Here is a 57,671-nt window from a genome sequence, read left to right as displayed (position 1 = left end):
CTTGCCTGTACAGTTTGTCCTTCTTCCACTTCTCTGCTCAAAATAATGCCGTCAATCGGAGCGTAAATATTGGCATAACTCAAATTGGTTCTCGCCTGCGCCAAAGCTGTTTTTCTCTGACTTACGGTTTCTTGAGAATTTTTAACCTGATAAGAAGCCTGCTCGTAATCTGCTTTGCTGATGACGCCGGATTTGAACATATTACTTTGACGATTAAAGTTTTGCTGGTAATAATTCAGTTCGTTGAGCGATGCATTGTATTGCGCTAAAGCATTGTTCACAGATTCCTGAAGATTGGTTTTGTCCAATTCTGCCAAAAGCTGACCTTTTTTAACCTGAGAATTATAATCAACATAAATGTTATTGATGATTCCTGAAACCTGTGTTCCCACATCTACCTGGTCAACAGGTTCTACAGTTCCGGTCGCAGTAACCGAAGTTGTAACATTCTGCTTCGTTAATTTTACAGTTTGAACCTCAATATTGCTCGTTTTTTCTGTTGTAAAATATTTATAAACGAAGAAAATAACAATCGCCGAAACAAGAACGATAATGGAATTTTTGAAGTATTTTTTATATTTTGGATTCATAATCTTGATGTTTTTCCTGTTATTTTTAATTGACAGTTAATGCTTTTCCTTGATAGAAATTCAGTAGTTGAGTGTACAAAACCGACATATATTTTGACTGAAGATAAGTTTGTTCATTCGTCAAATAAGTGTTTCTGCTTACAGCCAATTCCGTTGTTGTCAAACCTCCGAACTCATATTTTTTACTGGCCAAATCATAAGCGAGTTTCGCATTGTCTCTTGCCACTTTCGAAGATTTTTGCTGAGCTTGATTCGCAATTACATTTTGCCAAGCTGTCTCGATGGATGAATACAAACTCTTACTTGCGCTTATTTTATCCAGTTTATTCTGTTCGATATCGATTTGAGCTAGTTTGACATTTGTATCATTTTGCTTTTTCGAGAAAATTGGGACATTCAGAGATAAGCCAACCGACTTGTTGAAATTGTTTTTAAACTGATTGAAATAGCTGTAATCCTGTGTACTTGTGTAACCAGTATTCAAACCAGCAGTTGCCGAAAGTGTCGGTTTGTAACCAGCTTTTGTAATTTCAAGTGCTTTTGCAAGAATCTCGTTTTGAGAATCATAAATCTTCAAATCCGGAAGGTTTTCTATCGCTTGAGCAAAAACCTGTTGCTTATCCGGAATGGATTCCATTAAATCTGTCAGTTTTATTTTTTCGATTTGAAAATCAACGCTTGGGTCAAGCTCCAATAATTGTTTTAATTTTAAAACCTGTTGATTGTAGAGATTTTCGCTGTTCACAACCGTGTATTGATTCTGCGCATCCTGAGTTTCGACATCCGCCAAATCCAATTTTGAAATCGCTCCGTTTTTAAATTTAGTCTGAGTCAATTTCAATTCCTGCGCGGAAGAACTGGCTGTGTATTTTGCACTTTCGATTCCTTCATAATAATATAAAGCCTGCAAATACGCATTCAGAACGTTCAAAACGATACTGTTTTCAGCTTGTTTCTGATATAATGAAGACTGGTCGAGAATCATTTTGTTCTGTTCGATTTGAAGATTCAATTTGTTCCCTTGATAAATCGTCATATTTCCACTCAAACCAAAACTATTTGACAAAATATTCTGATTCGTAAATGAACTCGTAATCGGGTCGATGCTGGAACCATTCGTCAAACCTAAAGAAGTTGTCCCGTAGATTGTCGGAAGCTTGTTATTTTTCTGCTGTTGATAATTCAAGGAAGCGGTCGTCTTGTCCAAAACCGTTTTTTTAACGGTAATGTTATTTTGTACAGCGTAATCAAGACAATCTTCAAGCGTCCAGACTTTTTGAGCCGGCGCAAGGATTCCGATGAAAAGCAATATGATGATATATTTTCGCATTGTTCGTCTGTTTTACGGGAACAAAGTTGTTTCATATAGAAAATAATATCAAATCTAATAGACGAACCGAGGGATTTCATAGAAGAAAGTTAGAATTGTTTCGATGAGAAATTTAACCATTGATTCAGTATGAAACATTTAAGAAATAATTAACTGTAAGACCCGTTTGCTTTGCATCATTTTTGCTTTAAATAGAGCATCAATAAACAAATTAAAATTTCATTTATTATGAAAATTCTAGACAATAAAGTAGCTTTGGTTACAGGTGCAGGTTCAGGAATTGGACTTGCCATCGCAAAATTATACGCTAATGAAGGCGCAAAAGTTGTGGTTTCCGACATCAATGAAGAACACGGAAAATCAGCTGTTGAAGAAATCAAATCCAAAGGCGGAGAAGCGACTTTTGTAAAAGCTGACACTTCAAATCCTGAACAGGTTGAAGCTCTTGTTAACGCGACTGTAGAAGCTTACGGAAGATTGGATATTGCCTGCAACAATGCGGGAATTGGTGGCGAACAAAAATTAACAGGAGATTACAGCATCGACAGCTGGAAAAAAGTTCTTGATGTGAATCTTGATGGTGTTTTCTATGGCTGTAAATATGAATTAACTCAAATGGAGAAAAATGGAGGCGGCGTTATCGTCAACATCGCATCAATCCACGGAACTGTTGCAGCGCCACTTTCTTCGGCTTACACGACTTCAAAACACGCAGTTGTCGGATTAACCAAAAATATCGGTGCAGAATACGGAGAGAAAAATATCCGTTGTAACGCAGTTGGTCCAGCTTATATCGAAACGCCACTTTTGGAAAGTGCAAGTGGCGATATGAAAGAAGCATTAATAGCCAAACATCCAATGGGAAGATTAGGAAGACCTGAGGAAGTTGCGGAATTGGTTCTTTTCCTAAGTTCTGATAAATCTTCTTTTATGACTGGCGGTTATTATCTTGTTGATGGTGGTTATACGGCGGTTTAATATTTAGAAAATAAAATTATTTGAAGCATTCAGTTTTTGTGAATGCTTTTTTTATGATAGAAAATCGAAATCGTATTGATATGGATAACTTTAAGTTTGAAATGAAGATTTTGAACTTAGTTTTTTTTAAATTTGAAGCTGATAATTTTTCGCAATGCAAAACTACCTAGATTTACTTCAGCATATTTTAGACAACGGAACCGATAAAACCGACAGAACGGGAACGGGAACACGAAGCGTTTTCGGTTACCAACTGCGTTATGATTTGTCGAAAGGATTTCCTTTGGTTACGACCAAAAAGGTTCATTTAAAGTCAATTATTTATGAGTTGCTTTGGTTCATCAAAGGTGATACAAATACCAAATATCTGACTGACAACGGCGTTTCCATTTGGAATGAATGGGCTGATGAAAATGGAGATTTAGGTCCTGTCTACGGCGCACAATGGAGAAGCTGGAACGGCGCAGATGGAAAAGTAGTTGACCAGTTTTCTGAAGTTATCGAGCAAATCAAAAAAAATCCAGATTCCCGTAGATTAATTGTTTCCGCTTGGAACGCTGCCGAAATTCCGAATATGGCTTTGGCACCTTGTCACGCATTGTTTCAGTTTTATGTAGCTGATGGAAAATTATCACTTCAGTTGTACCAAAGAAGTGCGGATGTTTTCTTGGGAGTTCCTTTCAATATTGCAAGTTATGCGCTTTTATTGATGATGGTCGCGCAGGTTACTGGATTGAAAGTTGGCGACTACGTTCATACTTTTGGTGATGTTCATATTTATAACAATCACTTTGAGCAAGTCAACAGACAGCTTTCCCGAGAAACCAGACCTTTACCAACAATGAAACTGAATCCTGAAATCAAAGATATTTTTAATTTTGATTTTGAAGATTTTACTTTGGAAAATTATGACCCGCATCCAGGGATTAAAGCGCCGGTGGCAATATAACCTAAAAATGTAAAGTGAAGTACAAAGCTTCACTTTTTTTGTAACTTTCAGCACAAAAATTCAACTTATTCACTATGAAATCACTTAAAATCAATATTGAAGAAAATACGGATGTCGAAAAATTAAAGGAACTTTTGCTGCAGGTAAAAGGAATAAATGAAATTGAAATTATCGACGATGAAAATCCTGAAAGTGAATTGAAGAAAGCTTTTGCAAAAACAAAAGAACAGTTGAAAAAAGGTGATTACGAAACATTAGTCAGCGATATTTTTGACATTCTGATCAAGAAATAATCTAAAAAAATAACAAAGTAAGCTTCAGAACATTCATATTCTGAATGCTTTTTAAATAAATAATAATGAAAAAGGCCATTTTATCGATTGCAATACTTGGAGTTTTATTTTCCGCAAATGTATCTGCACAAACGGAAACTTCAGGAAGAGAAAAAGTCTACAGAGCAACTCATACCAAAGTTACAGAACTTAAACACACCAAACTAAAAGTCAATTTTGATTATCAGAAGGAGCAGATGAATGGTGAAGAATGGTTAACGGCTTCTCCCTATTTTTATGCTTCGAACGAGTTGATTCTTGATGCGAAAGGAATGTTAATTCATGAAGTGGCATTGGATAATAACGGCAAAAAATCTCCTTTGAAATATGATTACAAAAATGATGTTTTAAAGATTAATTTAGATAAAACGTACACGAAAAATCAGGACTACACGGTTTATATTAAATACACTTCTCGTCCGAATGAGGTGAAACAACAAGGAAGTGCTGCAATTAATGATGCAAAAGGTCTGTATTTCATCAATGCTCAAGGTAAAGACGCGGATAAACCAACTCAAATCTGGACTCAAGGTGAAACTGAATCATCTTCCGCTTGGTTCCCGACAATCGATAAACCTAATCAGAAGACAACTCAGGAAATTTTCATGACGGTTCCTGATAAATACGTTACACTTTCTAACGGGATTTTAAAAGAATCAAAAAAAGAATCCAACGGTGAAAGAACCGATCATTGGGTAATGGATAAAAGACATTCAACATATCTTTTCTTTATGGGAGTTGGTGAATATGCTGTTGTAAAAGATAAATGGAAAAATATTCCCGTAGATTATTATATAGAAAAAGAATACGAGCCGTACGCAAAACAGATTTACGGAAACACTCCGGAAATGATCGATTTTTTCTCTAAAAAACTGGGTTACGATTATCCTTGGGCTAAATATGCACAAATTTCTGGTAGAGATTATGTAAGTGGCGCAATGGAAAATACCACTGCAACACTTCACGGAAGTGATATTCTTCAAAAACCGGGACAACTAATCGATGAAAATAAATGGGAAGATACGATTGCTCACGAATTGTTTCACCATTGGTTTGGAGATTTGGTAACTGCTGAAAGCTGGAGTAACTTAACGGTTAACGAATCTTTCGCCAACTATTCAGAATATCTTTGGAACGAGTTTAAATACGGAAAAGATCAGGCAGATTATCATCAAATGGAAGATGTGAATCATTACATTCACAATCCTTCTGATTTTAAGAAAAATTTAGTGAGATTTGATTATGGTTCTCGTGAAGATGTTTTCGATCTGGTTACTTATCAAAAAGGTGGCGGAATTCTTCACATGTTGAGAAATTATCTTGGCGATGATGCCTTTTTTGCAGGAATTACAGATTATCTTAAAACCAACGAATTTAAAAATGCGGAAGCGCATCAATTAAGATTATCATTCGAAAAAGTTTCCGGTAAAGATTTAAACTGGTTCTTTAATCAGTGGTATTTTGGAAGCGGAAATCCGAAATTGAGCTATACAACTTCTTATGAACCCGTAAAAAAACAGGTTACGGTTACTTTGAGTCAATCACAAGATTTACCGTTCGAATTTCCTTTGGCAATCGATGTTTACGATAACGGAAAACCTAAAAGATATAATGTTTGGGCAAACGCAACGGCAAAAAATACTTTCACTTTTGATTCATCTAAAAATCCTGATTTAGTTAATATCAATTCAGATGGAGTCTTACTTGCTGATGTTACAGATTCTAAAACTCCGGAGCAGAATTTATTGCAATTTACAGGTTCGAAAGAATTTAAAAGTAAATATATTGCCTTAAACGGTATTAAAGATCAGGTTGGAAAAAATCCTGCGGCTACAAAATTATTGGCTGCAGCTTTAAAAGATCCTTTCTTCAGAATCAGAATTAAAGCTTTGGAATTAATAGATTTAAGTATTCCTGAGCAAATGAAAACTTTGGGAAGTGAAGTCGAAAAATTAGCTTCAAATGATCCCAAAACTTTAGTTCAGGGTGCTGCAATTGCTGCATTAGCAAAAACTAAAGATAAAAAATACGTTCCGATTTTTGAAAAAGGAATCAATGCAGTATCCAATTCGGTAAAAACAAATTCATTAGCGTCAATTATTACCGTTGATCCAACAAAAGCAAATGCTCTAGCTGATAAAATTGATTTGGAAGGAGCTTCTGAAGAAATGTTGAATCAGTTGTTACCCATTGTGGTTAAAAATAAAGTGACTTCACAAATGGCAAATATTACTCCGGTTGCTGCTTTTTACCCTTTCATCAAATTTCAAAATCCTGAATTAGGGAAAGTTGCAGAAGAAGGATACAATTGGATTATGTCTTCGGATAATTTGAAAGCTACTGAAAATATTACTAAGATTTTAGATCAGGCTAAAGGACAAATGGGAGATAATCCGCAAGTAAAAATGATGATCAGCCAAATGTTGAAAGACGGTTTAAACAAGAAAATGGAACTTCTTAAACAAAATCCGCAAAAAGCTTCAAGCATTAATCCTCAGATTGATGCTATTAATAAGGCAATTGAAAATTTTAAGTAAATTTCTTTAGAAAAATTTTAAACCACTATAATTGATAGTGGTTTTTTTGTTATATGAGTGATTGTTTTATTAGTTTTTTGAATATTATTTTGTTTATTTGTTAATTTTTTTAAATTTAAATTGTATATTTGGTATTAAACTAACGTAAAATATAGATATTATGAAAACAAAATTACTTTCTGGATTTTTAACAAAACGATTGAGTTTTGCGATTGCAGTTCTCTCATTAATCGGAGTAAATGCTCAAATTACCACATTTCCGTGGACCGAAACTTTTGAAGACAGTTCCCCTACAAGAGCAAGCTGGACTCAAATTTATGAAGTAAATAATATGTCTTGGACTTTTGCTTCTACAGCAAGTACAGGAAGTTCGGGAGTTACAGCATATGATGGAACTAAATTTGCAAATTATCCTGGGACTTCACATAACTTTGATAAAACAAAATTGGTGAGTCCTGTTTTAAATTTATCTGCGGTTACTAATCCAACGGTGAGTTTTTATTATATAAATCCTTATTGGAATCCCGATCAAAACTGGCTAAGAGTTTTCTTTAGAACTTCAGCAACTTCCGCTTGGGTTCAGCTTGCTGAATTTCATTCTAACATTACAGCATGGACTTCTTCGGGAGCCATTGGTATTCCATCAAATACTTATCAAATTGCTATTGAATGTGAAACAGATTACGGATATTCTACATTAGTGGATGCGGTTGTGGTTTCAGGAGCAAATTTAAGTGTAAATGATGTTAAAAAAACTGTAAAATCATCAATCAGTTACTATCCAAATCCTGCGGAAAATGTATTAAATTATAAGAGCAGCGAAAAAGTGAATCAGATTACAGTGTATAACAGTGTAGGTCAAAAAATTCAACATCACAAAACAGATTCAAATCAAGGTAGATTAGATGTTTCTGCATTACCAAGCGGAACATATATTGTAACCGGTGAAACAAAATTAGGAATAGAAACATTTAAAATGATTAAAAAATAAATTATAAGTTTAATTTATTTGTATATAATTTCAAAGCATCTCCATAGAGATGCTTTTTTGTTTATTCGTTAAAAATTTAGACGATTATCCAGTCTTTTTTGCAACATCTTTCATAAATTAGTTTAAAATTTAACGATTATGGGTTTTGGAATTGAGGCAGCGAGTTATTATGTGCCTTCTTTGTACTTGGAAATTAAAGATTTAGCAGAAAAAAGAGGAATCGAACCTGCAAAACTAGAGAAAGGTTTAGGTTTACACAAAATGGGGCTTCCTGATGTTCATGAAGATGCTGCAACATTTGCTGCAGAAGCTTTGCTAAAATTAATCAAAGATTATCAAATCAATCCAAAAGAAATTTCCCGTATTTATTTAGGTACTGAAAGTGCAATCGATGCCGCAAAACCGACTGCTTCCTATGTAATGCAAATGGTAGAAAAAGTTTTGGAAGCCGAGTTTGGCGAAAGGTGCTTCAAAAACTGTGATGTGGTTGATATGACTTTTGCGTGTATCGGCGCCGTAGATGCGCTTCACAATTCATTAGATTTTGTAAGAGTAAATCCTGATAAAAAAGCAGTGGTCATTGCAAGTGATTATGCAAAATACGAATTGGCTTCTTCCGGCGAATATACTCAAGGTGGAGGAGCAGTTTCACTTTTGATCTCTGCAAACCCAGATTTAATTGAAATTGAAAATAATTGGGGAGTCGCTACAGAATCTGTTTTTGACTTTTTTAAACCAAGAAGACATTTCAAAAAAGAAGATTTAACGAATGCTCCCGAAAACTTTCCCGATAAGATTGAAGTCTTCACCGACGAACCAGTTTTTGACGGACAATATTCCAACCAATGTTATCAGGATAGAATCAGGGAAGCTTATCAGCATTATGAAGAAGTTTCTGGTAAAACAAAACCTTCTGAAAACTGGAAATATCTTATTTTCCATCTTCCGTATGCATTTCATGGGAAAAGAGTTTTTACAGAAATTTACAGCTTAGAAAACAATCTTCCTTATTCAAATGCTGAAGAACAAAAAGCAGTTGCTAAATCTGAAAACTATATTCAGTTTATTAATAATAAAATTGAGAAAACGCAACGAGCATCTTCGGAGATTGGAAATATGTACACCGCTTCAATTTTTATGGCATTACTTTCAGGATTGCAAACTTCTTTTGATGAAAATGAAGAATTAAATGGAAAAGAAATAGGATTCGTTGGTTATGGAAGTGGTTCAAAATCAAAAGTTTTTGCCGGAAAAATTTCGGAAAACTGGAAAAACATAGTCGCAAAATGGAATTTATTCGAAAACTTGAATAACCGTTTAGCTATTGATTTTGATACTTACGAAAAACTACACAGAAAACAGCTTGAACATTCTGTAAATCCTGATTATAACGGATTTGGTTTGGAATCTGTAGAAATGGAAAATCCTGTGCTGAAAGGAGCGAGATATTACGGTTTTAAATAATAAATAAAATGAAAGCATCTCAATTGAGGTGCTTTTATCATTTAGATAATCACCTTATTCTGAAAACTCTTCGGCGTCACACCAACCAACTGCTTAAAAACTCTCGTAAAGTAATTCGTGTCAGAAAAACCGGTCTGAAAAGCAGTTTCTTTGATGCTGTTATTTAAAGCTAACAATTCTTTAGCTCTGCCAATTCTTTCCTGCAGAATAAAATCATTAGGTGAAGTCCCTAATTCGTCTTTGAACATTTTAAAGAAATTAGATTTACTCACATAAGCCAGTTTCGCAATACTGTCAATAGAAAGTTTTTGATGAAGATTGTTTTTAATATAATCTACTGCAAAACCGATTCTTGATTTATTTTTAGCTACATTTTTCTCTACCATTGTTCTTGCCTGAGTTTGCATTAATCTGATTAATAATTCCTTTAAAGCGAAATCTGCCATAATATCTTTTTGCGAATTATCATCCATTGCAATTCTCATAATATTATTGGTGGCCGAAGCTAAAGATTTATTGTTAAACAGAAAATATTCATCTAATTGTATATTCCAAGTTGAAGTTTCGTCAACTTTCGGGAGGTGATAATTGAGATGATTCAGAGAGTTTTCGATAAATTCAGGGTTTAAGCTTAATGAAATACATTGTGATGGAGTTTCATCTGCATCAGGGAAATCAATCACCATTGTTTCTCCGGGAGCAACCAAAACGCTTTCCCCGGGATGATAATCAAAATAATTGGTTTTGTTTTCGAGCTTCATGTGCTTTTTTCCTCGAAGCATTGCGGTAAAAGCAATATTATCAAAATGCAGTTTTACATCGTAAGCAGCCTTATGTGTTTCATAAATACTGAATTCACAATTGTTCAGGTTGAATAATGTCTGATTTTCAACTAAGTTTAAAAGCTGATTTTCCTTCTTTAATTCAGGAGTATTTAATAAAAACTTGTTATCATTCATTTCTAAACATTTTTCAAGACCTCTTATTCCAAATATAGAAATTAATTGGCGATTCACTTGTTAATAAAAATATAAAATTAGACGGTTGTACTATTTTAGTATTCTTTTGTAGGATTATGCTATTCAAATGTTTTATGGCTATGTAACTTGGCTTAACAGAAAAATTAAAACAAACTAAAATGAGCACAGCAACACAACAAGAATCAGGCACTTTACTACAAAGACCTGAGTTTAAAAATCAGTATAATAATTATATTAACGGACAGTTTACTGCACCGGTTAACGGGCAATATTTCGATGTTGTTTCTCCTGTTGACGGAAAAGTCTTCACACAGGCAGCACATTCGTCGAAAGAAGATTTAGAATTGGCTGTAAATGCAGCAACTGAAGCATTCAAAACATGGAAAAACACTTCCTCAACGGAAAGAAGTGTTATTTTAAATAAAATTGCCGACAGAATCGAGCAGAATTTAGAGTATATCGCAACGGTAGAAACTATTGATAACGGTAAAGCAGTGAGAGAAACTTTAGCTGCGGATATTCCTTTGGCGATTGATCATTTCAGATATTTTGCTTCGGTTATCAGAGCTGAAGAAGGTTCTCATAATGAATTAGATAAAGATACGGTTTCACTTATCGTTCACGAACCTCTTGGAGTTATTGCTCAAATTATTCCTTGGAACTTTCCGATTCTAATGGCTGTTTGGAAATTAGCTCCGGCTTTGGCTGCAGGAAACTGTGTTGTCTTGAAACCGGCAGAAAGCACTCCAGTTTCTATTTTAGTTTTGATGGAATTAATTGGCGATTTGCTTCCAGCGGGAGTTGTAAATATTGTGAATGGTTTCGGAGCGGAATTAGGAAGAGCTTTGGTTACCAATCCAAAAGTGAACAAGGCAGCTTTCACAGGTTCTACGGCAACTGGTCGCTTGGTAATGCAGTACGCAACAGAAAATATCATTCCGGTAACGCTGGAGCTAGGTGGGAAATCACCCAACGTATTCTTCAATTCGGTAATGGATGCAGATGATGAATTTTTAGATAAAGCTATTGAAGGAGCGGTTTTATTTGCCTTAAATCAGGGTGAAATCTGTACTTGTCCATCAAGATTATTGGTTCAGGAAGATATTGCAGATGCATTCATCGCTAAAGTAATCGAAAGAGTGAAAGCAATCAAAGTCGGAAATCCTTTAGATAAAACCGTAATGATGGGAGCCCAAGCTTCTAAGATTCAGAAAGACAAGATTCTTTCTTACATCAAATTAGGAAAAGAAGAAGGCGCAGAAGTTCTTGTAGGAGGTGATGTGAACAATGTAGGTGAAGGTTTGGAAGAAGGATATTACATTCAGCCAACTATTTTCAAAGGAAATAACAGAATGAGAATCTTCCAGGAAGAGATTTTTGGACCAGTTTTAGCGTTCACTACTTTCAAGGATGAAGCAGAAGCGTTAAAAATTGCAAACGATACAATTTACGGTCTTGGAGCGGGAGTTTGGACGAGAGATGCGCATCAGTTATACAATGTTCCACGCCACATTGAAGCAGGTAGAGTTTGGGTGAACCAATATCACTCATATCCGGCAGGAGCACCTTTCGGAGGTTACAAGCAGTCAGGAATCGGTAGAGAAAACCACAAAATGATGCTCGACCATTACCGTCAAACGAAAAACATGTTGATTTCTTACAACAAAAACAAATTAGGTTTCTTTTAATTTTTAAATATTAGGGGCGTGTCCGTTTGCCTCGTTATGCAACGAGGCAAGACGGTCAGGCTATCCAGGGCTGCACTTCGTTTCGGTACTCCGCTTCGCTCCGCACTCTCGCCTTTGGCGATACCCTTACTATCCTTCACGCAAAAAAAGTTATAAAAACACGCTAGATTATATTATTCTTGTTAAGACCTGACGTAATTTTTTTATTGTCAGGTTTTTTTAACTTTATCAATAATTAAAGTATTCTCAGAGAAAATTTGGCTTTAAATAATAAAAAGAAAATAAAATGGAAACAAAAAAAATATCAAGACTCTCGGTTACAGAAAAAGCATTGGAAGTAGTATGGGAACTTAAAAAAAAACATGGTGACCTGATGTTTTATCAGGCGGGTGGATGTTGTGAAGGAACACAACCCCAATGTTTCGAGAAAGGCGGATATTTTCCAAGAATGAATGATGCCATGATCGGAACCATCAACGGACATGAATTTTGGATTGACCGTGATTTATTCGAATATTGGCAATATTCCCATTTCACATTAGATATTCTCGAAGGCTTCGGACCAGGCGGATTTTCACTGGAAACACCTTTAGGAAAAACTTTTAAAGTACATTACCGATTATTTACACCAGAAGAATTGAAAAATTTGGAGCCTGTAAAACGAAGTGAATGATTTTACTGATAACTTTTAAACTGATTATATTTCGAAGCAATAAAATTTAATTCTCTTTCAAAATCATATTTATCTCTCTTAATATTTCTTTTTAAAATAAAATACTGAATGATTGTTATCAATATTGGAATGACAATTAAGAAATAATTTTCGTTGTTTTGAATTTCTTGTGATGCGATAAAAAGGAAAAGAAAAATTCCTATTATAGAAGCTATAAGAGGATAAATGAAGGGAGTAAATTCTATTTTAATGACTGTTTTATTCTTTTCTTCTACAATATTTCCTTTGATAATAGAACGATAAATATTAATATCAAATAAATGTTTTCTTCTTTTTATAATAAAGTTGTCTGCACTGATTAATCCTCTGTATTCATATCTTGTAGGGATTCCATGATCCGGAATGAATGATATAAAACTAGTGTTTGTTTTGTACGTGATTTTTTTCAAGTGCTCAACAAATTCAGATTTATTCATTTCAATTTCGAAATTTAAATGATCATAAAGTCCAATGTTTTTGAAAAAAGAAGTCATATAATCTTAGTATTAGAATCAATCTGCTTCATCAACAAAATCTGCGAGAATAAACATCGTGCAAATTTGCTTGATCTGGGGAATAATTTACCTACAGATTTTAATATTTTAGTATTGAATTTTAAGTGAAATTAGTGAAAAATATTAATGTCATTAGTATTTTGAAATTAAACTTTCACAAACCGATTCACAAACATCGCCGCCACAATATCACCAACCGCATTTAAAACTGTCGCTAAAGGATCAACCAATGTTCCAATAATAATCACGGCAGGAATTGCTTCCTGAGGTAAGCTGTAAACAGAAATCATCAACATCTCACCGATATATCCTCCGTTAGGAATTCCGCCTGCTACGATGCTTACAAAAACGGTAATTCCTAAAGCTAAAAGAAGATTGGAAGGTTCAAAAAAATCTCTTCCTATAATTTGAAATGCCACATAAATCTTTATAATCGACGACATCGACGAGCCATTTTTATGCAAAGTCGTACCAATAGGAATTACAAGATTAGCAACAGAATTGGAAATTCCAATCTTTGAAGCTGCTACTAAATTGGCTGGCATCGTTGCAAAACTGCTGCATGTACTTAAAGCTGTTAAAGTAGAGTAAACTGCATTTTTCCAGAAACTTTTAATTCCGTTTTGTCCGTTTGCCATGAATGCGTAGAGGGTGAAAAATACGAAGAAATAAATAATTCCTGCAATGTAATACAAACCGAGAGGTTTAGCATAAAATCCAAAAAGCTGAGGTCCCAAAGTTGCAACTTGATAAGCAAAATAGGCTCCCAAACCAATCGGAGCGATTTTCATAATCATTAAAAGCAATTCTTTCATTACTTCATATCCTGAAGCGATAAAAACTCGGAAAGGTTTACCATTTTCACCAGCTTTTCTCGTTGCAAAACCGGTGAGAAAAGCAAAGATGAGTAGAGCCAGCATATTTCTTCGGGAAAACAACTCGGTAAATTCTCCAACAGTGAAAAAACTTACAATTCGATCACCCCAGTTTTCTTCCTTAGTTGCTTCAGCAATGATTTCCTTACTTCCCGAAATAGATGAAACAGGAAAGAGATAAACAGCACCAATCGTGAAAACCGCAGCAATTAATATAAATAATAGAAAGGTAAAAGACATGATAAGAAGAATCTTACCAAACTTAGAATCTTGCTCAAGTGAGGCAATTGAATTGGCAACTGCAAAAAACACCAATGGAACTACACTTACAAATAGTAGATTCAGAAAAATATCACCTAAAGGTTTGATGTAAGAAACAATATCAGGTGCAACAATGCCGATAATGCTGCCCAAAGTAATTCCTACGAGGAGAAACAGAATTCCTGAATAGTTTTTTAAGACCTCTTTCATTGCGGATTTTTATCAAAGATAGATTTATTTTTAACAATTTCTTAGATGTTTGTTCGCCTTAATTTTTCTAAATTTGAGTAAACATTCGTTTCTATGGCTTATATAGATTATTACAAAATTTTAGGCGTAGACAAAAGCGCAACGCAGGACGACATCAAAAAAGCGTACCGCAAGCAGGCAAGAAAACTGCACCCAGACCTTAACCCAAACGACAAAGAAGCTGAAAGAAAATTCAAAGAGCTGAATGAAGCCAATGAAGTTCTCAGCAATCCCGAAAACCGTGCAAAATACGATAAGTATGGTGAAAATTGGAAGCATGGCGAACAGTACGAACAAGCTCAACAGCAACAAAGGCAATATCAAAGCCGAGGCGGAAATTACGAAGGTGGTTTTTCGGGTGCTGATTTTGGAGGCGGTGAAGATTTTTCAGACTTTTTCCAAAGCATGTTCGGCAGTGAAGGTGGCGGATTCGGCAGAAGTTCACGCGGAAGCGCTTCAGGAAAATTCAAAGGTCAGGATGTACAGGCCGAACTGAATTTAAACTTAAAAGATGCTGCAAAAACACATCAGCAGACTTTCGACATCAATGGTAAGAAAGTTAGAATTACAATTCCTGCGGGAGTTTCTGATGGACAAAAAATCAAACTGAAAGGCCACGGAAATCCTGGCTTCAATGGTGGACCTGCTGGAGATTTATACATTACATTTAATATTACTCCAGATCCGAATTTTGAAAGGGTAGGTGATGATCTAAAATCTAAAATCAGCATTGATTTGTACACCGCAGTTTTGGGTGGAGATGTAAAAGTGGAAACTTTAGAAGGAAGCGTTAATCTCAAAGTAAAACCAGAAACTCAAAACGGAACAACGGTAAGATTAAAAGGAAAAGGTTTTCCGGTCTATAAAAAAGATGGTGAGTTTGGAGATCTGTTTGTGACGTATGATGTGAAATTACCCACCAATCTTACAGAAAAACAGAAAGAACTTTTTGAACAACTTAAAAATTCTTAATCATGAGCGAAAGAATATCACGGGAAGAACTCGTAAAAATATACAATATTGAAATTACTTTTTTTGATGAACTGGTTGATTATGGCTTATTAAGAGTAGAAACTGAAGATAACATTCGGTATCTGATTTATGAAGATCTTCAGGTTTTTGAAAAGTTTGCAAACTGGCATTATGATCTTGAAATAAATCTCCCCGGTTTAGAAGTCATTCATCACATGCTTCGTAAAATGGATGATTTACATCAAAAAAATCGCGATCTGATGAATAAACTTTCGGCAATTAGTGGGAAATATGAGGATATTTAATTTAGTTTTGTAAACTATAAAACTCAATATATGGCAAGACTAAACGACGACAAGATCATCAACTTACAGATTAGCAAAAAAGATTTTGAAGAGATTTATCTCAACGGAAATCAGGGAAGTCTGTTTTTGTCGCCTACGGTAAAAGGAAAACTTATTACCACAATTGTAGTTGCTGTGATTTTGTTGGTTTTGTTTTATTTTAAAGATGATCTAAGCAAAGAAAAATTCGGGATTTTATATTTTGTGAGTTTTCTTTTTCTGCTTTGTGCAGTGTACCTATCTTTAGCCATTAACAAGGTTTCAAAATGGAAAAAAGAAGTTGTGAAATATCTGAAAACTCTTGAAAATACGGATATTTATCAGATTCAGTTTAATGCTAAAGTTTTTAAAGTAAACCTTAATGATAATAAAGAAACAAGTCTTTGGACAGAATTTACAGCTGCTGAAATCAGCGATAAATTTATAGGCTTGGAAGGAAAATTCAATTATATGTTTCCGAAAAAATCGATGCCAGAAGCAGATTTTGAATTGCTGAAAGAAGCGGTACAGAAAAATGTTTTAAAATAAAAAAAATCAGAGCCAACGCTCTGATTTTTGCTTTTATAAGGAGTGTTGATTAATCTAACCAACCCATTTCTTTCATCCACTCGTCGTTGTAGATTTTCCCAACGTATCTTGAACCGTGATCATGAAGTAACACAACAATCACATCGTCTTTCGTAAACTGATCTTTCATCTGAACCAAAGCAGCCATCGCACTTCCCGCAGAATATCCACAGAAAATACCTTCTTCTTTTGCCAGTTTTCTTGCGTAGATTGCTCCGTCTTTATCAGTCACTTTTTCGAAATGATCGATCACAGACATATCGTAGTTTTCAGGAAGAATATCTTCGCCAATTCCTTCTGTGATGTAGGTGTAAGCATTTCCTAAATTGATTTCTCCAGTCTCGTGAATCTCTTTCAGAATAGATCCGTAAGTATCAACTCCAATTACTTTGATGTCTTTATTTTTCTCTTTAAAAAACATTCCGCAGCCTGTAATGGTACCTCCAGTTCCGGCTCCAACTAAAAAGTGAGTCAGTTTTCCTTCAGTTTGTTCCCAGATTTCAGGTGCAGTAGACTCGTAATGAGCCGCTCTGTTTGATAAATTATCGTATTGATTTACGTACCATCCGTTTTCTGTTTCTTTAGCCAATCTCTTTGAAACTGAATAGTAAGAACGTGGATCTGTAGGTTTTACGTCTGTTGGACAAACGATAACTTCAGCTCCAACAGCACGAAGAATGTCGCATTTTTCTTTAGATTGCTTAGCGTTGGTTACAAAAATACACTTGTATCCTTTGATGATTGCTGCCAAAGCTAATCCCATTCCTGTATTTCCCGAAGTTCCTTCGATGATGGTTCCACCTGGCTTTAATCTTCCGTCTTTTTCGGCATCTTCAATCATTTTCAGAGCCATTCTGTCTTTTACCGAATTTCCAGGGTTGAAAGTTTCTACTTTTGCCAAAACCAAAGCCGGAAAATCTTCACCTAAAACATTATTAATCTTTACAAGTGGCGTATTTCCTATGGTTTCGAGAATATTTTCTGCGTATTTCATATGTCGCTTTTATTATTTTTTTCTGCGCCCCAAATATACATTTTTCAGAATAATTCAGAATCTATGTAAATGATTAGATGTAATTTACTTTATGTGCGAATTTTGTAATACGCCAAAAACGTCAGTAAACAATCGGCAAATGTTTATTCAGTTTATTAGGAAAATGATTTTTTTGGGAGCTTTTTCCCGCTTTCCACTATATCTTTTTCGCCAACGCTTTTTTTCCAAAGCCATTTCAGAAAAAGGATGTCGTTTCAATCGGGGCTAAGAAATTTAGTAATAAATCAAAAATTTGGAACAACCGGAAAATTCATAAGCGAAACAAATTGACGATTCACCATTCACTAATTATACTTAATCGCTTTAACGGGAGAAATCTTACTGATCAGATAACTCGGAATCACCAAAGCCATTCCCGAAATAATCAAAATTCCTACAGAAATTGAAATAATTAATAATGGGTTCAAATCAACCGGAACAACGCTCACATAATAATTAGCAGGATTCAATTTAATAATTCCTGTATACTTTTGAATGAATAAAAGTCCAAGACCAATCAGGTTTCCATATAAAAGTCCGGGAACCATGATAATTAAGGTGTAATTGATAAACGTTGCACGAATCTGTCCGTTGGTTGCACCTAAAGTTTTAAGCAAACCTATTGAGTTGGTTCTTTCAATAATCAAAATCAACAAAACCATGATGATATTAATGATAACTACCAAAAGCATAATTGAAATAATAATTCCGATATTGGTGTCGAAAAGCCCGATCCAATCGTTGATTTGCGGATATTTGTCGTTTGCTTTTTCAGCATAATTTTTATATCCGATAAACTTTTCAACTTGCGGGAAATCTTCATCAACATCATTGATATTTTTAAAGAATATATCTAATCCACCGATTTGATCAGGACTCATATCCATAATTCTTCTTACATGATTGATGTCTCCAATCACAAACTGATCGTCAATCATCTTAATGTCGGTTTTGTAAATTCCGACTACTTCAAAATTTCTGTAAATCGGTTTCTGATCTGCTTTTGAAAATACGGTTACAATGCTGTCATTTACTTTCAAATGAAGATCATTGGCAATTTTTTCAGAAATAGCAACACCGTTATTATAACCTTCTCCATTGAAAAAAGGAGTTTTTCCGGCAATTAGAAATTTTTTAAATCGTAAACTGTCAAAATCTTTATCTACCCCCTTAAAGATAACGCCTGCAAAGTTATGTTCGTTACGCATAATTCCCGTTACCATCGCATATTGCTGAACTGCTGCAACATCAGGAAGCGTTTTTATACTTTTAACATCCAAACCGTCTTTATCAAGAACCGAAGTGTTATTAGACGAATTTGACTTGGTTGATCTTACTGTAATATGTCCGCTAAAATCTCCTAATCTTTCTTTAATCGCCTTTTTTGAACCCAATCCTGTAGAAACGGTAATGAGTGAAACGATGATTCCCAAAGCCACAGAAAGTCTTCCGATGATGACGATCACCCGGGAAAGGTTATTTTTGTTATCTTTGGAAAACGCTATTTTTCGGGAGAAATATAATGGAAATTTCAAGCTTATGAATTTAAATTTCAAAATTAGAACTTTAGTTCTTATTTGCCTAATTTTTTTAGGAGTATTCAGTCAATATTATTCTCAGATTTCAGATAAAGATGGTTTTAAAACCGGTGCAGACCGAGCGGAATTATATCTTCCGCTTCTTAAAAACAAAACGATCGGAATTGTCACCAACCAAACAGGATTATTGAAAGATAAAACTCATCTTGTCGATTTTTTAGTAAAAAATAATATTAAAATTAAAACAATTTTCGCTCCGGAACATGGTTTCAGAGGTGATGCCGATGCAGGCGAAAAGGTGAAAAACGGAGTAGATGTAAAAACCGGAATTCCTATTGTCTCTCTTTACGGATCAAATAAAAAACCAAAACCGGAACAATTAAAAGGACTTGATATTGTTGTTTTTGATATTCAGGATGTTGGAGTAAGATTTTACACATATATCTCAACTTTAACTTATCTAATGGAAGCTGGAGCTGAAAATAATGTAGAAATTATGGTTTTAGACCGACCAAATCCACACGACGGATATATTGACGGACCTGTTTTAAAGAAAAAATGGGAAAGTTTTGTCGGAATGCACGAAGTTCCTGTTGTTTACGGTCTAACCATCGGTGAATACGGAAAAATGGTAAACGGAGAAAAATGGCTGAAAAATGGAGTTCAGGCAAAATATACTTTGATTGAAATGCAAAATTATCACAAGAAAAAGCGATATTCAATTTTAGATAAGCCATCTCCGAATTTGCCGAATGATAAATCGATCAACTTATATCCAAGCTTATGTTTTTTTGAGGGAACTCAGGTTTCTGTAGGAAGAGGAACAGATATTCCGTTTCAGGTTTATGGCTCACCTTGGACGAAAAATTTGACTTATCAGTTTACTCCAGAACCCACTCCCGGAGCTAAAGATCCGTTCCTAAATGGTAAATTATGTTATGGTGAAAATCTTTTAAACTATTCTAAAGATTTAAGAGAATTAAATTTAGAATGGCTGATTAAAGCTTATAAAAACTATAAAAATACTGAGCAAGATTTCTTTCTGAAAAATCTTTTTTTTGATAAATTAGCGGGAAGCGATGAGCTCAGAAAACAAATTGTTGCAGGAAAATCCGAAAAAGAAATTAAGTCTTCCTGGAAATCTGATTTAGATAAATTTGAGAAAATCCGAAAAAAATATATTATTTATAAAGATTAATAAAGTTAATGGTGAATTGTCAATCAACTACGTCGTGAATTTTCGACTTTAAATTGACTGGCGAAGCTAAATTGACTATTCACTATTCACTATTCGCAATTCGCAATTATTTTTTAATCAAAATTCTGCGGTGGTGTTTTATCATTTTTACCTTTATTCAAAATAAAAAGCCCGATTGATAAACCAATTACTCCTGCAACAGCGGTCATTAATGCACGTTCCAATTTATCTGCTTCTTCATTTCCCAAATAATTCATCAGGAAAAGTATTGCAAACGTAATGATTGATATAATGATGTGGTTTCTTCCTAGTAATTTCATATTATTTTAGTCTGTAAGAGATCATTACACCGCCTCTGTAAGGGATTATTTCACCACTTCTGTTGTGGCCATCTGCGCCATCATATCTTTCCCCTGTTCCACGCACATATCCTTTATAGAAATCTTGTGAATTTCCTACACCAGCAAAAATATCCATATTCCAATTTTCAGCTAATCTAAATTGATAACCACCTTCTATACCGAATAAAATAGAGTATCCCTTTTGATATAGTTGTGATTGTATATATTTTGTAGGTTGTAGTGTTTGATGATCATAATAAATTTCGTCATTCCAATAGGTAGGTTTTTGTAAAATATATGCACCAACAGAAACATTAGCTCCTACATGCCATCCTTTGAAAGCTTCTTTAAAATAATATCTCCCCTCCATTGTTCCCATATAAATCTGAGCTTCGTGACCTGCAAAAGACTTCCACGGAGAGATCAAAACATCACCTTGTAAAGTGAATTTTTTGCTTACCTGATGTTCTATTCCTACATTAATTACTCCAATTGGGATCAAAAGCGCATTACCTTTAATGTAAACTTTTTTCTCTGTTTCAGATTTTGTCTCTTCAGTCTTAACTTCCTGAGCATTAATATTTACTATTGAAAATAAACTTAATGCTGCAATAAAAATTTTATATTTCAAAATATGAGTTTTTATTTGATTTGACTTAATAATTTCTCTGCTAAACTTGCATCTTTACCCGATTGAGTGGCAATGTTTTTTGATTGTTCAGCAAAATTCTTAGCTAAATCTTTACTTCCTAAATTAAAATATATTTTAGCTAAAATGTATGTATTTTCTGATGTTTCACCACGCATTACAGATTTCTCTGCCCATTCTGCTGCTCTTTTCAAAGAAGTTTTGGTTTTGATATTGTCGGAAAAAATCCAAGCTACTTTTAAAAGTTCATTTGGTTCAAAAGCTTCTGAATTTTTATAATATTCCAACGCTGCTTTTTCATACTCAGGAAAATCGGCGTTTTGTTCGTAATAGGCTAATTTGGTTTGATTAAGTTTTGTAATAGCTGCTTCTTTTCCAACTAACGGTTCTGCTATTTTCAAAAAATATGCATCGTTGATTTTCTTATTCTTTTCGTCAATAGCTTCCTGAACAACTTTACCTAAAACCATTTGATTGTTGAATTCATTATAGCTTTCTTCAGGTAGAAATTTAATTATTTCAGCTTTTTGAGCAACAAAAGTTTTGTAATTAGGATCCTCAGATGACTTCAAAAAATACAATAAAAGTCCAACATCATCTTTTGTGAACTCTTCATTTTTAGGTTTGTTTTCAAAATATCTTTCAGAAACTTTCTTAGCAAATTCATAATCTGAATTTGAATTAAGTTTCATGATATTTATTAAGAATTCAGGATTTTTTTCACCTTTTGCAAATCTTTCTTTAGACGAACCTTCCTTAGAATTTACAGCGTTTACATCTTGTACCATAGAAAGAAAAAGACTTGGCTCCATGTAACCGTAGTTTTGAGAAATCAATTCGCCATCACCATTTAGAAAAAGAAAAGTAGGATAGGAGCGCACAGAAAATTTTTGAGCAATCTCTCTTCCTTCGCCTTTTTCCATGTCTATTCGTGAACTCACAAAGTTTTTATTGAAATAATCTCCTACTGATTTTTGGGTGAAAACATTTTTGTCCATCATTTTGCACGGGCCACACCAAACTGCATAAGCATCAATAAAAACAAGTTTTTTTTCTTTTTTTGCTCTTGCAAGAAGATCTTTAAAGTTGCTTTGATCAAACTTAATTCCTTCTTCCTGAGCGAAAATAAATAGGCTGATAAAAATAAATAATCCGGAGATAATCTTTTTCATTCTAAAATAAATTTTGGAAAGCTAAGATACTTATTTTTGATTGTATATGGATAATGAAACCGCTTTAAAAGATTTAAAACAAAAAACCACCCTTGAAAAAGAGTGGTTTAAGTGGTTTCTCCAGGAATCGAACCAGGGACACATGGATTTTCAATCCATTGCTCTACCAACTGAGCTAAGAAACCATTTAGGTTACTTTAAATTTTCAACTTTTGAAAAGAAAACCGCCTAATGAAAGGCGGTTTTGTGGTTTCTCCAGGAATCGAACCAGGGACACATGGATTTTCAATCCATTGCTCTACCAACTGAGCTAAGAAACCATTTAGGTTACTTTAAATTTTCAACTTTTGAAAAGAAAACCGCCTAATGAAAGGCGGTTTTGTGGTTTCTCCAGGAATCGAACCAGGGACACATGGATTTTCAATCCATTGCTCTACCAACTGAGCTAAGAAACCATTTAGGTTACTTTAAATTTTCAACTTTTGAAAAGAAAACCGCCTAATGAAAGGCGGTGGGGTGGTTTCTCCAGGATTCGAACCAGGGACACATGGATTTTCAATCCATTGCTCTACCAACTGAGCTAAGAAACCGTTCTTTTTACTTCGTTGTTTTAAAGTGATGCAAAAGTAGGAAGTTTTTGATATATGAAGCAAATATTAATCAAAGTTTTTTCAATTTAAGCAAAAACCTACTGATTTTCAGACGGATTATTTTCCTGCTCTTTTCTTATTTGTTCGCTCATTTCCTCTAAAACAGGCTTAATTGTGCTTTCAGGAAGATCACTAATTCTGATATACATCAAGCCATCAATAGCATCATTAAAGTTGGGATCAACATTAAATGCAATTACTTTTGCGTTTTGTTTTATATATTTTTTAATTAAAACAGGCATTCTCAATTCCGGTTCAAGATCATCGATGATTTTATCTAGTTTATTTAAATCAGATTCCATTTCGTTCAAGAATAAGTTTTTGTCACGCTCTCTTAATTTAACCTTATAGTCATTTCGTGGTGTAATGTATTGAGCAACAGCTGAGTCGTAATAATTAGAACGCATAAACTCAATCATCAAAGATTTCGAAAATTCCGAAAACTTATTAGAAATACTCACACCGCCCATTAAAAATTTATGGTCAGGATTTCTTAAACAAACATGCACAATTCCGCGCCATAAAAGGAATAAAGGAAGTGGTTTCTGCTGATATTCTTCACAAATATAAGCTCTTCCCATTTCAATTACTTTCTTGAAAAACGGATGAATATCTTGTTCGAATTCAAATAAAGAACTTGTGTAAAAGCCTTTAATTCCAGACTTTTTCATAATATCTTTACCTAAAGCCATTCTGTAAGCTCCGGCTAATTTTTCTGCAGCATTATCCCAAAGAAATAAATGATGATAATGCTTATCATATTCGTCAAGGTCAAACGGAAGATTGCTTCCTTCTCCAACCGCACGGAAAGTGAGTTCTCTTTGTCTTCCGATTTCCCTCATAATAGAAGGAATTTCTTCGTAAGGTGTAAAATAGATCTCGTAATTTCCGTTGCTAAACAACATTCTATCGGTTCCTTTTATTTTACTGATGTCCTTCAAAAGGTCTTCTTTTGGGGTTTCATCAATAATATTCTGAACGATATTTTCTTCTTTTAATAGTGGAAATTTTACCGAAAGATTTTTCAGATTAATAGCTTGAGCAAGAGATTTTCTTTTTTCATAGTAAGATTTCATCATGTAAACCTTACGTTTCAGAAATTCCCCCAATTCCTCAATGTTTTCCATGTCATCCATCACTTTTACAGTGATAGGTTTACCAATTCTTATTCTGATTGGTTTTTCCCTATCATTCATCATTTCTGCGGGAAGCATCAATGTTTGTAAATTAGGATGGATTTTTGCAACCTGATAAAATAAAGTGCTGTTTTTAGCATGAAAATACATCGGAACCACCGGAACTTTAGCCATTTTAATAAGCTTTAAAGCTGGTTTTTCCCATTCTTTATCTAAAATCTCACTGTACGGATTATTTTTATTTGAAACTTCCCCTGCAGGGAAAATTCCCACACAGCCACCGTTTTCCAAATGTTTCAAAGTTTCGCGCATTCCGGTTGAGCTGTTTCTAACCTCTCTTCTTCCTTCGAAAGGATTTACGGGAATGACATAAGGTTCCATAGGTTTTATTTTTTCCAAAAGAAAATTTCCCATTACCTTAAAATCAGGACGCACCTCAGACAAAATTTTACACATTAAAATTCCGTCAATCGCACCAAGAGGATGATTAGAAACCAAAATAAATGGCCCCGTTTTCGGAATTTTTGCTAAATCTTCCTCAAAAGCGATGTAACTTAAGTTTCGCTCTCTTACAAATGAATCGAAAAAGTCTTTACCTTCCTTGTCTTTTAATTTATCATAAAGTCTGTTGACCTGATTGATTTTTGCGACGCTCATCACAGCAGAAGCAACAGGATTTTTCAGGAAACCTATTTTGTTTAAGCCGGAAGCTCTGATTAAATCGTTTTTCGAAATTAAGCTCATGTGTTTTTAGTCGAAATTAGTTTTATTGTGTTACCATTTGCAGCGTATTTTTTGCAATCTGCTCCAATAATACACTTTTTCCTTGGTAAAATTTATCGATGTTTTCCATTTTTGCATTCCTTACCGTAAATAAAGATACATTTTTTATTACATCGGTCTTAAAAACTTTTTGAAGTTCATCATTCAATTCATCTACCTTGTTGAATTTATCTTCTAAACACAATTCCAACGAAATCGCAGAATTTTGCATTAAAGAAACTTTAATTTTATATTTAGCTAAATTGTTGAAAATTAAACTCATGTGGTCTTCTGCGATAAACGAGAAATCTCTTGTTGAAATTTTCAACAAAGTCTGATGTTCTTTTAAAATATAAGATTCTTCACTTTGATTTTTCTCTGAAGCACCCACTTTTGTTCCTTCTTTAGTTGGATCTACGAAAGATTTTACATAAAAAGGAATGTTTTTTTGTTGAAGTGGCTGTAAAGTTTTTGGATGAATTACACTTGCTCCATAATAAGCCATCTCAATCGCTTCTTCATAAGAAATGTTTGAAAGAAGACTTACATCATCGAATTTTCTTGGATCTCCGGTCATTACTCCGGGAACGTCTTTCCAGATGGTCATCGCTTCTGCATTTAAGCAATAAGCAAAAATTGCCGCCGAATAATCCGAACCTTCTCTTCCTAAAGTAACTGTGAAATTATTATCATCCGAACCGATAAAACCTTGAGTTACATAACAAATTGCAGGATTTAAATTTGAAATAAATTCTTCTGTTTTTTGCCAATTTACAACTCCGTCTCTGTAAGAATCGTCGGTTTTTATATAATCTCTTGCGTCTAACCATTGATTGCTAAACTGAATATCATTCAAATATTCGCTTACAATTTTAGTGGAAATCATTTCGCCACAACTTACAACCTGATCGTAAACAAAATTGTAATTCGGAGATTTATTTCTTCTTAAAAATGAATCGATATCATCGAAAAACAAATTGATTTCTGCGAAAACCGCATGGTCTTCAGCGAAAAGTCCTTGAGCAATTTCGATATGTTTCTGTTTTATCTCTTCAATTTCTGTTTGATAGTTATCTTTCTTGAAATACATTTCTACTACTTTTTCCAGCGCATTTGTGGTTTTACCCATCGCCGAAATTACAAGCAGACATTTCTCAAAGCCTTGACTTTGAAGAACCATAGAAACATTTTTTACACTTTCAGCATCTTTTACAGAAGCCCCACCAAACTTAAAAATTTTCATTAAAGTATTAAAAATAAAATTGTTAGATTATCGAAATTTTAAGATGTCAAAATTATAAATTTACACCGAGATATGAAATAGGCAGCGAGCGCGATATAATTAAGATTTTATTAAAATCAAAATTAGTATCCAAATAGTGTATTTACTGTAATGATTTGGGGATTTTTAAATACTCTAATTGCATATTGCTTAAACTGTTTTGGGTTGTATTGTTTTGATATACAGATGTTAAAGTCTATTTTAATATTTATTTTTTAAATAAGATAAATTTTACGAAATTTGGGAAAAGTGTAAAAAGAAAATTATGTCAGATCAGTCATTACAAACTTTAGGAGAATTTCTTATCGATAAACAGGAAGATTTCCAGTATTCTACAGGTGAATTTTCACGTCTTCTTAGTGCAATAAGATTAGCTTCAAAAGTTGTAAACAGAGAAGTGAACAAAGCAGGGATTGTAGATATTACAGGCGCTGCAGGAAACCAGAATATTCAAGGTGAAGAACAGCAGAAATTAGATGTTATTGCAAATGATATTTTTATCACAGCACTATCTCAGAGAGAAGTTGTCTGCGGAATTGCTTCTGAAGAGAATGACGATTTTATTGATATTAAATGTGGTGAAAACGGTCATTTGAGTAAATATGTGGTTTTAATCGATCCACTTGATGGTTCTTCAAACATTGATGTCAACGTTTCAGTAGGAACAATTTTCTCAATTTACAGAAGAGTTACAGAGCCAGGAACTCCGGTTCAACTTGAAGATTTTTTACAGAAAGGGATCAATCAAATTGCTGCAGGTTACGTTATTTACGGTTCTTCTACAATGATTGTTTACACTACCGGAAACGGAGTAAACGGATTTACACTTGATCCGTCTTTAGGAACATATTATCTTTCTCACCCGAATATGACTTTCCCAAAAACAGGGAAAATTTATTCAATCAATGAAGGAAATTATATTAAATTTCCTCAAGGTGTAAAAAATTATCTTAAATATTGTCAGATGGAAGAAGGAGATCGTCCTTATACATCAAGATATATTGGTTCGTTAGTTGCCGATTTCCACAGAAATATGTTAAAAGGAGGTATTTATATTTACCCATCTTACGGTCAGTCTCCTAACGGAAAATTGAGATTGTTGTACGAATGTAATCCAATGGCATTTTTGGCTGAGCAAGCTGGTGGAAAAGCTACAGACGGATTCAGAAGAATTATGGAAGTTGAGCCGACAGAACTTCACCAGAGAATTCCATTTTTTGCAGGAAGTATCGATATGGTTGAAAAAGCTGAAGAATTTATGCGAATTGACAGCGTAAAATAAATGACAGCAAAATATTACAAATATTTATTAAAATTCAAACGCCCGAGTGGAACATCTCGCGGCGTTTTACTTGAAAAAGAGACTTTTATTCTTGAAGTTTTTCAGGACGATAAAAAAGGAGTGGGGGAATGTGCTATTTTCAGAGGACTGAGTTTTGATGACAGACCGGACTATGAAGATAAATTAAAATGGCTTTGTGAAAATATTACTCAAGATTCAGAATATTTAAAAGAAGAATTAAAAGAATTTCCATCGATTTGGTTTGGTTGTGAGCAGGCTGTTTTAAATTTTAAAAATGGTGGAAATCTTTATTTTCCAAGCGAATTTACTGAAGGAAAAACTCCGATCATCATTAATGGATTGATTTGGATGGGAGATATTGATTTTATGGAAGAACAGATTCAGGATAAATTGGATCAGGGTTTTCATTGCATTAAATTAAAAATAGGGGTCGATTGGAAATCAGAACATGAAATTCTTCAAAAACTAAGACAAAAATTTTCAAAAGATCAACTCGAACTTCGGGTTGATGCAAACGGAGGTTTTACTAAAGATGAAGCTAAAATTGTTTTACAGCAGTTAGCAGATTTAGATATACATTCAATCGAACAACCGATAAAAGCAGGAAATTGGAACGATATCGCAGAATTATGTGCCGAAACTCCAACTCCGATTGCTCTAGATGAAGAATTAATTGGAATTATTGATTTGAATGAAAAAAGAAAGCTTTTAGAAACAATAAAACCACAATATATTATTTTGAAACCAGCTTTGGTTGGAGGTTTTTCAGGTTGTGATGAGTGGGTATCTCAAGCTGAGCAGCAAAACATTAGTTGGTGGATTACATCTGCTTTGGAAAGCAATATCGGTCTGAATGCAATTTCACAATATACCTTTACAAAAAGAAATCAAATGCCTCAAGGTTTGGGAACTGGGAGTTTGTTTACCAATAATTTCAATAGCTTTTTAGAACTTAATGGTGAGAAACTTTTTTACAAAAGTTAGTCCGATTAAATTATTCCGTCAATGAAAATTGCTTTCTTAATATATTCAATAATATAAGACAGCTGTTTTTTAATCTGTTTCATGGTGATTTGATGTCTAATTTTTCTACAGTAAAGATCGTTAATTATTTTCAATTCTGTGTGAATTTAGTCTTAAATATTCATTTTCATACCATCTTAAATTTTCCTAAATTTGCAAATTGTTGTATAACGCAACATTTTAAAGCGAATTTTAATGGAAGAAGAAAAAAAATCACTCAATTTTATTGAGCAAATTATAGAAGATGATTTGGCAAACGGGATGACTCAAGATCAAATCCGTTTCCGTTTTCCGCCTGAACCAAACGGTTATCTGCATGTAGGTCATACAAAAGCGATCTGCATCAACTTCGGTTTGGGTGAAAAATACAATGCTCCCGTAAACCTTCGTTTCGACGATACGAATCCTGAAAAAGAAGAACAGGAATTCGTAGATTCTATCATGAAAGACGTTGAATGGTTAGGTTTCAAATGGGATAAAGTTTTGTACGCATCCGATTACTTCCAGCAGCTTTACGATTGGGCAGTTCAGTTGATTAAAGAAGGGAAAGCTTACGTTGATGAGCAGCCGTCTGAAGTTATTACTGAACAAAGAAAAAATCCTGCAGAGCCGGGAATAGAATCTCCATTCAGAAATCGCCCTGTTGAAGAGTCTTTAGATTTATTCGAAAAGATGAAGAATGGTGAATTCGAAAGTGGTTCAATGTCTTTACGTGCAAAAATTGATATGGTTTCGCCAAATATGAATATGCGTGACCCTGTTATGTACAGAATTTTGAATAAACCTCACCACAGAACAGGTACAGCTTGGAAAATTTATCCGATGTATGACTGGGCTCATGGTGAATCTGATTATATTGAACAAATTTCGCACTCGCTTTGCTCTTTAGAGTTTGAAAACCACAGACCGCTTTACAACTGGTATTTAGATCAGGTTTATGAAGAGGGAAGGGTTAAAAACAAGCAAAGAGAATTTGCAAGGATGAACGTTTCTTATATGATTACTTCCAAAAGAAAACTACAAAGGCTGATTGCTGAAAATGTAGTAAATGGTTGGGATGATCCGAGAATGCCTACAATTTCCGGAATGAGGAGAAAAGGCTTCACGGCGAATGCAATCAGGAATTTTATTGATAAAGTTGGGGTTGCAAAAAGAGAAAATTTAATTGAAATTCAATTATTAGATTTCTGCGTTCGTGAAGATTTAAATAAGATTGCAAAACGTGTAATGGCGGTTGTAGATCCTATCAAATTGGTTATTGAAAATTATCCGGAAGGACAGGAAGAATGGTTGACCACGGAAAATAATAACGAACAGGAAGACGCAGGAACAAGAGAAATTCCGTTCTCAAGAGAATTATATATTGAGCGTGAAGATTTCAAGGAAGAAGCTGGTAACAAATTCTTTAGACTAAGATTAGGAGGTGAAGTTCGTCTAAAATCTGCTTATATCATCAAAGGTGAAAGAGTAGAGAAGGATGAAAATGGAGAAATCACTACGATTTACGCATCATATGACGAGAAATCTAAGTCAGGAAGCGGAACTGAGGAAAGTCTAAGAAAAATAAAAGGTACGATTCATTGGGTTTCTGCGAAACATGCAATTCCTTTGGAAGTAAGAAATTACGAGAAATTATTCACTGTGGAACAACCTGATGCTGAGAAAGATGTAGATTTCTTAAATTTCATTAATCCTGAATCTGTTAACATTATTCAAGGATTTGGTGAGCCTAGCTTAAAAGACGTGGCAGTTGGAGAACCTCTTCAATTCCAGAGAATTGGCTATTTTACGAAAGATCAGGATTCTACGGATACAAATTTTGTATTCAACAGAACCGTAACATTAAAAGACTCTTATAAGCCAGAGTAAAAATTTATTTATACTACATAAATGAAACAGGGCTTAATTTTTTAAGTCCTGTTTTTTTTCGTCAATTCGAGTATTTTTCGAAATGAAATGAAGAAAAATGTATCGAGAACTAGTGAATAGAAAAACGAATTGGGATAAAACTCAACAACTTCTCGATACGGTTTCTCAAACCTATTCGAAGTGACGATGTTAATTATTAAAAATCAGAAATTGTGAAACTTATACATCTATATACCAACTCATTCAAAGGACTTTCGAAAGAAAGTTGGATGCTTGCATTGGTAATGCTCATCAACCGTGCAGGTTCGATGGTACTTCCTTTTTTGGGAGTTTATATGACTGCACATTTAAAATTCAGCATAGAAAATACAGGAATTGTTTTAAGCTTTTTCGGAATTGGTTCTGTAATCGGTTCTTGGCTTGGTGGATTCATCACTGACAAAATCGGAGAATATAAAGTTCAATATATCAGCTTATTATTGAGCGTTCCATTATTTTGTTTAATTCCAATTTTCAAAACAGAGATTGGAGTTGCTGCTATTATTTTACTTCAAAGTATTGTAAGCGATGCGTTTCGTCCGGCAAATTCCGTAGCGATTACAAAATATGCAAAACCTGAAAATATTACAAGAGCTTTTTCTTTAAATCGAATGGCAGTCAATTTAGGATTTTCCATAGGTCCTGCTTTGGGTGGAATTTTATCAGCGATTTCTTATGATTTTTTGTTTTACTCCAATGCTTTAGCGGCATTAGCAGCGGGAATTTTATACATCATTTTTTTTAGAAAACGAAATAAATTAGCCAAATTGAAAGCCAGAAAAGTAGCTGAAGTAATTGAAATAAAAAAAGAAAACTCGCCGTATCAGGACGGTAAATTTTTGATTTACTGTTTCTTATGCATGTTGTTTGCGATATGTTTTTTCCAGTTATTTAGTACGTTAACGATTTTTTATAAAGATACTGCACATTTAAGTCAACAAAATATCGGTTACCTTTTAGGATACAGCGGATTCATCGTGGTTTTGCTCGAAATGGGACTGGTTCAGATTGCCGAAAAATATTTGAGTCTCGCTCGTACCATGTTTTTGGGAACATTCATTTGTGGACTTTCGTATGCGATGCTTGGTTTCGATTACAGCATTTTGACATTAGTACTTTCGATGACTTTGCTTTCTGTTGGAGAAATTTGGGCATTGCCATTTATGTCAACCATTACAGCTTTACGCTCAGGTAAAAAAAACAAAGGTGCTTACATGGGTTTGAACGGAATTTCATTTTCCATCGCATTTATTGTAACGCCTTATTTGGGAACTTTAATTGCAGAAAAATTAGGTTTTACAATACTGTGGATTGGAACTGGAGTTGTTGCAACTGCAATTGCAATTGCATTTTATTTTATCGTTCCGTGGATGATTAAAGACAGAAAAAAAATAATTGAATAACCCTTGAAATTTATAGAGAAAGCTGCAAATCTGCGGCTTTCTTTTTTTATTAAAATTTCACAGACTCACAAAATTTAATTTGTTGCGAATAAAGAAAGTACAATTTTTGCATAGCAACATCAATGGCAAAATTATACATATTCTTTTCATTATTTTCCGCTTCATTTTTATTTTCTCAAAAAAGAGATTCTGCAACTTTAATTTCAGAAGTAAGAATTGATGCCTACAAAAAACCGACAGCTTTCATCAATTCCACAAAATCAGTTTCGGTACTTTCTAAAAATTTGCTGAATCAAAATACTCCTGAAAGGATGCTCGAATCTATCAACCAAATTGCAGGCGCAAGAATGGAAGAACGTTCACCGGGAAGTTACAGGATTTCTCTTCGTGGTAGTACTTTAAGGTCACCTTTCGGCGTTCGGAATGTAAAAGTTTATCTTGATGATTTTATTTTATCGGATGCTTCGGGAAATACTTATTTCAACGTTATTTCTCCCGAACTTATTGACAGAATGGAAATTTACAAAGGCCCTGAAAGTGGAGATTACGGAGCAGTTACAGGCGGAACGGTCCTTTTAAAAACGAAGAGTACAGATAATCTTTCTGCGAATTTATCAGTTGGAAGTTATGGAACTTTCAACCAAAGTTTTGATTTTTCAAAGCAAGTGGGAAAACACTTTCTGGAAGTTTTCCAAAATTATTATCAGACGGATTCTTACCGTGAGCAGTCAAAAGTTCAGAGGAAACAAATTTTCTTAAAAGACAATTTTCAGTATTCTGAAAAAGGATTATTGAAAGCAATGTTGATGTATTCTGATCTCGATTATCAAACTCCGGGCGGACTGACTTTAGAGCAAATGAATTTCAATAGAAAACAGGCGAGACCAAAAACAGCAACAGTTCTGGGAGCTCAAGAACAGGATGCTGGAATCAGAAATAAAATGGTTTTAGCAGGACTTTCAAATGAATATCAATTTAATCAAAACTTCTCGCATTTTCTTTTAGTTCAAGGTTCCTATGTTGACTTTGAAAACCCATTTATCACCAATTTTGAAAATCGTTTTGAGACGAATTTTGCTTTGAGAACGCATTTTAATTATGAAAAAAGCTGGGATAAAATTTCTTTGGCTTACAGATTTGGTTTTGAGGGTGGAAATAATGATATTTTAATTAAAAATTACGATAATAATAGAGGAGTTGAAGGTAATCCGCAGAATTTTGATCGATTAAAAAACGTTTCAGGATTCTATTTTCTTTCCCAAAAATTGAATTTTGATGAAAAGCTTTTTACCGATATTTCAATCAGTTTAAATTCTAATTCTTACGACTGGGAAAGACTTTATCCAAGAAATGAAAGCGGCAATATTCAGTTTAAAAATCAATGGCTTCCCAATTTTGGTTTGACTTATCTTCTTGGTAAAGGTTTTTCTGTAAGAGGAAAAATCGGAAAAGGAAATTCGGCACCGACGAGTGAAGAAATCCGTTCTTCAACACAGGAATTTAACCAAGATTTAAGTCCAGAATATGGCTGGAATAAAGAAATCGGAATCCGAAAACAGTTAGGAAATATTATTTTCGTAGAAGGAAGCTATTTCGATTTCAGAATGAAAAATGCAATTGTAAGAAGGCAAAATGAAGCCGGACAAGAATATTTTGTCAATTCTGGTGAAACAGTTCAGAAAGGTTTGGAAGTTTTATTGGAATCTAAGAATTTCAATTTAAAAAATGATTTTTTCAGTAATTTTAAATTCAGATTTTCAGGAAGTTTTTATGATTTTAAATTTAAAAATTATCAACAGAATGAAAATGATTTTTCGGGAAATGATTTAACAGGAGTTCCAAAAACGACAATAAACAGCTTGCTGAATTTTACTTTTTTCAAAAAGCTAAATGTTGATTATTCTCATTTTTATACTTCAAAAATGCCTTTGAATGACGCTAATTCTGTTTGGTCGGAACCGAATTTAATTGGAAATGTTCAGTTTAGATTTCCTGTAGATTTTGAAAAAACGAGAGTCAATTTATATCTTCAAATTCAGAATTTATATAATGAAGATTATGTTTTAGGCTTTGACATCAATGCATTCGGAAACCGATATTACAATCCTGCAGCAAAGAGAAATTTCGTTTTGGGAATGAAGGTTGATTTTTAATTATTACTATTTATTATCGATAGACTCAAATGCTTTTTTCAGATAAGTTTCATTAGTTTTTGCCTCATCTGTTGCTTTTTCGATGGTGATATTCGGAGAAATTCCTTCACCGATTTTTGTGTATTCTTTGCCGGTTCTGTCAACGATATTTCCGATAGTAAGTACAAGAAAAGATCCGTCGGATAATTTATATTCCTGATTTCCGGATGTTAAACCTTGGGTATTTGTCCCGATTATTTTAGCATTTTTTTGCCCTACGAATGCTGCGGCAATAAATTCAGCTGAACTTCCAGTTACTTTATTCACCAATATTGCAACTGGTTTTTTTATAGGTTTGGGTTCTTTTTGGGTCAACTGAAATAATTGCGTTGCTGTAGAACCTTCATAAAATCTACCTTTTTTGTAATTGTAATATTCGATTTTGCCTTCGGCATCTTTTGTACCCACTACATTTTTTGTGTCTAAAAATGGTGCAATCGCAGCATACATCGGGTAAAGCATTCCTCCGAAGTTTCCTCTCAAGTCAATAATCCAACCTTTGGGATTACGTTTTTGGAGGTCATTAACTTTTGTATAAAAAGTATTGATATATAAATTCCAGTCACCTTTGTTGAAAGATCCGATATCTGGCAAACTGATGTATGCGTATTGGTTTTCAAGAAGTTCACTTTTAATTATAGGAAATTCCTGACCGGTAGCTTTATAACCTAAAGTATATGCTTTCACCACGTTTTCAGGATAAAAATTAGAATGTGAATCATTTAAAGAGCTTAAAGCATTTTTTATAGCAGGATAAGTTTCTTTAATCGTTTTTGCCTTTGATGATTCGGTTAAAGTTTTAGCAAATATATCTTCCCAATTCAGTTTACCTTTATTGACAGATTTATTTTTCATAATCTTTAATGCCTGAGTGACATAAACTTTAATGCTATCTGATTGCGCAAAAGTTTGAATTGAAAAAAAAGTTGTAATGAAAGTAAAAATAATCAGCTTTTTCATGATAGAATTTAAGTATCTAAAAATAAAACTATTTTATGATTAAATTTTTCCTAAATAATTATTTTTTGGAAATAATATTTTTGATAATAATATCTGCATGAATTCTGGAATTTTCTATAAACCACAAATGGGTGTCTTTTCCACCACAAACTACCCCCGCCAAATATAAATCCGGAACATTGGTTTCCATAGTTTCTTCATTATAAAATGGTTTTAAGCAATCTCCTTGTAAATCAATTCCGGAATTTTTAAGAAAATCAAAATCGGGAAGATAACCAGTCATTGCCAAAACAAAATCATTTTCAATCTCATTAATTTTTCCGTTTTCATCTTTGAAAATCACAGAATTTTCTTTAATTTCAATCAGTTCAGAATTAAAATGAGCAGTAATATTTCTTTCTGTAATTCTATTTTCAATATCAGGTTTCACCCAATATTTTACGTTAGGCGAAATTTCAGAATTACGGATGATCATCGTTACTTCTGCACCTTTTCTATAGGTTTCCAAAGCGGCATCAACAGAGGAATTGCTTGAGCCAACTACAACAATTTTTTGTTTAGCGAAAGGGTAAGGTTCGGTGTAATAATGTTTAACTTTCTCAAGATTTTCACCCGGAATATTCATCAGATTCGGAATGTCATAAAATCCGGTTGAGATGATAACGTTTTTTGCAAAATATTTTGATTTTGAAGTTTTAATCTCAAAAATTTCTCCGTTTTTGGAAACCTTTAAAACTTTTTCGTAAAGATTAATATTGATGTTTTTCTGTCTCGCAATTCCCTGATAATATTCTAAAGCGTCCTGTCTTCCGGGTTTTGGAGCAGTTGTAATAAGTGGAATCTCGTCAATTTCAAGTTTATCAGCTGTAGAAAAAAACTTCATGTATAATGGATAATTGTACAAAGAATTGACAATTGTTCCTTTTTCTATAATCAAATAATTGAGATTATTTTTTTTAGCTTCGAGAGCACAATTAAGACCAATTGGTCCCGCTCCGATAATGAGAATATCTAAAATTTCCATACATCAAAAATACTAAAAAGCCTTTAGGATTAAGCTTTAATGATTATACAAAAAACAATAGTTTTAATCATCAAACTCTATTAAATTTGAAATAAACTTAAAATTGATAATTTAAAACTGGCATTCCTTTTGAACTTTTCCATAAAATTTTTATAATGAAAAAGGCTTTTGCAATGGTTTTAATTTTAGCAGTTTTGTCTTGTGACAAGAAACAAGATAAAAGCCCGACTGTCTCCACAGATAATCTTAAAAGAACCAATGAAAGAACGGAAACCGAACAAGATTCTTTTTCAACGGAAGTTGCGCTCAAAAAGACTAATGATGAGTTGCTGCAAGCTTTGAAAGTAAGTTATTACGATGTTTTTGCGAATTATATTCATCCTCAAAAAGGCGTCAGATTTTCGATGTATGCTTTTGTGAACAAGAATGAGGATAAACATTTTTCTAAAGCCGATTTTGAGAAATATTTTCCTACAAAAACTATTTTCACTTGGGGATCTCTTGACGGTTCAGGTGAAATTTATAAGGCAACTGTTGATCAATACATGAAAAAGTGGTTGTTTAAAAAAGATTTTACTAAATCAGAATATTCATTCAATAAATTTCTTGGTGGTGGAAATTCTCTTAATAATCTGAAAGAAATGTATCCCAATACCAATTTTACAGAAAACTATATTGCCGGTTCAGAAAAAAATGGCGGAATGGATTGGAATGCACTTCGTTTTGTTTTTGAAGAATTTGATGGAAAATATTATGTGGTAGCGGTTATCAATGATGAATGGACGATATAAATAAAATTCCCCTTCTTTTACAGATGGGGAATAATTTTATAAAATTTCCGAAAGTTGTTTCGTTAAATTTCTTCTTGAAAATTGCTCAATATTTTCTGTGTTTTCTGAAAGATATCCATTTTTCCAAAGGTCAAATTTCTCTAAAATAAAATCTTCAATTTCTTTGGAATCATTATACCCAAAATGCTTTCCGGCTTTTGTTTCGTCTAAAATTTTTGAAACATCGGCTTGATTTGGTCCAAAAGAAATAATCTGTTTTCCAGTCGCTAAATATTCAAATATTTTTCCGGGAATAATTCCTTTTGAAGAATCATTTGGGAAATTTGTAATTAGTAATACAGAAGAATTTGCCATTTCGTTAACAGCTTTTTCGTGCGAAACATAACCAAGATTTAAAATGTGATTTTTTAAATTTGAATTTTCAAGCGTTTCTGAAATTTTGTCATCGATTCTTCCGACAAATTTTAAGCTGAAATTTTCTGCAAAATCTGAATTGGTTTTAACCAAATTATCCAATACTTTCCAAAGGTTTTCTGGGTTTCTTAGTTGTTCCAAAACACCGATATAGCTTAAAGTAAATTTATTGGACTTCTGTGTCATGTTGAGCGAAGTCGAAGCATCTGATTCGTCGAACCCATTGGTAATACAAAAAGAATTGGCGCCATTTTTACGAAAATTTTCTGCATCGGTGTAGCTTGTTGCCAAAGTAATATCGGCATTTTTGAAAACTTCACTTTCTAAAAAACGGTGTTTTTTATCTGATCTGTTAGTCAGTTTTAAATGTTTGTAATAGGAAATTTCTGTCCATGGATCTCGGAAATCGGCAATCCATTTCAAATTGGGCATTATTTTTTTTAAATTTAAACCAATTAGATGCATCGAATGTGGTGGTCCCGAAGTAACAATCGTTTCAATTTTGTTTTCTTTCAAATACTTTTCAAGAAATTCTGTGGAAGGTTTTACCCAAAAAACTCGAGCATCAGGAATGAAAAAATTACCTCTTACCCAAATCGAAAGTTTAGATTTCCAGCTTTGATTATTGCCCACATCAAATTGCCCCGCTTTGAATTTTTTATTGCTTTTATTAAGCTTTTCTGCCAATTGATAAGGCTCCCAGATCTTTGTTCTTACGATTTCCAAATCTTCAGGAACATCTTTCATTAAACTTTCGTCCAATAAAGGATAGCTTGGGTTTTCAGGTGTATAAATAATCGGTTTCCAGCCAAATTCTGGAAGATATTTTGCGAATTTCAGCCATCGCTGAACTCCTGGTCCTCCTGCAGGTGGCCAATAATAGGTTATGATAAGGATTTTCTTTTGTTCCATATTTTGCAGATTGTCATTCTGAATGAAGCGAAGCGTAATGAAGAATCTTATTAAACGTCATCATTCAAAAATTTCCAAGTAGGATTAAATTCTTTAATTAAGTTCTCTTTTTTAATTCTTGTCCAACCTTTTATCTGCTTTTCTCTTTTGATAGCAGTTTCTACATCAGCAAATTGTTCAAAATAAATTAAATAGAAACATTTATATTTTGTGGTGAAACTCTTGTCAATTGCTTCCGGATTCTGATGCCAATACAATCGGGATTTCAAATCGTTGGTAACTCCTGTGTATAAAACAGTCTTTATTTTATTGGTTAAAATATAGACATAGTAATTATGAGTTCCAAGAGTTTTCATTGATTGTTTTTCTTTTGTCCTTCTGATGTTAGGAAAAATCATTACTTAAAATGAGATTCTTCACTACGCTATGCTTCGTTCAGAATGACAGAAACTTACACAGATTTGTCAATTGAGATTTCAAGTTGTTTTTTATCTCTTTTTCGGTAAATATAGAAAATTCCAAACGCACTTAATATAACGAATAATCCGAAGCAAAGAAGAGAAATCCACTTCCCAGTTTCTATAACTTGTGGCTCAAAAATCATTTTAATGTTATGATTTCCTGCCGGAACATGAACTGCTCGAAGCAAATAATCTGCTTTAATGTAAGGAACTTCTTTTTCGTCAATCATTATTTTCCAGCCATGAGGATAATAAACTTCAGAGAAAACTGCTAGTTGCGGTGTTTTCGATTGAGATTTGAATTCCAGTTCATTGGCTTCATATTTTGTCAGATTAATTGTCGCTGTTGAATCTGCCTGAACTGGCTTATTGCTGAAATAAGACTTATCAGAAGCGTTGATTACCGCTGTTTTTTTGCTGTCGATTTCTCCGATAGACTTGATTTCTTCATTCGGAGTATTCACAAATTTCAAATCACTTACAAACCAAGCATTTCCATTAGCTTTTGGATTCGGAACAACTTGCGGTTCTTGTGGATTTCCAAAAATCATGTATTTTGTATTCAACAAATTTAGAATTTTTGGTGTCTTTACACTGTCGGGTTGTACGATATATTCGTTCAGTAAATCGTCATATCTTCTAAGTTTCACAGCGTGATAACCTCCGATTGATGATTTGAAATAAGAAGTATTGGTTTCGCTGGTTGTACCTAAAACCTGATTGTAAACTCTGTAATGTTTTTTATCTCTTTCAGCAATAGTTTCCAATGTTTTGTTTACCGGAATACTTGCTAAAATGGATTGCAAATTAGCATTATCACCTACTTTCTCAGCTAAATAATCCGAACCTTCAGTTTGAAAAGGATTTTCAGCAAAGATTTTATCAACATAATTATCATCGTTTAAATAACGTTTATTAACCGTCCAAAGGTCAAATAAACTTACCAGACCGATAACAATTAAAGCTATATTTTGATTTAATTTTTGTTTTAAAGCAAAGAATAAAACAGCTACAGTGATTCCCACATACAATAATGCTTTGATGGCATCTGTTCGGAACATACTGAAACGCTCATCAACTAAATAATCCAATAAAAAAGGTGGTAAATATAATTGTTCGTTGTCTGTAGCAAAACCTAAAATTGATTTTCCGAAAACAATCAAAATTAATGTTAAGCCTAAAGTTCCTCCTCCTACATAAGTAAGGATTTTCTTTTTGTAGTCTTCATCTAGATTTTCACTTTTAAAGAATCTATATAATCCGATAATTGCAATTAATGGGAATAATAATTCTACCACAACCAAAATTGAAGACGGCGCTCTGAATTTACTGTAGAATGGAACAAAATCAATAAACAAATCCGATAAGAACATGAAGTTGCTTCCCCAAGCTAATAAAATTGTCAGAATTGTAGCTCCTAAAATCCAATAACGATATTTTTTTGGCGCAAAAAAGAATCCTAAAAGTGCTAAGAAACAAACAATTGCTCCCTGATAAGCAGGTCCTGAAGTTCCGGGCTGATCTCCCCAATACGTTAAGCTCCCGAATCCTTTTGAAATTCTATCGTATTCAGCTTGAGAAGTTACGTTATCCTGAACGAGTTGTTGCATTTTTTCCATCATTGCAGCACCTTCTGGTTCCTGACTTCCGCCTCCCATTAATCTTGGAATGAAAAGGTTTAAAGTTTCCAGTTTTCCATAGCTCCACATCAGGATGCTTTCCTTATCCATCCCGGAATTTCCGGCTTTGTGACTGTCGTTTGTCAGAATTTGTTTTCCTCTTACCGTTTCTTTAATGTATTCAGAATTTGCCATGATTCGCTGAGAATTCATCCCAACTCCAATGATTAAAGCGCCTGCAATAATTCCTGATGAGATCAAAAAATGTTTCATCGGAATCATCTTTTTGATTGCTCTTATTAATTCAGATATAAATAAAAATCCGAGTCCTAAAAACAGATAATACGTCATTTGTGGGTGGTTTGCAGCAACCTGTAATCCGAAGAATAGAGTAGTTACAATAAAACCAATGACATATTTTTTTCTTATATAAACCAATAAAATTCCGGCTAAAAGTGGCGCAAAATATTCTATAGTGTTCACTTTTCCGTTGTGTCCGGCCGCAATAATAATATAGAAATAAGTGGAAAGTCCGAAAAATGTGGCTCCTAAAAGTGCATATTTCCAGTTTCGGACGGCAACCATTCCTAAAAGAAAAAATCCTGAAAACAGTAAGAACAGATAATTAACAGGTCTTGGCAAAATATTCAGATAGCTGTCAACTTTTTTAATAATATCGCCTTCAAAACGGCTTCCCATTTGGTAAGTCGGCATTCCGCCAAACATAGAGTCGCTCCAGTAAGTTTCTTTATCAAAGTTTTCTCGATAATCAATAAGCTCTTTTGCACCACCTCGATATTGAACAATATCGTGCTGAAAAAGCTGTTTTCCCGTAAAAACAGGAGTAGAATATAAAAATGCTAAAACTAAAAATGCAATTAAAGAAACTGCAATGTATATTAAGTTTTTGTTTTTTGCCATCTCGGTTATTAAGTAGATTTTTTAATTTGAGTATTTAAGATTTTGGATAATGCTTAAAATTACCTTTTCTCTTTTACCTCTTCATAGTCCACAGTTTCTGCGTCCCATTTTACTTTTTTCTCAATATTTGTTTTTGAACTTTTTGTTTCCTGCTGTTGATTGTTATTTGGCTTGAATCCCATGAAATTATAAAACTTTTTGAAAAAGATTCTTTTCAAAATATTCCAGACAAAAAAAATAACAATAGTAGCGAGAACGATCTCAAAAATTCCTTTGATAAAAGACATATAACTTGTTTTTATAATTTAAGGTGAAGTTTAAAATTCCTTCCTCAAACTTTAAACTTTTAAAATTTATTTAGCAGACGGGTTTACCATCACAGAAGAATTAGAAACACTTTTCATAGACTGCGATTGTTTTCCGTCTGAAATAGTTTCTACTTGTGTTGTTTTCACACTGATATTCTGATTGTTAATCCAACCTGTATTTTGGTCAAACTTGATGGTTCCGTTTTGAGCCAATTCACTGCTCATGCTGTGAGTCATTTCTCCTTGAGATTTTTTCTCTTCTTTTTTAGGAATTCCTCCCGCAATCGAAATTTCTACAATTCCGTTTCCTGCACTTTTCAAAGTGTAGTGTGAAGTAACTTTAATTTTTCCTGCTTCATCAGCATTTTCAGAAGTGCTCCATTTTTCACCGATTTTCGCTCCTTTTTTAGGAAGTACAGAAAGGTTTTTTTCAAACTGATCTTTCAAAACTTTTTCGTTGAAAGTTTGCTTAAGACTTGCTACAACACTTGCTCTTTGGTTTGCATCTTTTACAATATCTTTCAAAGCATTTGATATTTTTGTGTAAATAGCATCAAATCCGGTGATAGAAACTACATTTCCTTTCATATCCATCTTCATGTTCAGCTTATTTCCGGTAAGTGCTTTATTTACGTTCCAGATCATTTTCAGCTCATCTTCTTTAGGAATCGGAAGTTTTGTATCTACAATTACCGTTTTTCCTTGCGAAGACTGAGAATTTCTTTTTCCAATCAGATTAATGGTCATATCGTAAATGTTTCCTTTGATGTCATTTACGGTAAAGCTCATTTCGTCCGTCGATTCGCTGGTTCCGTTCATGGTTTTACCTTGTGGATCGGTCATTGTTTTTGTATCTCTTTGATAAGTTGTCAAAGGATAAGTTTTTCCTTTTTCAAGTTTAAAAGTTTGTTTGAAAACCCCCAAAGAATCTTTAATTGCAGCGTCTGCTTTTACTTCTTTTACAGAATCTGCAGGAACTTCTACAGTGATTGTTTTTCCTGTTTTAGGGTCTATTTTAGTTACTGTTGCTGTTTCTTTTTTGCATGAAACAAGTGCTATTGAGATAAGCGCTAAAGCTGCTATATTTTTCATAAATAAATTTTCTAATTTTTTGGAATCGCGCAAAACTGAAACCATTAATTTTAAATATAAATAATTAAATTTTTGTGATTTTCTGTCTCATTGCTTCGTATAAAATAGCTCCACAAGCTACAGAAACATTCAGAGACTGAGTTTTTCCTTCTATCGGAAGTTTTATTTTTTCATCCGAATGATGCAGAACTTCTTTAGAAATTCCGGTTTCTTCATTACCCATTACGATTGCGCAAGGTTCTGTAAAGTTTACATCGTATATCAATTTTTGCGCCTTTTCAGTTGCTGAAAAAACAGAAATTCCGCTTTGTTGTAAGAAATCAACAACGTGAGCCAAATTGGGTTCTTTACATATTTTGATATTGTACATCGCTCCTGCTGAAGTTTTGATGGCATCAGAATTTACCGGTGCTCCTCCTTTTTCAGGAATTACAACAGCATGAATTCCTACACATTCTGCAGTTCTGCAGATTGCTCCAAAGTTTCTTACATCTGTTAATCTATCCAAAATTAAAATGAAAGGTGTTTTTCCTTCTTCAAATAATTCGGGAATAATATTTTCGATTCTGTGAAACGGAACATCAGAAATAAAAGCAACTACACCTTGGTGATTTTTTCTGGTAAAACGGTTAAGTTTTTCTACAGGAACGTAGTTGGGACGTATTTTATTTTTTGCTAAAATAGCTTTCAGTTCAGCATAGATTTCTCCTTGCAATGCATTTTGTACAAAAATTTTGTCAATAGTCTTTCCAGCTTCAATAGCTTCTAATACGGGACGAAGCCCAAAAATAAAATCGTCTTTCATTGATTTGTCATAAAATTATATGGTGAATGGTCAATCGTCAATTTTCTTCGAAATCAATTTTACTTGTGTGAAAAAAATCACAATTAAATTTTGACTTGCGAAGTAAAATTTACAAACTAACTATCTTCCTTTTTCTCCTAAAATTGCTCTTTTCTGCGCCATTGCATATCCGTAGTGCAGACTTTCGTGCATATTGTTAAAAATAATTGCATCTTGAATGCTTTTCAAATCCATCCCAAAACTTGTTGTGTAAGGTGTGTAATCAGAAAAAAAATCACTGTCAAAATCTTTCATTAAAGTTTTTGATGTTTCAGTCAATAGAAACTCCAGATCTTCTACTTCAGATTTTTGAACATTCAGATTGGGTAAAGTTCCTTTTTTGTAGGTTTCAATCCAATATTTATCAATTCTGAACGTGTTTCCGCTTAAATAATAATGCAGCAATTGCTGTGTAGCAACGGTATGTGCAATATTCCAATAAATATTGTTATTAAAACCATCAGGAATCAACAAAAGATCTTCATGAGAAGTGTTTTGCAGAATATCTAAAAGGTTTTTTCTAACCTGTCGGTGAGCTTGAAAATGATAATTCATTTTGCAATATTTTAATCTTCAAAAATAGTTTAATAAACTGAAAATGACAATTATTGATTCAATCAATGAATGAAAATTTATAGATTTTTATGAAATTAGTGGTTTCATTGGACAAGATTTGTTAAAACATCGATTAATAGCTTTATATTTAAGGAATAATATTTAACAAACTTTAACTCAAATATGGCATTAATTGTGTTGATTAGTGCAAGTATTTATCAGAAATTTACCCATTATTTTAATTCAAACTAATGTCAGATTCATATCAAGCAGAAGATATCCGTCAACTTACCGAAAAGGTGAAAGAACAGAATTATTTTTTCAACCTTTTGAGGCAGGAAATCAATAAAGCGATTATCGGCCAACATTACATGATTGATCGGCTTTTGATCGGCCTTTTAGGAAATGGTCACGTTCTTTTGGAAGGTGTTCCAGGCTTGGCAAAAACTTTAGCGATAAAGACTTTGGCAGAAGCTGTTGATGGTGATTTTTCAAGGATTCAGTTTACTCCAGATTTGCTTCCTGCAGATGTTGTGGGAACAATGATTTACAATATTAAAGAAAACGATTTTTCCATAAAAAAAGGACCTGTTTTTGCGAATTTTGTTTTAGCAGATGAGATTAACCGAGCTCCGGCGAAAGTACAATCTGCTCTTTTGGAGGTAATGCAGGAAAAGCAGGTGACAATTGGTGATGAAACGATGCCTTTACCAAAACCGTTTTTGGTTTTAGCAACTCAAAACCCAATCGATCAGGAAGGAACTTATCTTTTACCGGAAGCGCAAAGCGATCGTTTTATGTTGAAATGTAAAATCGATTATCCTGAATTTGAAGACGAGAGAAAGGTGATGAGAATGGTTTCTACTTCACATCAACCGGAAATTAAACAAGTGATTTCTTTACAAAATATTGTTGAAGCAAAAGCAATCGTCAATCAGATTTATCTGGATGAAAAAATTGAGAAATATATTCTGGATATGGTTTTTGCAACCCGTTATCCTGAAAAATATGGACTTTCTGAATTGAAAAATTATATCAGTTTCGGAGCTTCTCCAAGAGCATCAATCAATTTAGCAATAGCTTCAAGAGCGTATGCATTCTTGAAAGGCAGAGCTTTTGTAATTCCTGAAGATGTAAAAGCTTTAGCACAAGATGTTTTAAGACATAGAATTGGATTGACATTTGAGGCGGAAGCTGAGGAAATTACTTCTGAAGAAATTGTGAACAGGATTTTAGCGAAAATTCAAGCACCTTAATTAATGTAGCAATTTAACAATGTAACAGTTTACCTATTTTGAGACTGTTACATTGATAAACTGATACATTGTTACATTTGAAACCATGCAAATAAAAGATATTGTAAAAAAAGTCAAGCAAATAGAAATCCGTACCAGAAGGAAAACGGAGGCTACTTTAATGGGGCAATATCACAGTGCTTTTAAAGGACAGGGAATGACTTTTGCAGAAGTTCGTCCATATCAATTCGGTGACGAAATCCGAAGAATAGACTGGAATAAAACTGCGCGTTTCCGTGAACCTTTCGTAAAAGTAATGGAAGAGGAGCGTGAATTGACGATGATGATTTTGGTTGATATTTCCGCTTCGATGGATTACGGAACAAAAACTCAGCTCAAAAGAGAGTATGTTGCCGAAATTGCCGCAAGTTTAGGATTTTCAGCAGCTGGAAATAATGACAAAGTAGGCTTGATTCTTTTTGCTGATAAAGTGTATAAAGTGATTCCACCACAAAAAGGGAGAAAACATATTTTATCGATGGTGAGTCAGATTTTGACAGCCGATTATATTCCAGCAGTTTCAAAAATTGACAAAGCATTAGAATATATGATGGGAATTTTCAAAAGAAAATCTCTTGTTTTTTTACTTTCAGATTTTGAAGATAATTATGATTCTAAAATTTTAAAAGTAGCTTCAAAAAAACATCAGTTGCTCGGAATGCGAATTTATGATGAAAAAGATAATGAAATTCCTGATGTAGGTTATGCGCTTTTAAATGATGCTGAAACGGGAAAACAAATTTGGGTAAATACATCCAGTGCAAGATGGAGATATACTTTTGCGGAAGCTCAAAAACAAAAACAGAGAAACCTGGAAGAAGATTTTGCCAATTCTTCCGCAGAGTTTATGAACATTAATACAGGAGAAGATTACTCAAGATTATTGTACAATTATTTTCAGAAAAAATAAAAAATCAATAAGGCGCACTTTAGTACGCTTTACATTATAAAACATAAAAGGTTTTAGCCAAACTTATTATTTAAATTGAAAAAAATATTCCTTTTACTTTCTTTTTTTATCTGTGTAAATGCTTTTTCGCAGCTTCTTTCTTCAAATCTTGAGAAAAAAACTCTTGCCTTAGGAGAAGTCGATCATTTGGTTATTAAAATTGATAATCTAAAAAGTAACGCAGTAATTACAGCTCCGAAAAATGAGTTGTTGCCTTTTCATTTTGAAGAAATTAAAGACAGCATAAGTATCAATGCAAATACTTACGAAAGAAAAATAGAATTTGCAGTTTATGAAGAAGGAACTTTTAAAATTCCTGAACTTGAATTTAAAGTTGGTCAAAAACTCTTAAAAACAATTCCTTACGAGATTGAAGTTATCAACACCGCTACGAAGGAAGATCAGATCAACGATATTATGAAGAATAAAGAAGTTGACTTGGAGGTTACTGATTATTGGCAGCTTTACAAATGGTATCTTTTGGCGGTAATTGCTTTTGTTTGCTTGGTTATCACGATTGTAATGATTTTGAAATACGGACGCAAAAGCAAAGATTCACCTGTTGTTGCAACCAATCAGACGTTGAAGGAATTAGATTCATTAAAGAAGAAAAAGTATATCGAAGAAGGAAATTACCGTTCATTTTATGTTGAACTAATTGACATTTCAAGAAAATTTATCGCTAAGCAATATAGAATTCCTGCAGATGTCTTGTTGACGGATGATTTAATTGTTTTAATGAAAGAAAATAACACGATTTCTCAGGATAACGAGAAAATTGTGGAAGATGTATTTTTAAGAGGAGATTTGGTGAAATTTGCCAAAACTTTCCCCGATAAAGATTTAATGGAAAAAGATTTTGCTGAAATAAGAGATTTCGTGCAGCGTTCTTCCAAGGATATAGAATTTGAAAACCTGAGAAAAGATGTTTGATTTTGAATTTTTCAGTCCGTGGTTTTTTCTGTTGTTCTTGGTTTTTATTCCGCTTTTGATAAGAGATTTTAGCAGAAGCAAAAGAAAAGGTATCAAAGTTCCGACGACGAATAATATGAATGGCAATAATGGTATTTTGCCCGTACTTTTTTTATTGAAAATCTCAAAATATATTATTCTTTCTGCACTGATTATTGCAATGGCAAGACCGAGAACTTTTTCGGTTTCTCAAGACAGAGACGAAACTAAAGGTATTGATATTATGCTTACTGTAGATGTTTCTCTCAGTATGTTTGCGAAAGATTTTACACCGGATCGATATTCTGTTCTTCAAAAAATTGCTTTAGATTTTATTAATAAACGCCCGAATGACAGATTTGGATTGGTAAACTATAAAAGGGAGGCTTTTCTGAAAGTTCCCTTAACGTTTGATCATGATGCCGTAAAATATGAAATTGAGAATCTGAATCAAAGTGAAATGATTGACGGAACTTCTGTTGGTGACGGTTTGGCAGTTGCTGTGAATCATTTAATGAAAAGCAAAGCAAAGAGTAAAATTGTGATTTTGATGACCGACGGAATGAATAGTCTTGAAAATGGTTTATTTCCACCACAATTGGCTGCAGTTTTGGCAAAGGATAATAATATCAAGGTTTATTGTATTGGTATTGGAACCAACGGATATGCTTTGATGCCGGTACATGCTGATAGATTTGGTTTGATTTATGCCGAACAAGCAGTTTCAATTGATACCAATATGCTCGAAGAAATTGCTGCGACAACAGGAGGGAAATATTACAGAGCAGATTCTGAAGATAAATTAGAAGAAATTTATTCTGAAATTAATAAATTAGAAAAAACAGATCTTAATGTTTCAAAGCTGTATAATTACGAGGAATATTTTAAAATTTTTCTTTGGATTGCTTTAGGAATGTTGGTTTTTGATGCCATTTTGCGTTGGGTACTTTATAAATTTTTAAGCTGATGGATTGGTATTTAGGAAATAACTGGTATTTATTGTTATTGCTGCTTTTGCCGCTTTTATCGTTTTTTCTCATTCGTTTTTTGCGTTGGAGAAAGAAGAAAAGAGAACTTTTTGCAGACTCGAAATTCCATGAAATTTTATTTGAAAAGAATTCCGGATTTTTGAAAATATTTCCTGCGCTTTATTTTATAGCAACTCTTTTTCTGATATTTTCCATCATTGATCTTTTGAATGGCTCTGAAAAAATAGAAACCAACCAAAAAATGAATAATGTAATATTTGTGATGGACGTTTCTAATTCTATGAATGCCGAAGATATCAACCCGGATCGATTGACTCAGGCGAAAAATTTAATTATTAATACCATTCACGAACTTAAAAATGATAAAATAGGAATTGTAATTTTTGCAGGTGAAGCGGTTTCCATCATGCCATTAACAACAGATTACGGTTCGGTAGAAACTTATATTTCAGATTTGCAGACGGATGATATTACAATACAAGGGACAGATTTTCTTCATGCAATGGAAGTGGCGGTCACCAAATTTAAAAATGTAAATAAAGGATCACGTAAAGTTGTTTTGATAAGCGACGGTGAAGATAATGAAGGGAATGATAATTCTGCCATCAGATTGGCGAATAGCGAAGGTATAGCAATTACGACTGTTGGAGTTGGTTCTGACGAAGGTGCGCCGATTCCTATTTATAAAGTTGGGCAGTTGATGGGGTATCATTTTGATCAAAATGGTGAAACGGTGGTCTCTAAGAGACAAACTGAAGCCTTGAAAAAAATGGCAGAATCTACCGGTGGAACTTACATCGACGGAAATAATATGAATGATGCACCGAAAAGAATTGCTGAAGATATCAACAAGAAAGTTTCAGATACAAATACGAAAGTAGATTCTCAGAATGCCAATCATTATTACCAATATTTTTTGGCAATTTCTATATTCTTTTTTATGCTAATTTTTATTTTTAATCCTAAAAGAGATTTTAATGTTTAAAAATCTTATGATTGCTGAATTTCTAAACATTCCAGACTTTAACCCAACTTTAACAAATAAGACGCTGTTTATTAACATATAAAGGGATAATTTTGCAAGAGATGAATACTAAAATTGTATTTTTAGCGTTGATATTTATTTTTTCGTTCTCAGGTACACTATTTGGGCAGGAAAGCTACAAGACTTTGGTCTACGAAGGCAACAAAAAATTTAATGCTAATGATTACGATGGAGCTTCTTCAAAGTTTATGGAAGCTATAAAATCTAATTCTAATGATTTTACAGCGCACTATAATTTGGGCAACGCTTTGTATAAAAGAAAAATGTATCAGGATGCGAAAGAAGAGTATGCAAAAGCAGAAAAACTTTCTCAGACTTTACCAGATAAAGCTGCGGCGCTTCACAATTTGGGAAATACAATGATGCAGATGAATCAGCATGAGAAGGCGGCTGATTATTATAAACAGTCTCTCAAGCAAGATCCTTACAACGAGGCAACAAGGAAAAATTACGAAATTGCCAAGTTGAAACAGTTGGAGAAAGAAAGAAATAAAAGCCAGCAAAATGACCAATCCGGTAAAAACGGAGGTGGTGAAGACCAAAATAAAGGTGAGAAAGGTGATTCTAAAAATGAAAAAAAGAATCAGGGAAATGGTCCTCAGCAAGACAAAGGTCAAGACGATAAGTCTAAAGGAAAAGGTGGAGGTGGAAAACTTCCAAAGGAATTTGAAAAAGCTATATTGGATAGTATTGAAGGCAGAGAAAAGAAAACTGCCAAAAGAATTATAAAAGGATCTTATTCAAAGCCGCAAAGCAACGAGAAAGATTGGTGATGACACAAAAAATTATTTACGTTTTGCTTACTCTTGTATCTGTAATTTCTTACGGACAGGTACAATTTACTATGAAATCGGATAAAACCGATTACAATGGTAAAGAAATCGTAAATCTTACAATTGTTTTAGAATTAAATGGAGATTTGATTCAGCAGAGTAAACTCCAACTTCCAGATTTATCAAAGTTTAACATGATTGGAAATGGATCTTTCAGCCAAGCTGTAAGAGATCCTGAAACAAATACTGCAGTAGATCAGTATGTTACCAGAATTGCACTTGAGCCTAAACAAAAAGGTAAAATAAAAGTAGGTTCTGTATTGGTTACGATAAATAACAAAATTTACAAAACTGAGCCTTTCGATATTTTCATAAAAGATATTGAGAAAAAGCCGCTAGCAAATGTTGCAAATGATGTGTATCTCAACATGGAAATTGAAGACCGTGAAGTTTATCAGGATCAACCAACAATAGCGGTTTTAAGGGTTTATTCTAGAAGTATTGACAATCTTAGAAAAGTAAAAAACATTAAACTTCCTGAGCAGGAAAACATCAATGTACATCCCGTTAATTTTAAACGATCAGAAATTGATCCTTCAGGATATGCAAATATGGCATCGCAGGTTTTGGCGGTGTTTATGGTGTTTCCAAATGAAGCTGGTTATGTAGAAGTTCCGGCAGTTTCAGCTTCTGTAAATAGTTTTTCAGTTAAAAATAAAATCGCCTCCAACAAAGTAAAGCTTAACGTAAAAAAACTTCCTGAAGGCTCTCCCGAATCTTTCAAGAATGCGGTTGGAAATTTCAAAGTAGATGTTTTTCATTCATCAAAAGATAAAGTTGAAGCAAAAAAACCGGTTAATGTAACGGTAAAAGTTTCCGGTGAAGGTAATCTTGCCGATATGAGTCTTCCTAAAATTGAAGAATCACCTGATTATGATGTCTTTGCACCAAGAATTACTTCTCATGTAAGTGCAGGAATTTCAGGAATGAAAGGTGAGATTTTAGCTAAATATATTCTGATTCCGAAGAAAGCCGGAGATTTAATTGTGAAAACAGAACCTTTTGCTTTTTTCAATCCTGCAGAAAAGGAATATGTAAATCTTGGACAGGAAAAATTAGACTTAACAGCATTTTCACATGATGAGGTTTTGGAAGCAAGATCTACAGTTGAAAAAGTTAACGATTATACCAATACTTTGCTTGAAACTGTTGATAGTCCGGTTTTAAAGACCACTTCTTTTAAAGTAAAAGAAAAAAGTAAGTTCAACTGGAATGTGCTTTTTATCAATATTGCCATATTATTTGGATTGTTTGTCGCTTATATGGTGTTTAAATATTGGCAAAAAAATCGAAATATGATTAAAGAAAAGCCAACTCCGAAACCTTTAGGCTCTGTAGCGGAAACTGAAAGAGAGATCAGAGAAAGTTTAAAAACTGACATCACAGATTATTTTGCATATCTTGAAAATATTAAAACTTCAGGAGATTATCCAAAGTTTTTTGAAACCTTTGAAGAGATGGATTTAGAAGTAAGAAAGCAGTATTTTCAAAGCTCTAAAGAAGATTTCAAACAATTCCTGGAAAGACATAACGGCAGTTCTGTTGCCGAAAATTACCAGGAGCTCTTACATAAAGTTCAAATGGAGAAATATTCTCCACTTACGTCAGAAGATTCTTTAAATGACTTATTGACGGATATCGTTAAATTATATTCTGTAATTAGTAAATAATCATTTTTTATTCATAATTTTGCGAAATTAATAATCGTAAGATATGGAGGTTTTCAATAGTTTCTCTTTAAAGGAGGTAATTACCAGTTTTATGGTACTTTTTGCGGTGATCGATATTATTGGTTCGGTTCCGATTGTAGTAAGCTTACAGCAGAAATTCGGACAAATCGAAGCGGGTAGAGCATCAATTACAGCTGGAATAATCATGATTGTATTTCTTTTTGTGGGAAATAAAATCTTGAAATTCATTGGCGTTGATGTTAATTCATTTGCAATCGCCGGAGCTTTCGTTATTTTTATCATCGCCCTCGAAATGATTTTAGGAATTGAAATCAATAAAACGACCGAAGCAAAATCTGCATCCATTGTTCCGATTGCATTTCCTTTGGTTGCAGGAGCGGGAACTTTAACGACCACTTTATCTTTAAGAGCGGAGTTTCATGATATTAACATTATTTGTGGAATCATTCTCAATACAATTTTCGTATATTTGGTGCTGAAATCAGCAAAGTGGATTGAGAAGAAAATGGGAGAGGCGTCTTTGGCAATTCTTCAGAAAGTTTTCGGAATTATTCTACTTGCAATTTCAATTAAATTATTTACCGCAAATTTTGCGCAGTTGGTGCAGAATTATATAAATTTTTAAATCATGCAGAAATTTTATAAAGTATTTTTAATCGTATTTGTAGTAATTATCGCAATCAATACGTATGCAATCGACTGGAATTCAGATATTACGTCTGAAGATAATGTGAAGTTTTTAATCTCAATCGCTTGTGGACTTTTAGGAGTAGGTTTACTTTTCATCCTAAACACTTGGAGCAAAATTGGAGCAAAGAAGTAATTCTTTCATACATAAAATCAAAAACCTCTTTCAACACGAAAGAGGTTTTTTGTTGATGTAAATATGCATTTGAAATGATGAGCTGAAGATTTGATGTCACCAATTTTTATTTATGATTTAAAACCAGATTTTTCAAAACCGCTTCAGATTTCAGTTCGGTCTCATTCCATTCTTTTTCTGGATTGCTTTGAGAGGTAATTCCGCCACCAACAAAAAGATGTACAGAATTTTTGTATAATCTTGCACAACGAAGATTCACAAAATACTGAATGTAATCATCCGTTTCAATTTTGATATAACCAGCATACAATTCTCGCGGAAATTTTTCAACTTTTTCAATAATTTCTTTGCAAAAAACTTTAGGAATTCCACAAACTGCAGGAGTTGGATGAAGTTTTTGAATGATGGTATCTAAATTTTCAGGATTTATTTTAAGTTTAAAATCTGTTCGTAAATGTTTGATATTCCCCGAAATATGATCGTAAGTTTCAGACTCTTCGATTTCGTTTGGAGTGACAAATTTCTGTAATATATTTCTGATGTAAGACGAAACCGGTTTCTGTTCTTCAATTTCTTTTTCCGTCCATTCTTCAGATACTGGAATTGTTCCAGCTAAACTCATTGTTTCAAATTTATGAGTGGATTTGTTGAATTTTCCTAAAACTTCAGAAAAAGCACCCATCCATGAAGTTTTTCCATCAAAAAAAACATATTTAAATGCGTTTGGATAGTTTTTGCAAAGATTGAGAAAACTGGTTTTTAAATCAATTTCTGTAAAATCTTTAACTATTTTTCTCCTTGAAAGAACCAGTTTCGGAAGATTATTTTCTTTAATGATTTCAATAACTTCTTCCAGTTTTTGAAGATATTCTTCTTTATTTTCAGCTTCAAACTGAGTTTTATCTTCAGGTAGAATTTCTGAACTGATTTTTAAATGATCAAATTCCGATTGATTTTTTTCTATGACTTCTCCTTTAATTTCAAGTTTCTCAATGTTATTAAATGAATGAAAATTGATAGAATTGATATTTGAATTTTCGTCTGTAGAATAGAGTTTTTCGTCAAATGGAAATTTGAAATAAATCATAATGTTTGAGCTTTAAGAAAGCCATTATTTAGAAATAAAATACGAAATTCCTAAACTGATTTTCCTTTCAACAAAGGTATTGTTAGTCTTAAAAATGTCAAAATCAAATGAAGAGTTTTTTAGTGAAAGATTGCTGATTTTGTAGTGTTGATATTCTAAATCGATCAAAAATCGGTTAAGCATTCGATATTGCAGACCAAAAGAAAACCCGAAATTGATTTGATTGCTTTTAAAATCATCTAATTTATTCAAAACATTATTTTCAGGAACTAAAAACTGCATTTTATAAATATTTTTATTGGCTAAAAACCCTACAAATGGACGAAAGTTTTTCCATTCATACATTGCTTTTAATTGCAAAACATATTCAAAGTGTTTATTGTTAAATCTTTGAAAAAGTAAAGGTTGATTGTTTTCAGAAAAATAGAATCCGTCGAGATAAGTTTCTTCTTTATTGGCATCCAAATCGAAGGTAGAATTCCAACGAGAAATATTTGCGGAAAGCATTAAAGAAAAATTAGGATTTATAATACTTTTAGAAATCCAGATTCCTAAGTTTTGCCCAAACTGTTGATTTTTATCAGAGATATTTTCTGCCCAACTTGCTTTTTTAAAACCAATTTCTGCCTGAATTCCGAATTGAAATTTATTGGTTGAAAGTTTCTTTAATTGCTCTTGAAGTTCTTCTTTGTCGATGTATTGTTGAACGCTGTTTATTTCTTTTGCCAGAATTTTAAAATCAGAAAATATCAGATTTGCAGGTTTTAATTTGACTGCTTTTTCAAGATAAATAGTATCATAAACAATCACTTTTTCATAAATGTAAACGGTGTCTGTTTTTTTACGCTGAGCAAAAATTGAAATTGTAAAGATGACAGAAATAAGGAAAACGATTTTTTTTAAAAGCATAGTTGATTAACTTTTATCTTTCTATAAAAACAGTGTCTCTCTGAATAATTTTCTTTACAATAATTACTTTGTGAGAAGCTGTTTCAGAAGAATCTTTATTGGTTTTATTTTTTGAAGATACTGAGTTTTTTAATGCAATTGAAGTTTTTTCTGTTTTTAAATTTTCCTTGATTTCGATGTTTGGGTTTTGAGCAATCTCTTCCCTTTTCAAAATTTTTGAAGATGTTTTGTCATTATTATTGACTTGATCTTGCGAAATTGAAACCATATTTTTTTTGGATTCAGATGGAATAAAATTCAAACTGTCTTTTGTAAAAACATGATTTTTAGGATTAAAAAACAAAATAGATCCGACAATAATAATGAAAAACGTGGTCCCAATAATTGCTTTCTCTTTCCAGTGATTTTGGTTTGAAGAAAATGCAATCGTATTACTATTTATATCTGAAGGAATTTCAAAATTTCGTGTTGTGGGAATTTCAAAATTTAAAAATTTTGACTGAAGAGTTTGCGCCCATAATAAATTACCGAATCCTAAGAAAATTAAAACCTGTACAGTTCTGTTTTTTGAAGTTTCGCTGTTGACAAAATGAGTCAGTAAATAGTTTTGAACTGATTTTTTTGCTCTCATCAAATGTGATTTTGAAGTATTCACAGGAATCTCCAGAATACCCGAAATTTCCGCATGAGAATAGTTTTCGATATAGTATAAATTGAAAACCGACTTGTGATGAGAAGGCAAACTGTCGATAGATTTCAACAGCTCTTCTTTTGTGAAATCGTATGCTAAAATGTGTTTTTTTTCGTCCATTGCAGATGTGGTCATTTCGGTCAATGTATCTGGGATTTCTGATGGTTCGGTAGTGATGAAAGTGTCTTTACTGGTTTTGCGGATGAATTGTAAAGCGTTATTGACTACAATTTTTTTAAGCCAGCCAAAAATTGCCTGTTCGTTTTTTAACTGATGATTCTTCTGGATTGCCGCAATAAAACTGTCCTGCACAATATCTTCCGCAGTCTGAATGTCTGCGATATATCTGCGACAAATCCCCAAAAGTTTTGGGGAATAGTCGAGATAGATTTGTTGCCAGTTAAGTTTTGTTTTTGACATTTATTTAATTCTCTACTACAAATATTGAATTGAAACTACCGCCAAGATTAACATTATTCGCTGTGTGAGTTATTTGTTGAGTTTCAACTCCATTTATAAAAACTTTATATGCAATATCTAAAGAATTCATTTGATGGAACATTTCACAAATCATGTAAGTCTTGTTATTTACCACCTTTAAATCTTTTATATCATTATATCCATTAGGGTTATTTATAGTAATTGCATTTCCGTTTTTGTAATAAGTGTTTTGATTAAAAGAATATATGTCATTATTATCTAAAACCACTTTTCCTTTTACATTTGCTGTAGTAAAATGATCTGTATTGACAAGTAGATTTTTATAATAAGAGTTGTTTTGATCAGAAATTCCTATAAATACACCACTTGAATTAGAATTTATACCTAAAAAAGATCCTGAATTTACGGCAGTATAAATTCCATTTTTAAAATAACCAAGCTGCCAATTTGAAGAGGTTATAAATTTAGTTGCAGCAATATAGATATCGTTATTATGAATAGTTATGTCGCTTAAAAATCCACCAGTGTTTGAACCAGTATTTGTAAACAACACGTTTTTTACTCCATTTTTCCAGTAACAATGTTCAATAGTGTATGTTGCAACTCCAGAAGCTAAATTGACAGGACCTCTAATGCTCCCTACAACATAAATATCATTGTTTTTTACATAAAAACTTTTAACTTCTAATAATGAAATCAATGGATTGTTATTGGAAGGCACGCCTAAGTATGTGTATAAATCAGATTTTACATTATTCTTCCAGAAACTTTCTGCTGCAAAAACATAAATATTGTTATTTTCAACAATTATTTTTTCAGCTTTAATGTTATCTCCATTTGTTAAATAAGTTAATACATTATTCTTCCAATAGCACGCTTTATTATTATCTGATCCAGCAACATAAACATCGTAAGTTGTGTTTTTTTGTTCAAGCCCTTCATCGCTTTCATTTTCCCTACAAGAAAATACAAATGTCAACAATAAAATGAACGGTAAAATTAAATTTCTCATGGTTATTCTTTTCTTTAAAGATGAAAAAATATAAAAAGGTTGCAGTAGATTTTAGTTAAATAATACAGGTTTTGCAATTTTAGGAATTTTTACAATATGATAAGGTTGTGTAATAACTGTTGTCACATTTCCTTGAAGTAATTTTTCTACATCAACTTCAATATTTTGTGGATTTTCATCAACAGTCATAATGTCAACGGAATGTCCGCCGTTTGGATAAACTGCATCAACGACAAGAATAACCATAAACTGATTAAAATCAATATTGGTTTCCGTAAAACCAGAAGAAGGATGATTATTCGGGCTGTCAATTTGATTCAAAAAATTATTCCACTGTGTTGTATTTGTAATCACTGAATTTTGTGGAGTAGCGTAAGCTGATCCCATAAAATTTCCTTTTCCAATCAGCTGAAAGTTAATTTGTTTTTTGCTTTCAATGTTTTCTTCATCTTCATTACGACATGAAATCGAAATAAATAAGATAGAACATAATAAAAGAAGTAAATGTTTTTTCATGATGTATAAATTTAAGGGTTTCTTTATATAAGATGAAAAAAAATAAAAAGGTTGCAGTGGAATACAAAAAAAGACTCAAAATTTTGAGTCTTTAAGTTTTATTTAAATTGAATCTTATCGGTTGATAATATTATTCGTCATTGTAGTATGATTAATCAACTGACCTTTTTCATCACGAATTTCAATCTCAGAAACATGCATTGTTTTGCCTTTTCTGATGAATCTTGCGACTGCAGTTACCATTCCGTCTTTTTTGCTTCGTAAATGATTGGAATTAATGTTGGTTCCTACTCCAAAATATTTGCTTCCATCAATGAAAATATTAGACAGACTTGAGCCCATTGTTTCGGCCAAAACACAACTTGCTCCACCATGCATAATTCCGAAAGGCTGATGAATATTTGGCGTAACCGGCATTGTTGCAGTAAGAGTTTCATTTTCCAAATCAATATCAATGAAATTGATGCCAATTGTTTTCGCAAAAGTTTCTTCACCCCAATTGTTGATGAATTCTAATATTTCTGCTTTGGTTTTATCTTTAATATACATTTCTATGGGTAATAAGTAATTGGTAATGAATGATTTTTTGAAATAAAAAGTAAGAAGTAATTTTG

54 protein-coding genes and 4 tRNA genes (1 of these 58 running past the window's edge) are annotated in these 57,671 nt (G+C 33.2%); 27 read left to right on the top strand and 31 right to left on the bottom strand.

Going from position 1 to position 57,671, the window contains the following annotated elements:
- Together OF897_RS16490 and OF897_RS16485 are read right to left on the bottom strand one after the other, a co-directional pair.
- Window positions 1-590 carry the 5' portion of an efflux RND transporter periplasmic adaptor subunit gene (locus tag OF897_RS16490; protein WP_267266768.1) on the bottom strand. The gene continues 664 nt to the left of window position 1, outside the view, so only the first 590 of its 1,254 coding nucleotides appear in the window; it begins with the start codon at window positions 588-590; its stop codon lies beyond the left edge, outside the window.
- Window positions 591-615: 25 nt separating this feature from the next.
- A complete protein-coding gene (locus OF897_RS16485) occupies window positions 616-1,920 on the bottom strand; it encodes a TolC family protein (protein ID WP_267266767.1) in 1,305 nt (434 codons plus the stop codon).
- A 228-nt stretch (window positions 1,921-2,148) separates the two neighbouring features.
- Here OF897_RS16485 and OF897_RS16480 point away from each other — a divergent pair, with 228 nt between their 5' ends.
- The 6 genes from OF897_RS16480 (at window position 2,149) to OF897_RS16455 (ending at window position 9,171) form a co-directional block, all read left to right on the top strand.
- Window positions 2,149-2,898 carry an SDR family NAD(P)-dependent oxidoreductase gene (locus tag OF897_RS16480; protein WP_267266766.1) on the top strand — a complete coding sequence of 250 codons (750 nt, stop codon included), beginning with the start codon at window positions 2,149-2,151 and terminating at the stop codon, window positions 2,896-2,898.
- A 154-nt stretch (window positions 2,899-3,052) separates the two neighbouring features.
- Entirely contained in the window at window positions 3,053-3,847 is a 795-nt protein-coding gene (locus OF897_RS16475) for a thymidylate synthase (RefSeq protein ID WP_267266765.1), read from the top strand.
- A 74-nt stretch (window positions 3,848-3,921) separates the two neighbouring features.
- A complete protein-coding gene (locus OF897_RS16470) occupies window positions 3,922-4,140 on the top strand; it encodes a hypothetical protein (RefSeq protein WP_267266764.1) in 219 nt (72 codons plus the stop codon).
- Window positions 4,141-4,205: 65 nt separating this feature from the next.
- Entirely contained in the window at window positions 4,206-6,716 is a 2,511-nt protein-coding gene (locus OF897_RS16465; protein WP_267266763.1) for a M1 family metallopeptidase, read from the top strand.
- A gap of 160 nt (window positions 6,717-6,876) precedes the next feature.
- Window positions 6,877-7,707 (top strand): T9SS type A sorting domain-containing protein, encoded by an 831-nt coding sequence (locus tag OF897_RS16460; protein WP_267266762.1) that lies wholly within the window; start codon window positions 6,877-6,879, stop codon window positions 7,705-7,707.
- Between the two features lie 138 nt (window positions 7,708-7,845).
- Window positions 7,846-9,171, top strand: a complete 1,326-nt coding sequence (locus tag OF897_RS16455) for a hydroxymethylglutaryl-CoA synthase family protein (protein ID WP_267266761.1) — start codon at window positions 7,846-7,848, stop codon at window positions 9,169-9,171.
- A gap of 41 nt (window positions 9,172-9,212) precedes the next feature.
- Here OF897_RS16455 and OF897_RS16450 read toward each other — a convergent pair whose 3' ends face one another.
- Entirely contained in the window at window positions 9,213-10,130 is a 918-nt protein-coding gene (locus OF897_RS16450; RefSeq protein ID WP_267266760.1) for a helix-turn-helix domain-containing protein, read from the bottom strand.
- A 179-nt stretch (window positions 10,131-10,309) separates the two neighbouring features.
- Between OF897_RS16450 and OF897_RS16445 the strand changes: the two genes are divergently transcribed.
- Both OF897_RS16445 and OF897_RS16440 read left to right on the top strand, forming a co-directional pair.
- Window positions 10,310-11,839, top strand: coding sequence for an aldehyde dehydrogenase family protein (locus tag OF897_RS16445; RefSeq protein WP_267266759.1), 1,530 nt, complete (start codon window positions 10,310-10,312; stop codon window positions 11,837-11,839).
- Between the two features lie 286 nt (window positions 11,840-12,125).
- The gene (locus OF897_RS16440) at window positions 12,126-12,512 is read left to right on the top strand and encodes a DUF779 domain-containing protein (RefSeq protein ID WP_267266758.1); all 387 of its coding nucleotides are present in this window, start codon (window positions 12,126-12,128) and stop codon (window positions 12,510-12,512) included.
- 2 nt (window positions 12,513-12,514) lie between these two features.
- Here the strand turns inward: OF897_RS16440 and OF897_RS16435 are convergent, their stop codons facing one another.
- A complete protein-coding gene (locus OF897_RS16435) occupies window positions 12,515-13,045 on the bottom strand; it encodes a hypothetical protein (RefSeq protein WP_267266757.1) in 531 nt (176 codons plus the stop codon).
- A 167-nt stretch (window positions 13,046-13,212) separates the two neighbouring features.
- On the bottom strand, window positions 13,213-14,412 hold the full coding sequence (locus OF897_RS16430; RefSeq protein ID WP_267266756.1) for a dicarboxylate/amino acid:cation symporter: 1,200 nt from the start codon (window positions 14,410-14,412) through the stop codon (window positions 13,213-13,215).
- Between the two features lie 93 nt (window positions 14,413-14,505).
- On the opposite strand from OF897_RS16430, the gene OF897_RS16425 reads away from it, so the two are divergent.
- The 3 genes from OF897_RS16425 to OF897_RS16415 are packed head-to-tail and all read left to right on the top strand — an operon-like array spanning window position 14,506 to window position 16,295.
- Window positions 14,506-15,423, top strand: coding sequence for a J domain-containing protein (locus tag OF897_RS16425; protein WP_267266755.1), 918 nt, complete (start codon window positions 14,506-14,508; stop codon window positions 15,421-15,423).
- 2 nt (window positions 15,424-15,425) lie between these two features.
- Window positions 15,426-15,728 (top strand): chaperone modulator CbpM, encoded by a 303-nt coding sequence (locus OF897_RS16420; RefSeq protein WP_267266754.1) that lies wholly within the window; start codon window positions 15,426-15,428, stop codon window positions 15,726-15,728.
- Between the two features lie 30 nt (window positions 15,729-15,758).
- Window positions 15,759-16,295, top strand: coding sequence for a hypothetical protein (locus tag OF897_RS16415; protein WP_267266753.1), 537 nt, complete (start codon window positions 15,759-15,761; stop codon window positions 16,293-16,295).
- A 49-nt stretch (window positions 16,296-16,344) separates the two neighbouring features.
- Here the strand turns inward: OF897_RS16415 and OF897_RS16410 are convergent, their stop codons facing one another.
- Both OF897_RS16410 and OF897_RS16405 read right to left on the bottom strand, forming a co-directional pair.
- A complete protein-coding gene (locus OF897_RS16410) occupies window positions 16,345-17,328 on the bottom strand; it encodes a PLP-dependent cysteine synthase family protein (RefSeq protein WP_267266752.1) in 984 nt (327 codons plus the stop codon).
- 344 nt (window positions 17,329-17,672) lie between these two features.
- Window positions 17,673-18,902, bottom strand: a complete 1,230-nt coding sequence (locus tag OF897_RS16405) for an ABC transporter permease (RefSeq protein ID WP_267266751.1) — start codon at window positions 18,900-18,902, stop codon at window positions 17,673-17,675.
- Window positions 18,903-18,906: 4 nt separating this feature from the next.
- On the opposite strand from OF897_RS16405, the gene OF897_RS16400 reads away from it, so the two are divergent.
- A complete protein-coding gene (locus OF897_RS16400; protein WP_267266750.1) occupies window positions 18,907-20,103 on the top strand; it encodes an exo-beta-N-acetylmuramidase NamZ family protein in 1,197 nt (398 codons plus the stop codon).
- A 113-nt stretch (window positions 20,104-20,216) separates the two neighbouring features.
- On the opposite strand, the gene OF897_RS16395 is transcribed toward OF897_RS16400, so the two are convergent.
- The 9 genes from OF897_RS16395 to OF897_RS16355 form a co-directional block, all read right to left on the bottom strand.
- A complete protein-coding gene (locus tag OF897_RS16395) occupies window positions 20,217-20,423 on the bottom strand; it encodes a hypothetical protein (protein WP_267266749.1) in 207 nt (68 codons plus the stop codon).
- A gap of 1 nt (window position 20,424) precedes the next feature.
- Window positions 20,425-21,075 (bottom strand): DUF3575 domain-containing protein, encoded by a 651-nt coding sequence (locus OF897_RS16390; protein WP_267266748.1) that lies wholly within the window; start codon window positions 21,073-21,075, stop codon window positions 20,425-20,427.
- Between the two features lie 11 nt (window positions 21,076-21,086).
- Complete coding sequence (locus OF897_RS16385; protein WP_267266747.1) at window positions 21,087-22,265, bottom strand: thioredoxin family protein; 1,179 nt, start codon at window positions 22,263-22,265, stop codon at window positions 21,087-21,089.
- 112 nt (window positions 22,266-22,377) lie between these two features.
- Window positions 22,378-22,450 (bottom strand) — tRNA-Phe (locus OF897_RS16380).
- A 62-nt stretch (window positions 22,451-22,512) separates the two neighbouring features.
- Window positions 22,513-22,585: transfer RNA gene (locus OF897_RS16375), tRNA-Phe, on the bottom strand.
- A gap of 62 nt (window positions 22,586-22,647) precedes the next feature.
- Window positions 22,648-22,720 (bottom strand) — tRNA-Phe (locus tag OF897_RS16370).
- Window positions 22,721-22,782: 62 nt separating this feature from the next.
- Window positions 22,783-22,855 (bottom strand) — tRNA-Phe (locus OF897_RS16365).
- Window positions 22,856-22,953: 98 nt separating this feature from the next.
- Entirely contained in the window at window positions 22,954-24,795 is a 1,842-nt protein-coding gene (locus OF897_RS16360; protein ID WP_267266746.1) for a lysophospholipid acyltransferase family protein, read from the bottom strand.
- Between the two features lie 22 nt (window positions 24,796-24,817).
- Window positions 24,818-26,056 (bottom strand): aspartate kinase, encoded by a 1,239-nt coding sequence (locus OF897_RS16355; RefSeq protein WP_267266745.1) that lies wholly within the window; start codon window positions 26,054-26,056, stop codon window positions 24,818-24,820.
- A 304-nt stretch (window positions 26,057-26,360) separates the two neighbouring features.
- Here OF897_RS16355 and fbp point away from each other — a divergent pair, with 304 nt between their 5' ends.
- The 5 genes from fbp (at window position 26,361) to OF897_RS16330 (ending at window position 33,885) form a co-directional block, all read left to right on the top strand.
- Entirely contained in the window at window positions 26,361-27,377 is a 1,017-nt protein-coding gene (gene fbp, locus OF897_RS16350; protein ID WP_267266744.1) for a class 1 fructose-bisphosphatase, read from the top strand.
- The gene (locus OF897_RS16345; protein WP_267266743.1) at window positions 27,378-28,382 is read left to right on the top strand and encodes an o-succinylbenzoate synthase; all 1,005 of its coding nucleotides are present in this window, start codon (window positions 27,378-27,380) and stop codon (window positions 28,380-28,382) included.
- A 234-nt stretch (window positions 28,383-28,616) separates the two neighbouring features.
- Entirely contained in the window at window positions 28,617-30,290 is a 1,674-nt protein-coding gene (locus tag OF897_RS16340; protein ID WP_267266742.1) for a glutamine--tRNA ligase/YqeY domain fusion protein, read from the top strand.
- Window positions 30,291-30,559: 269 nt separating this feature from the next.
- Window positions 30,560-31,732 carry an MFS transporter gene (locus tag OF897_RS16335; protein WP_407648338.1) on the top strand — a complete coding sequence of 391 codons (1,173 nt, stop codon included), beginning with the start codon at window positions 30,560-30,562 and terminating at the stop codon, window positions 31,730-31,732.
- A gap of 122 nt (window positions 31,733-31,854) precedes the next feature.
- Window positions 31,855-33,885 carry a TonB-dependent receptor gene (locus OF897_RS16330; RefSeq protein WP_267266740.1) on the top strand — a complete coding sequence of 677 codons (2,031 nt, stop codon included), beginning with the start codon at window positions 31,855-31,857 and terminating at the stop codon, window positions 33,883-33,885.
- A gap of 6 nt (window positions 33,886-33,891) precedes the next feature.
- Here the strand turns inward: OF897_RS16330 and OF897_RS16325 are convergent, their stop codons facing one another.
- Both OF897_RS16325 and OF897_RS16320 read right to left on the bottom strand, forming a co-directional pair.
- The gene (locus OF897_RS16325; RefSeq protein ID WP_267266739.1) at window positions 33,892-34,884 is read right to left on the bottom strand and encodes a S41 family peptidase; all 993 of its coding nucleotides are present in this window, start codon (window positions 34,882-34,884) and stop codon (window positions 33,892-33,894) included.
- A 58-nt stretch (window positions 34,885-34,942) separates the two neighbouring features.
- Complete coding sequence (locus tag OF897_RS16320) at window positions 34,943-35,908, bottom strand: YpdA family putative bacillithiol disulfide reductase (RefSeq protein ID WP_267266738.1); 966 nt, start codon at window positions 35,906-35,908, stop codon at window positions 34,943-34,945.
- Between the two features lie 155 nt (window positions 35,909-36,063).
- On the opposite strand from OF897_RS16320, the gene OF897_RS16315 reads away from it, so the two are divergent.
- Complete coding sequence (locus OF897_RS16315; RefSeq protein WP_267266737.1) at window positions 36,064-36,699, top strand: hypothetical protein; 636 nt, start codon at window positions 36,064-36,066, stop codon at window positions 36,697-36,699.
- Between the two features lie 36 nt (window positions 36,700-36,735).
- Here OF897_RS16315 and OF897_RS16310 read toward each other — a convergent pair whose 3' ends face one another.
- From OF897_RS16310 to OF897_RS16280, 7 genes are all read right to left on the bottom strand, one after another.
- Window positions 36,736-38,025 carry a glycosyltransferase family protein gene (locus tag OF897_RS16310; protein WP_267266736.1) on the bottom strand — a complete coding sequence of 430 codons (1,290 nt, stop codon included), beginning with the start codon at window positions 38,023-38,025 and terminating at the stop codon, window positions 36,736-36,738.
- A gap of 50 nt (window positions 38,026-38,075) precedes the next feature.
- A complete protein-coding gene (locus OF897_RS16305; RefSeq protein ID WP_267266735.1) occupies window positions 38,076-38,381 on the bottom strand; it encodes a GIY-YIG nuclease family protein in 306 nt (101 codons plus the stop codon).
- 95 nt (window positions 38,382-38,476) lie between these two features.
- The gene (locus OF897_RS16300; protein ID WP_267266734.1) at window positions 38,477-41,026 is read right to left on the bottom strand and encodes a YfhO family protein; all 2,550 of its coding nucleotides are present in this window, start codon (window positions 41,024-41,026) and stop codon (window positions 38,477-38,479) included.
- A gap of 59 nt (window positions 41,027-41,085) precedes the next feature.
- On the bottom strand, window positions 41,086-41,313 hold the full coding sequence (locus OF897_RS16295) for a hypothetical protein (RefSeq protein WP_407648337.1): 228 nt from the start codon (window positions 41,311-41,313) through the stop codon (window positions 41,086-41,088).
- A gap of 66 nt (window positions 41,314-41,379) precedes the next feature.
- Entirely contained in the window at window positions 41,380-42,426 is a 1,047-nt protein-coding gene (locus OF897_RS16290) for a DUF6263 family protein (protein WP_267266733.1), read from the bottom strand.
- 64 nt (window positions 42,427-42,490) lie between these two features.
- Window positions 42,491-43,231, bottom strand: coding sequence for a 23S rRNA (guanosine(2251)-2'-O)-methyltransferase RlmB (rlmB, locus tag OF897_RS16285; protein ID WP_267266732.1), 741 nt, complete (start codon window positions 43,229-43,231; stop codon window positions 42,491-42,493).
- A gap of 120 nt (window positions 43,232-43,351) precedes the next feature.
- On the bottom strand, window positions 43,352-43,825 hold the full coding sequence (locus OF897_RS16280) for a DinB family protein (protein ID WP_267266731.1): 474 nt from the start codon (window positions 43,823-43,825) through the stop codon (window positions 43,352-43,354).
- A gap of 251 nt (window positions 43,826-44,076) precedes the next feature.
- On the opposite strand from OF897_RS16280, the gene OF897_RS16275 reads away from it, so the two are divergent.
- From OF897_RS16275 to OF897_RS16235, 9 genes are all read left to right on the top strand, one after another.
- Window positions 44,077-45,081 (top strand): AAA family ATPase, encoded by a 1,005-nt coding sequence (locus OF897_RS16275; protein WP_230671083.1) that lies wholly within the window; start codon window positions 44,077-44,079, stop codon window positions 45,079-45,081.
- 85 nt (window positions 45,082-45,166) lie between these two features.
- The gene (locus OF897_RS16270) at window positions 45,167-46,030 is read left to right on the top strand and encodes a DUF58 domain-containing protein (RefSeq protein ID WP_267266730.1); all 864 of its coding nucleotides are present in this window, start codon (window positions 45,167-45,169) and stop codon (window positions 46,028-46,030) included.
- Between the two features lie 75 nt (window positions 46,031-46,105).
- Window positions 46,106-47,002: a BatD family protein gene (locus tag OF897_RS16265; protein ID WP_267266729.1), complete on the top strand. Its 897-nt coding sequence runs from the start codon at window positions 46,106-46,108 to the stop codon at window positions 47,000-47,002.
- Window positions 46,995-47,987 carry a vWA domain-containing protein gene (locus OF897_RS16260; RefSeq protein WP_267266728.1) on the top strand — a complete coding sequence of 331 codons (993 nt, stop codon included), beginning with the start codon at window positions 46,995-46,997 and terminating at the stop codon, window positions 47,985-47,987. The genes OF897_RS16265 and OF897_RS16260 overlap by 8 nt, the downstream gene beginning before the upstream one ends.
- A complete protein-coding gene (locus OF897_RS16255; protein ID WP_267266727.1) occupies window positions 47,987-48,994 on the top strand; it encodes a vWA domain-containing protein in 1,008 nt (335 codons plus the stop codon). Before OF897_RS16260 ends, OF897_RS16255 begins: the two co-directional genes overlap by 1 nt.
- A gap of 101 nt (window positions 48,995-49,095) precedes the next feature.
- Window positions 49,096-49,827, top strand: coding sequence for a tetratricopeptide repeat protein (locus OF897_RS16250; RefSeq protein ID WP_267266726.1), 732 nt, complete (start codon window positions 49,096-49,098; stop codon window positions 49,825-49,827).
- On the top strand, window positions 49,827-51,557 hold the full coding sequence (locus tag OF897_RS16245) for a BatD family protein (RefSeq protein ID WP_267266725.1): 1,731 nt from the start codon (window positions 49,827-49,829) through the stop codon (window positions 51,555-51,557). Before OF897_RS16250 ends, OF897_RS16245 begins: the two co-directional genes overlap by 1 nt.
- A 43-nt stretch (window positions 51,558-51,600) precedes the next feature.
- Window positions 51,601-52,203 carry a MarC family protein gene (locus OF897_RS16240; RefSeq protein ID WP_267266724.1) on the top strand — a complete coding sequence of 201 codons (603 nt, stop codon included), beginning with the start codon at window positions 51,601-51,603 and terminating at the stop codon, window positions 52,201-52,203.
- A 3-nt stretch (window positions 52,204-52,206) separates the two neighbouring features.
- A complete protein-coding gene (locus OF897_RS16235; RefSeq protein ID WP_066681436.1) occupies window positions 52,207-52,401 on the top strand; it encodes a hypothetical protein in 195 nt (64 codons plus the stop codon).
- A 106-nt stretch (window positions 52,402-52,507) separates the two neighbouring features.
- On the opposite strand, the gene OF897_RS16230 is transcribed toward OF897_RS16235, so the two are convergent.
- The 6 genes from OF897_RS16230 to OF897_RS16205 form a co-directional block, all read right to left on the bottom strand.
- A complete protein-coding gene (locus tag OF897_RS16230) occupies window positions 52,508-53,488 on the bottom strand; it encodes a chorismate-binding protein (RefSeq protein WP_267266723.1) in 981 nt (326 codons plus the stop codon).
- 24 nt (window positions 53,489-53,512) lie between these two features.
- Window positions 53,513-54,397: an outer membrane beta-barrel protein gene (locus OF897_RS16225; RefSeq protein ID WP_267266722.1), complete on the bottom strand. Its 885-nt coding sequence runs from the start codon at window positions 54,395-54,397 to the stop codon at window positions 53,513-53,515.
- A gap of 13 nt (window positions 54,398-54,410) precedes the next feature.
- Window positions 54,411-55,508: an RNA polymerase sigma factor gene (locus OF897_RS16220; RefSeq protein ID WP_267266721.1), complete on the bottom strand. Its 1,098-nt coding sequence runs from the start codon at window positions 55,506-55,508 to the stop codon at window positions 54,411-54,413.
- Between the two features lie 4 nt (window positions 55,509-55,512).
- Entirely contained in the window at window positions 55,513-56,541 is a 1,029-nt protein-coding gene (locus OF897_RS16215; protein WP_267266720.1) for a hypothetical protein, read from the bottom strand.
- 51 nt (window positions 56,542-56,592) lie between these two features.
- Window positions 56,593-57,057 carry a protease complex subunit PrcB family protein gene (locus OF897_RS16210; RefSeq protein ID WP_267266719.1) on the bottom strand — a complete coding sequence of 155 codons (465 nt, stop codon included), beginning with the start codon at window positions 57,055-57,057 and terminating at the stop codon, window positions 56,593-56,595.
- Window positions 57,058-57,171: 114 nt separating this feature from the next.
- Window positions 57,172-57,600, bottom strand: coding sequence for a PaaI family thioesterase (locus tag OF897_RS16205; RefSeq protein WP_267266784.1), 429 nt, complete (start codon window positions 57,598-57,600; stop codon window positions 57,172-57,174).
- Window positions 57,601-57,671: the final 71 nt, after the last annotated feature.

Origin of the sequence: Chryseobacterium formosum, assembly GCF_026460885.1 — a bacterium.
Lineage (GTDB): Bacteria > Bacteroidota > Bacteroidia > Flavobacteriales > Weeksellaceae > Chryseobacterium > Chryseobacterium formosus.
The sequence above is the reverse complement of the archived record's forward strand: the minus strand, read 5'-3'. Positions and strand labels throughout refer to the sequence as shown.

What these genes read in the sequence shown, in the direction of transcription:
- rlmB (WP_267266732.1), bottom strand. Translation starts at nt 43,231, where the DNA reads ATGAAAGACGATTTTATTTTTGGGCTTCGTCCCGTATTAGAAGCTATT.
- OF897_RS16470 (WP_267266764.1), top strand. Translation starts at nt 3,922, where the DNA reads ATGAAATCACTTAAAATCAATATTGAAGAAAATACGGATGTCGAAAAA.
- OF897_RS16400 (WP_267266750.1), top strand. Translation starts at nt 18,907, where the DNA reads ATGAATTTAAATTTCAAAATTAGAACTTTAGTTCTTATTTGCCTAATT.
- OF897_RS16290 (WP_267266733.1), bottom strand. Translation starts at nt 42,426, where the DNA reads ATGAAAAATATAGCAGCTTTAGCGCTTATCTCAATAGCACTTGTTTCA.
- OF897_RS16410 (WP_267266752.1), bottom strand. Translation starts at nt 17,328, where the DNA reads ATGAAATACGCAGAAAATATTCTCGAAACCATAGGAAATACGCCACTT.
- OF897_RS16310 (WP_267266736.1), bottom strand. Translation starts at nt 38,025, where the DNA reads ATGGAACAAAAGAAAATCCTTATCATAACCTATTATTGGCCACCTGCA.
- OF897_RS16425 (WP_267266755.1), top strand. Translation starts at nt 14,506, where the DNA reads ATGGCTTATATAGATTATTACAAAATTTTAGGCGTAGACAAAAGCGCA.
- OF897_RS16230 (WP_267266723.1), bottom strand. Translation starts at nt 53,488, where the DNA reads ATGATTTATTTCAAATTTCCATTTGACGAAAAACTCTATTCTACAGAC.
- OF897_RS16320 (WP_267266738.1), bottom strand. Translation starts at nt 35,908, where the DNA reads ATGGAAATTTTAGATATTCTCATTATCGGAGCGGGACCAATTGGTCTT.
- OF897_RS16315 (WP_267266737.1), top strand. Translation starts at nt 36,064, where the DNA reads ATGAAAAAGGCTTTTGCAATGGTTTTAATTTTAGCAGTTTTGTCTTGT.
- OF897_RS16260 (WP_267266728.1), top strand. Translation starts at nt 46,995, where the DNA reads ATGTTTGATTTTGAATTTTTCAGTCCGTGGTTTTTTCTGTTGTTCTTG.
- OF897_RS16345 (WP_267266743.1), top strand. Translation starts at nt 27,378, where the DNA reads ATGACAGCAAAATATTACAAATATTTATTAAAATTCAAACGCCCGAGT.
- OF897_RS16305 (WP_267266735.1), bottom strand. Translation starts at nt 38,381, where the DNA reads ATGAAAACTCTTGGAACTCATAATTACTATGTCTATATTTTAACCAAT.
- OF897_RS16440 (WP_267266758.1), top strand. Translation starts at nt 12,126, where the DNA reads ATGGAAACAAAAAAAATATCAAGACTCTCGGTTACAGAAAAAGCATTG.
- OF897_RS16355 (WP_267266745.1), bottom strand. Translation starts at nt 26,056, where the DNA reads ATGAAAATTTTTAAGTTTGGTGGGGCTTCTGTAAAAGATGCTGAAAGT.
- OF897_RS16235 (WP_066681436.1), top strand. Translation starts at nt 52,207, where the DNA reads ATGCAGAAATTTTATAAAGTATTTTTAATCGTATTTGTAGTAATTATC.
- OF897_RS16415 (WP_267266753.1), top strand. Translation starts at nt 15,759, where the DNA reads ATGGCAAGACTAAACGACGACAAGATCATCAACTTACAGATTAGCAAA.
- OF897_RS16275 (WP_230671083.1), top strand. Translation starts at nt 44,077, where the DNA reads ATGTCAGATTCATATCAAGCAGAAGATATCCGTCAACTTACCGAAAAG.
- OF897_RS16210 (WP_267266719.1), bottom strand. Translation starts at nt 57,057, where the DNA reads ATGAAAAAACATTTACTTCTTTTATTATGTTCTATCTTATTTATTTCG.
- OF897_RS16430 (WP_267266756.1), bottom strand. Translation starts at nt 14,412, where the DNA reads ATGAAAGAGGTCTTAAAAAACTATTCAGGAATTCTGTTTCTCCTCGTA.
- OF897_RS16225 (WP_267266722.1), bottom strand. Translation starts at nt 54,397, where the DNA reads ATGCTTTTAAAAAAAATCGTTTTCCTTATTTCTGTCATCTTTACAATT.
- OF897_RS16245 (WP_267266725.1), top strand. Translation starts at nt 49,827, where the DNA reads ATGACACAAAAAATTATTTACGTTTTGCTTACTCTTGTATCTGTAATT.
- OF897_RS16480 (WP_267266766.1), top strand. Translation starts at nt 2,149, where the DNA reads ATGAAAATTCTAGACAATAAAGTAGCTTTGGTTACAGGTGCAGGTTCA.
- OF897_RS16255 (WP_267266727.1), top strand. Translation starts at nt 47,987, where the DNA reads ATGGATTGGTATTTAGGAAATAACTGGTATTTATTGTTATTGCTGCTT.
- fbp (WP_267266744.1), top strand. Translation starts at nt 26,361, where the DNA reads ATGTCAGATCAGTCATTACAAACTTTAGGAGAATTTCTTATCGATAAA.
- OF897_RS16300 (WP_267266734.1), bottom strand. Translation starts at nt 41,026, where the DNA reads ATGGCAAAAAACAAAAACTTAATATACATTGCAGTTTCTTTAATTGCA.
- OF897_RS16385 (WP_267266747.1), bottom strand. Translation starts at nt 22,265, where the DNA reads ATGAAAAAGATTATCTCCGGATTATTTATTTTTATCAGCCTATTTATT.
- OF897_RS16420 (WP_267266754.1), top strand. Translation starts at nt 15,426, where the DNA reads ATGAGCGAAAGAATATCACGGGAAGAACTCGTAAAAATATACAATATT.
- OF897_RS16475 (WP_267266765.1), top strand. Translation starts at nt 3,053, where the DNA reads ATGCAAAACTACCTAGATTTACTTCAGCATATTTTAGACAACGGAACC.
- OF897_RS16455 (WP_267266761.1), top strand. Translation starts at nt 7,846, where the DNA reads ATGGGTTTTGGAATTGAGGCAGCGAGTTATTATGTGCCTTCTTTGTAC.
- OF897_RS16335 (WP_407648338.1), top strand. Translation starts at nt 30,560, where the DNA reads ATGCTTGCATTGGTAATGCTCATCAACCGTGCAGGTTCGATGGTACTT.
- OF897_RS16450 (WP_267266760.1), bottom strand. Translation starts at nt 10,130, where the DNA reads ATGAATGATAACAAGTTTTTATTAAATACTCCTGAATTAAAGAAGGAA.
- OF897_RS16325 (WP_267266739.1), bottom strand. Translation starts at nt 34,884, where the DNA reads ATGAAAAAGCTGATTATTTTTACTTTCATTACAACTTTTTTTTCAATT.
- OF897_RS16460 (WP_267266762.1), top strand. Translation starts at nt 6,877, where the DNA reads ATGAAAACAAAATTACTTTCTGGATTTTTAACAAAACGATTGAGTTTT.
- OF897_RS16250 (WP_267266726.1), top strand. Translation starts at nt 49,096, where the DNA reads ATGAATACTAAAATTGTATTTTTAGCGTTGATATTTATTTTTTCGTTC.
- OF897_RS16445 (WP_267266759.1), top strand. Translation starts at nt 10,310, where the DNA reads ATGAGCACAGCAACACAACAAGAATCAGGCACTTTACTACAAAGACCT.
- OF897_RS16240 (WP_267266724.1), top strand. Translation starts at nt 51,601, where the DNA reads ATGGAGGTTTTCAATAGTTTCTCTTTAAAGGAGGTAATTACCAGTTTT.
- OF897_RS16280 (WP_267266731.1), bottom strand. Translation starts at nt 43,825, where the DNA reads ATGAATTATCATTTTCAAGCTCACCGACAGGTTAGAAAAAACCTTTTA.
- OF897_RS16340 (WP_267266742.1), top strand. Translation starts at nt 28,617, where the DNA reads ATGGAAGAAGAAAAAAAATCACTCAATTTTATTGAGCAAATTATAGAA.
- OF897_RS16395 (WP_267266749.1), bottom strand. Translation starts at nt 20,423, where the DNA reads ATGAAATTACTAGGAAGAAACCACATCATTATATCAATCATTACGTTT.
- OF897_RS16360 (WP_267266746.1), bottom strand. Translation starts at nt 24,795, where the DNA reads ATGAGCTTAATTTCGAAAAACGATTTAATCAGAGCTTCCGGCTTAAAC.
- OF897_RS16465 (WP_267266763.1), top strand. Translation starts at nt 4,206, where the DNA reads ATGAAAAAGGCCATTTTATCGATTGCAATACTTGGAGTTTTATTTTCC.
- OF897_RS16270 (WP_267266730.1), top strand. Translation starts at nt 45,167, where the DNA reads ATGCAAATAAAAGATATTGTAAAAAAAGTCAAGCAAATAGAAATCCGT.
- OF897_RS16295 (WP_407648337.1), bottom strand. Translation starts at nt 41,313, where the DNA reads ATGTCTTTTATCAAAGGAATTTTTGAGATCGTTCTCGCTACTATTGTT.
- OF897_RS16330 (WP_267266740.1), top strand. Translation starts at nt 31,855, where the DNA reads ATGGCAAAATTATACATATTCTTTTCATTATTTTCCGCTTCATTTTTA.
- OF897_RS16220 (WP_267266721.1), bottom strand. Translation starts at nt 55,508, where the DNA reads ATGTCAAAAACAAAACTTAACTGGCAACAAATCTATCTCGACTATTCC.
- OF897_RS16215 (WP_267266720.1), bottom strand. Translation starts at nt 56,541, where the DNA reads ATGAGAAATTTAATTTTACCGTTCATTTTATTGTTGACATTTGTATTT.
- OF897_RS16435 (WP_267266757.1), bottom strand. Translation starts at nt 13,045, where the DNA reads ATGACTTCTTTTTTCAAAAACATTGGACTTTATGATCATTTAAATTTC.
- OF897_RS16485 (WP_267266767.1), bottom strand. Translation starts at nt 1,920, where the DNA reads ATGCGAAAATATATCATCATATTGCTTTTCATCGGAATCCTTGCGCCG.